The 43,026-nt window shown below is 66.4% G+C and carries 38 protein-coding genes and 1 pseudogene; 10 read left to right on the top strand and 29 right to left on the bottom strand.

Annotated features, from left to right (window positions below; translation table 11 throughout):
- Positions 1-792: pseudogene (locus CH256_RS12910) on the top strand (PspC domain-containing protein); the annotation flags it as partial.
- Positions 789-1,049, top strand: coding sequence for a hypothetical protein (locus CH256_RS12905; protein WP_373454814.1), 261 nt, complete (start codon positions 789-791; stop codon positions 1,047-1,049). The pseudogene CH256_RS12910 and the gene CH256_RS12905, both read left to right, overlap by 4 nt.
- Before the next feature lie 5 nt (positions 1,050-1,054).
- On the opposite strand, the gene guaA is transcribed toward CH256_RS12905, so the two are convergent.
- The 4 genes from guaA to guaB form a co-directional block, all read right to left on the bottom strand.
- Complete coding sequence (gene guaA / locus CH256_RS12900; protein ID WP_032397497.1) at positions 1,055-2,644, bottom strand: glutamine-hydrolyzing GMP synthase; 1,590 nt, start codon at positions 2,642-2,644, stop codon at positions 1,055-1,057.
- Positions 2,645-2,674: 30 nt separating this feature from the next.
- Entirely contained in the window at positions 2,675-4,429 is a 1,755-nt protein-coding gene (locus CH256_RS12895) for an FAD-dependent oxidoreductase (RefSeq protein WP_094669796.1), read from the bottom strand.
- Between the two features lie 186 nt (positions 4,430-4,615).
- Complete coding sequence (locus CH256_RS12890) at positions 4,616-5,755, bottom strand: GuaB3 family IMP dehydrogenase-related protein (RefSeq protein WP_037188243.1); 1,140 nt, start codon at positions 5,753-5,755, stop codon at positions 4,616-4,618.
- A 56-nt stretch (positions 5,756-5,811) separates the two neighbouring features.
- Positions 5,812-7,335 (bottom strand): IMP dehydrogenase, encoded by a 1,524-nt coding sequence (gene guaB, locus CH256_RS12885; protein WP_176460343.1) that lies wholly within the window; start codon positions 7,333-7,335, stop codon positions 5,812-5,814.
- Positions 7,336-7,633: 298 nt separating this feature from the next.
- On the opposite strand from guaB, the gene CH256_RS12880 reads away from it, so the two are divergent.
- Entirely contained in the window at positions 7,634-8,038 is a 405-nt protein-coding gene (locus CH256_RS12880) for a DUF5319 domain-containing protein (protein ID WP_032378069.1), read from the top strand.
- 81 nt (positions 8,039-8,119) lie between these two features.
- On the opposite strand, the gene CH256_RS12875 is transcribed toward CH256_RS12880, so the two are convergent.
- The 3 genes from CH256_RS12875 to CH256_RS12865 form a co-directional block, all read right to left on the bottom strand.
- Positions 8,120-9,136 carry an anti-sigma-D factor RsdA gene (locus CH256_RS12875; RefSeq protein WP_094639156.1) on the bottom strand — a complete coding sequence of 339 codons (1,017 nt, stop codon included), beginning with the start codon at positions 9,134-9,136 and terminating at the stop codon, positions 8,120-8,122.
- Complete coding sequence (locus CH256_RS12870) at positions 9,129-9,707, bottom strand: sigma-70 family RNA polymerase sigma factor (RefSeq protein ID WP_032397500.1); 579 nt, start codon at positions 9,705-9,707, stop codon at positions 9,129-9,131. Before CH256_RS12870 ends, CH256_RS12875 begins: the two co-directional genes overlap by 8 nt.
- A gap of 136 nt (positions 9,708-9,843) precedes the next feature.
- On the bottom strand, positions 9,844-10,671 hold the full coding sequence (locus tag CH256_RS12865; RefSeq protein WP_094669795.1) for a hypothetical protein: 828 nt from the start codon (positions 10,669-10,671) through the stop codon (positions 9,844-9,846).
- A 716-nt stretch (positions 10,672-11,387) separates the two neighbouring features.
- On the opposite strand from CH256_RS12865, the gene CH256_RS12855 reads away from it, so the two are divergent.
- Complete coding sequence (locus CH256_RS12855) at positions 11,388-11,681, top strand: WhiB family transcriptional regulator (protein ID WP_027496361.1); 294 nt, start codon at positions 11,388-11,390, stop codon at positions 11,679-11,681.
- A 65-nt stretch (positions 11,682-11,746) separates the two neighbouring features.
- Here CH256_RS12855 and groL read toward each other — a convergent pair whose 3' ends face one another.
- Both groL and groES read right to left on the bottom strand, forming a co-directional pair.
- On the bottom strand, positions 11,747-13,360 hold the full coding sequence (groL, locus tag CH256_RS12850; RefSeq protein ID WP_094639155.1) for a chaperonin GroEL: 1,614 nt from the start codon (positions 13,358-13,360) through the stop codon (positions 11,747-11,749).
- A 98-nt stretch (positions 13,361-13,458) separates the two neighbouring features.
- Positions 13,459-13,758 carry a co-chaperone GroES gene (gene groES, locus CH256_RS12845; RefSeq protein ID WP_008718149.1) on the bottom strand — a complete coding sequence of 100 codons (300 nt, stop codon included), beginning with the start codon at positions 13,756-13,758 and terminating at the stop codon, positions 13,459-13,461.
- A 521-nt stretch (positions 13,759-14,279) separates the two neighbouring features.
- Here groES and CH256_RS12840 point away from each other — a divergent pair.
- Complete coding sequence (locus CH256_RS12840) at positions 14,280-15,956, top strand: Hsp70 family protein (protein ID WP_094669793.1); 1,677 nt, start codon at positions 14,280-14,282, stop codon at positions 15,954-15,956.
- Here CH256_RS12840 and tsaD read toward each other — a convergent pair.
- The 8 genes from tsaD to glmS form a co-directional block, all read right to left on the bottom strand.
- Positions 15,941-16,978, bottom strand: coding sequence for a tRNA (adenosine(37)-N6)-threonylcarbamoyltransferase complex transferase subunit TsaD (tsaD, locus tag CH256_RS12835; protein ID WP_094669792.1), 1,038 nt, complete (start codon positions 16,976-16,978; stop codon positions 15,941-15,943). The genes CH256_RS12840 and tsaD overlap by 16 nt on opposite strands.
- A complete protein-coding gene (rimI, locus tag CH256_RS12830) occupies positions 16,975-17,466 on the bottom strand; it encodes a ribosomal protein S18-alanine N-acetyltransferase (protein ID WP_094669791.1) in 492 nt (163 codons plus the stop codon). The genes tsaD and rimI overlap by 4 nt, the downstream gene beginning before the upstream one ends.
- Positions 17,463-18,134, bottom strand: coding sequence for a tRNA (adenosine(37)-N6)-threonylcarbamoyltransferase complex dimerization subunit type 1 TsaB (gene tsaB / locus CH256_RS12825; RefSeq protein WP_094669790.1), 672 nt, complete (start codon positions 18,132-18,134; stop codon positions 17,463-17,465). The genes rimI and tsaB overlap by 4 nt, the downstream gene beginning before the upstream one ends.
- Before the next feature lie 64 nt (positions 18,135-18,198).
- Positions 18,199-18,702, bottom strand: a complete 504-nt coding sequence (tsaE, locus tag CH256_RS12820) for a tRNA (adenosine(37)-N6)-threonylcarbamoyltransferase complex ATPase subunit type 1 TsaE (RefSeq protein ID WP_094669789.1) — start codon at positions 18,700-18,702, stop codon at positions 18,199-18,201.
- The gene (locus CH256_RS12815) at positions 18,695-19,714 is read right to left on the bottom strand and encodes an alpha/beta fold hydrolase (RefSeq protein ID WP_094639149.1); all 1,020 of its coding nucleotides are present in this window, start codon (positions 19,712-19,714) and stop codon (positions 18,695-18,697) included. Before CH256_RS12815 ends, tsaE begins: the two co-directional genes overlap by 8 nt.
- 3 nt (positions 19,715-19,717) lie before the next feature.
- Positions 19,718-20,920: an alanine racemase gene (gene alr / locus CH256_RS12810; RefSeq protein WP_179272087.1), complete on the bottom strand. Its 1,203-nt coding sequence runs from the start codon at positions 20,918-20,920 to the stop codon at positions 19,718-19,720.
- Positions 20,921-21,000: 80 nt separating this feature from the next.
- Positions 21,001-22,434, bottom strand: a complete 1,434-nt coding sequence (locus tag CH256_RS12805) for an NAD(P)H-hydrate dehydratase (RefSeq protein WP_094669788.1) — start codon at positions 22,432-22,434, stop codon at positions 21,001-21,003.
- A gap of 8 nt (positions 22,435-22,442) precedes the next feature.
- Positions 22,443-24,305: a glutamine--fructose-6-phosphate transaminase (isomerizing) gene (gene glmS / locus CH256_RS12800; RefSeq protein ID WP_094669787.1), complete on the bottom strand. Its 1,863-nt coding sequence runs from the start codon at positions 24,303-24,305 to the stop codon at positions 22,443-22,445.
- Between the two features lie 100 nt (positions 24,306-24,405).
- Between glmS and CH256_RS12795 the strand changes: the two genes are divergently transcribed.
- A complete protein-coding gene (locus tag CH256_RS12795) occupies positions 24,406-25,266 on the top strand; it encodes a dienelactone hydrolase family protein (RefSeq protein ID WP_068051305.1) in 861 nt (286 codons plus the stop codon).
- Between the two features lie 12 nt (positions 25,267-25,278).
- Here CH256_RS12795 and CH256_RS12790 read toward each other — a convergent pair whose 3' ends face one another.
- From CH256_RS12790 to CH256_RS12780, 3 genes are read right to left on the bottom strand one after another with little or no spacing between them, the layout of a single operon-like run.
- Positions 25,279-25,548 carry a hypothetical protein gene (locus CH256_RS12790; protein ID WP_143536574.1) on the bottom strand — a complete coding sequence of 90 codons (270 nt, stop codon included), beginning with the start codon at positions 25,546-25,548 and terminating at the stop codon, positions 25,279-25,281.
- Positions 25,545-27,353, bottom strand: coding sequence for a hypothetical protein (locus CH256_RS12785; RefSeq protein WP_094669785.1), 1,809 nt, complete (start codon positions 27,351-27,353; stop codon positions 25,545-25,547). The genes CH256_RS12790 and CH256_RS12785 overlap by 4 nt, the downstream gene beginning before the upstream one ends.
- On the bottom strand, positions 27,350-27,655 hold the full coding sequence (locus CH256_RS12780; protein ID WP_094639145.1) for a type VII secretion target: 306 nt from the start codon (positions 27,653-27,655) through the stop codon (positions 27,350-27,352). Before CH256_RS12780 ends, CH256_RS12785 begins: the two co-directional genes overlap by 4 nt.
- Positions 27,656-27,806: 151 nt before the next feature.
- Between CH256_RS12780 and CH256_RS12775 the strand changes: the two genes are divergently transcribed.
- Positions 27,807-28,847: an LLM class F420-dependent oxidoreductase gene (locus tag CH256_RS12775; protein ID WP_037188278.1), complete on the top strand. Its 1,041-nt coding sequence runs from the start codon at positions 27,807-27,809 to the stop codon at positions 28,845-28,847.
- 6 nt (positions 28,848-28,853) lie between these two features.
- On the opposite strand, the gene glmM is transcribed toward CH256_RS12775, so the two are convergent.
- The 8 genes from glmM to eccCa form a co-directional block, all read right to left on the bottom strand.
- On the bottom strand, positions 28,854-30,209 hold the full coding sequence (glmM, locus tag CH256_RS12770) for a phosphoglucosamine mutase (RefSeq protein ID WP_094669784.1): 1,356 nt from the start codon (positions 30,207-30,209) through the stop codon (positions 28,854-28,856).
- A 106-nt stretch (positions 30,210-30,315) separates the two neighbouring features.
- Positions 30,316-30,840: a 30S ribosomal protein S9 gene (gene rpsI, locus CH256_RS12765; protein ID WP_032397516.1), complete on the bottom strand. Its 525-nt coding sequence runs from the start codon at positions 30,838-30,840 to the stop codon at positions 30,316-30,318.
- The gene (gene rplM, locus CH256_RS12760; protein ID WP_037188282.1) at positions 30,837-31,280 is read right to left on the bottom strand and encodes a 50S ribosomal protein L13; all 444 of its coding nucleotides are present in this window, start codon (positions 31,278-31,280) and stop codon (positions 30,837-30,839) included. Before rplM ends, rpsI begins: the two co-directional genes overlap by 4 nt.
- Positions 31,281-31,454: 174 nt before the next feature.
- Positions 31,455-31,796: a TraR/DksA family transcriptional regulator gene (locus CH256_RS12755; RefSeq protein ID WP_094639189.1), complete on the bottom strand. Its 342-nt coding sequence runs from the start codon at positions 31,794-31,796 to the stop codon at positions 31,455-31,457.
- A gap of 98 nt (positions 31,797-31,894) precedes the next feature.
- Complete coding sequence (locus CH256_RS12750; protein WP_068051312.1) at positions 31,895-32,176, bottom strand: WXG100 family type VII secretion target; 282 nt, start codon at positions 32,174-32,176, stop codon at positions 31,895-31,897.
- A 64-nt stretch (positions 32,177-32,240) separates the two neighbouring features.
- Positions 32,241-32,606 carry a WXG100 family type VII secretion target gene (locus CH256_RS12745; protein WP_094686468.1) on the bottom strand — a complete coding sequence of 122 codons (366 nt, stop codon included), beginning with the start codon at positions 32,604-32,606 and terminating at the stop codon, positions 32,241-32,243.
- 158 nt (positions 32,607-32,764) lie between these two features.
- Entirely contained in the window at positions 32,765-34,219 is a 1,455-nt protein-coding gene (locus tag CH256_RS12740; RefSeq protein ID WP_143536573.1) for a type VII secretion-associated protein, read from the bottom strand.
- Positions 34,216-38,214, bottom strand: a complete 3,999-nt coding sequence (gene eccCa / locus CH256_RS12735) for a type VII secretion protein EccCa (RefSeq protein WP_094669782.1) — start codon at positions 38,212-38,214, stop codon at positions 34,216-34,218. The genes CH256_RS12740 and eccCa overlap by 4 nt, the downstream gene beginning before the upstream one ends.
- Before the next feature lie 229 nt (positions 38,215-38,443).
- Here eccCa and CH256_RS12730 point away from each other — a divergent pair, with 229 nt between their 5' ends.
- From CH256_RS12730 to mycP, 3 genes are all read left to right on the top strand, one after another.
- Complete coding sequence (locus CH256_RS12730; protein WP_094669781.1) at positions 38,444-39,433, top strand: LLM class flavin-dependent oxidoreductase; 990 nt, start codon at positions 38,444-38,446, stop codon at positions 39,431-39,433.
- A gap of 129 nt (positions 39,434-39,562) precedes the next feature.
- Positions 39,563-41,242, top strand: coding sequence for a type VII secretion integral membrane protein EccD (eccD, locus tag CH256_RS12725; protein WP_094669780.1), 1,680 nt, complete (start codon positions 39,563-39,565; stop codon positions 41,240-41,242).
- Positions 41,209-42,630 carry a type VII secretion-associated serine protease mycosin gene (mycP, locus tag CH256_RS12720; protein ID WP_373454813.1) on the top strand — a complete coding sequence of 474 codons (1,422 nt, stop codon included), beginning with the start codon at positions 41,209-41,211 and terminating at the stop codon, positions 42,628-42,630. Before eccD ends, mycP begins: the two co-directional genes overlap by 34 nt.
- A gap of 8 nt (positions 42,631-42,638) precedes the next feature.
- Here the strand turns inward: mycP and CH256_RS12715 are convergent.
- On the bottom strand, positions 42,639-43,026 hold a 388-nt coding region (locus CH256_RS12715; protein WP_179272086.1), incomplete at its 5' end, for a type VII secretion protein EccB.

Genomic DNA, 43,026 nt, shown 5'->3' with positions numbered 1-43,026 from the left:
GACGTTCCGACGCCGAAGCCCCTCGAGCACACCGGCATCGACGCCGACGCGCACACCGTGAACCTGAGCAAGTCGACCGCATCCGCCGAGAAGCCGGCCGACCTGCACACCGACATGCCGACCGTGACTCCCCCGTCGTGGGATCCGCTCGGTGTGGCCCCGTTCGCCTGGGATCTTCCCGAACCGACAGGCACCTTTCCGCCTGCGGCGATCGAACGCAAGCGCCGATCACGTTGGACGGCAAGCTTTCTCGGCCTGGCTCTGCTCGCTGCCGCAGTCACCGCGGCAGTCGGTTCGGCTACCGGCGGAGACTGGGCATCACCGGGCCGTGTCGGTGCCGTCGCTCTGGCAATCATCTCCGTGGGACTCGTATTGGGCGCGTTCCTACGCAAGGGCTACGGACTGCTGGTGGTCGCAGCACCATTGGCCGGCTTCGTCGTTCTGGCGTCGGCGGTCGGTCCGGTGGACCTGAACAACAGAGTGTCGGGGAATCAGACGATCGCCCCACTCACCGCCGCCGAGCTCGACCCCTCCTACGACGTCGGGGCCGGCGAGCTGAACCTCGACCTCACCGGCCTCGAACTCGCCGAAGACCACACAGTCGAGATCGATGTGGCGCTGGGCAGCGCGTCGGTCACCGTGCCCGCTTCGATGAACGTGATCGTGGAGTGCGAGGCGGCGATCGGTCAGTGCCCCACCGAGACACGCTTCGGCCCTGGCACCACCGATACTCCGGTTCTGACGATCGTCGGCGATCTGGCACTCGGCGAACTGAAGGTGGAGAACCCGTGAAGAAGAACAAGACCGACCGCATCGGACTCGACCACGGCAGCGCCGATTCCGACACCGAGGATCACACCTCTGGCCGACGCGGCCCCTCGGCACTGTTGCTCCTCGCCGGCCTCGCTGCCATGGTCGTCTCGGTCGCAGCACTCATCGGCCGAGATGCGATCGCGGCACTGGGCGACGTCCAGTTCCGCTGGGTGTTCGTCGTCGCCGCGGTGGTCGTTGGCTTCGCGCTTCTACTGGGCCCCAGCAGGAAGAACTGACGCCCTCACTCCCACTCGATGGTGCCCGGCGGCTTGCTGGTGACGTCGAGAACGACTCGGTTGACCTCCGGAACCTCGTTGGTCACCCGAGTCGAGATCGTTTCCAACACGTCGTACGGCAGCCTGGTCCAGTCCGCCGTCATCGCGTCCTCGCTCGAGACCGGCCGCAGCACGATCGGGTGCCCGTAGGTACGGCCGTCGCCCTGCACTCCCACGCTACGCACGTCGGCCAACAGCACCACCGGGCACTGCCAGATCTGCTGATCCAAGCCCGCGACCGTAAGTTCTTCTCGGACAATCGAATCGGCATGGCGGAGCGTGTTCAGACGGTCGCGGGTGATCTCACCGACGATGCGGATCGCCAGGCCGGGTCCGGGGAACGGCTGCCTGCCGACGATGTCCTCGGGCAATCCCAGTTCGCGTCCGACCGCACGCACCTCGTCCTTGAACAGTGCACGCAGCGGCTCGACCAGGGCGAACTGCAGATCGTCCGGCAGTCCGCCGACGTTGTGGTGACTCTTGATGTTCGCGGTACCGGACCCGCCCCCGGACTCGACGACATCCGGGTACAACGTGCCCTGCACCAGGAACTCGACGGCGTCGCCGTGCTCGGCGTTCTCGCCCAGCACCTCGGCCACGGCACCCTCGAAGCTCCGGATGAACTCGCGGCCGATGATCTTGCGCTTCTCCTCCGGGTCGGAGACGCCCTCGAGCGCGCCGAGGAAGGTGTCGACCGCATCGACCGTGACGAGCTTGGCTCCGGTCGCGGCCACGAAGTCCTGCTGCACCTGCTCACGCTCGCCGGCGCGCAGCAGTCCGTGGTCGACGAAGACACAGGTCAGACGGTCACCGATGGCCCGCTGCACCAGTGCCGCCGCCACGGCGGAGTCGACGCCGCCCGAGAGGCCACAGATGGCCTTGCCCGTGGGGCCCACCTGCTCCTGCACTGCGTCGACCAGAGCGTCGGCGATATTGGCCGCAGTCCAGTCCGGGGCGATGCCAGCCGTTTCGTGCAGGAATCGGCTCAGCACCTGCTGCCCGTGCGGGGAGTGCAGAACCTCGGGGTGATACTGCACGCCCGCCATGCGCTTGCCCTCGTTCTCGAAGGCAGCCACCGGCGCACCTGCGCTGGTGGCCGTGACGGTGAAGCCTTCCGGGGCCGCGGTGACCGCGTCACCGTGACTCATCCAGACCGGCTGCGTTGCGGGCAGACCGTCGTGCAGACGACCGCCGTCCACGCTGAGCTGAGTGCGACCGTACTCCCGCGTTCCGGTGTGTTCGACGGTTCCGCCGAGGGCCTGGGCCATGGCCTGGAATCCGTAGCAGATGCCGAACACGGGGATGCCGAGGTCGAGGAGAGCGGAGTCGAGCTCGGGCGCGCCCTCGGCGTAGACGCTGGAGGGTCCGCCGGAAAGCACAAGCGCGACAGGGTCCTTCGCTGCGATCTCCTCGGCCGTCGCGGTATGCGAGATCACCTCGGAGTACACGTTGGCCTCGCGCACACGGCGGGCGATCAACTGCGCGTACTGGGCGCCGAAATCGACGACGAGAACCGGGCGTGCGTGTGCGGGATCGTGTGCAGAGGAGTCGGTCACCGGGTCAGTCTAGTGGGACTGTTCCAGCACTCATGCAACACCCGAATGCTCGACGGGCATCGCCGAGGAACCCGACCGAATCTCCACGATCGGCAGTCGCAGACCACCCGGAGCATCCACCGGGACGACCGGAGAGTTCGGGGCGATCGGATCGAGACGCTGGTACGGCAGCCCCTGTGCCGGACGGAGATCCAGCTCGCCCTTGTTCGGCCACAGTGCGGCGGAACGCTCGGCCTGCGCGCTGATGGTCAACGACGGGTTCACTCCGAGGTTGGCCGATACGGCGGCCCCGTCGACCACGCTGAGCGTCGGGTAGCCGTGGACGCGGTGGTACGGATCGATGACACCGTGCTCGGCATCCGAGGCGATGGCACACCCACCGAGGAAGTGGGCCGTGAGCGGGATGTTGAACAATTCTCCCCAGGTACCGCCCGCGACGCCGCCGATCTTCTTCGCGATGCGTCGGGTGGCGTCGTTGCCCTCGGGGATCCACGTCGGGTTGGGCTGGCCGTGCCCCTGCTTGCTCGAGATCTTCCGGCCGAAGGCACCACGCTTGGTGAACGTGGTGATCGAATTGTCGAGGTTCTGCATCACCAGCGCGATGATGGTGCGCTCGCTCCAGTGCCGGACGTTGACGACGCGCAGGAACTGAATCGGGTGCGCGATCAGCGCGAACACGAACTTGAGCCACCGCGGCACTCGTCCGCCGCCGTCGGTCATCAGGGTCTGCAGCATGCCCATCGCGTTCGAGCCCTTGCCGTAGCGGCACGGTTCGATGTGGGTGTTGGGGCTGGGATGGAACGAGGACGTGATCGCGACTCCGCGGGTGAGGTCCATGTTCGGATCGACCGCCAGCTTGGCCGCTCCGACGATCGACTCGGAGTTGGTGCGTGTCAGCTCCCCGAGCGTGTCCGACAGACGGGGCAGCGCGCCGGTGTCCTTCATCTTGTGCAGCAGGTTCTGCGTGCCCCAGGTGCCGGCCGCCAGCACGACGTTGGCTGCGCTGTAGGTCTTGCGCCCCTTGCGCAGCCGAGCGCCGGTGCGTTCGGTGTCGACGTCCCAGGTGCCGTCGGATCGCGGAACGAGACCGGTGACGGTCGTCATCGGCACGATCTCGGCTCCCGCGCGCTCGGCCAGGCCGAGGTAGTTCTTCAGCAGGGTGTTCTTGGCTCCGTGGCGGCAACCGGTCATGCACTCGCCGCACTCGATACATCCGGTGCGTTCGGGACCTGCGCCGCCGAAGTACGGATCCGGGACGGTCTTGCCGGGCTCGTCTCCGAAGAACACGCCCACCGGGGTCTGGATGAAGGTGTCGGCAACGCCCATGTCCTCGGCAACCGACTTCATCACCTCGTCGGCGGGGGTCATGTGCGGGTTGCGCACGACGCCGAGCATGCGGGTGGCCTGGTCGTAGAACGGGGAGAGTTCACTGCTCCAGTCGGTGATGTGCGCCCACTGCTTGTCCTCGAAGAACGGTGCCTGAGGCTTGTAGAGGGTGTTCGCGTAGTTCAGCGAACCGCCGCCGACTCCGGCACCGGCGAGGATGAGGCAGTCGCGCAGCAGGTGCACGCGCTGGATGCCGTAGAGGCCGAGCTTCGGTGCCCACAGGAAACGCTTGAGGTCCCAGCTGTTCTTCGCGAAGTCCTTGTCCTCGAAGCGCTGCCCGGCTTCCAGGATGCCGACGCGGTATCCCTTCTCCACCAGGCGCAGCGCGGTGACACTTCCGCCGAAGCCCGAACCGACGATCAAGACGTCGTAATCCGTGGCGCGAACAGCTGAACCCATGGTGACCTCCGCTACATCCGATGCTGTCGAACAGTATGCACACCCCTATGTGACTACCGCCACAAGCGATTCTAGCTGTTACGAGAGGTATCACCAACCCAGGGTCGACTTACGTGGACGCCATGCAGCAGAAAGGGCGCGCACCCCCCGTGCGAGAGGAGTACGCGCCCTTTGGAACAGACGTCGTCAGGCCCTGACGTTCAGGCCCACCTTCTGGAATTCCTTGAGATCGGAGTATCCGGACTTCGCCATCGACCGACGCAGTCCGCCGACGAGGTTGATCGAGCCGTACGACTCACGCGACGGTCCGTTGAGCACCTGATCCAGGCTCGGACGGTCCCCCGCCGACATCGGCAGCAGCGCACCGCGCGGCATGGACGGATGCGCCGCGGCGGACGGCCAGTACCAACCTCCGCCGGGAGCCTCGGCAGCGACGGCCAGCGGAGCACCGAGAACCGCAGCATCGGCCCCGCAGGCGATGGCCTTGGCGAGCGCACCGGAGGTGGTGATGTCGCCGTCGGCGATGACGTGCACGTAGCGCCCGCCGGTTTCGTCCAGGTAGTCCCGACGCGCCGCGGCCGCATCGGCGATGGCGGTGGCCATCGGAACGCCGATACCGAGCACCTCACCGGTGGTCGTGCCACCTTCGACCGAGCCGTAACCGACGATGACGCCTGCCGCACCGGTACGCATCAGGTGCAGTGCGGTGCGGTGATCGCTCACGCCGCCGGCGATGACGGGAACGTCGAGTTCCGCGATGAAGGTCTTGAGGTTGAGCGGCTCGTCCTCGCCGTGTGCCACGTGCTCGGCGGAGATGATCGTGCCCTGGATGACCAGCAGATCGAGGCCCGATGCAACGAGGGCAGGGGTGAGCGAGCGAGCGTTCTGGGGGCTCACCCGAACGGCGACGGTCACCCCGGAGTCACGGACCTGACCGACCGCTGCGGCCAGCAGATCCGGCCGGAGCGGTGCGGCGTGCAGTTCCTGCAGGAAGGCGATCGGCGCGTCGGGATCGAGATCGGTCTCGGCGATGTGGATCAGCTGATCGATCTTGGCCTGCACGTCCGAGTGGCGCGCCCACAGCCCTTCACCGTTGATGACCCCCAGCCCACCCTGTCGACCCAGCTCGATCGCGAACTCGGGCGAGACCAGAGCATCGGTCGGATGCGCGAGGAGGGGAATGTCGAAGCGGTACGCGTCGAGCTGCCATGCCGTCGACACCTCCTTCGACGACCGGGTACGACGGGACGGCACGATGTCGATGTCGTCCAGCTGGTAGGTGCGGCGGGCTTCTCTGCCCATGCCGATTTCAACGAGGTCGCGCACGCGCGCACCTTTCTACTTCGGGAGCGAATCGAATCGGCCCAAACAGGCCGAAGCGACTATCGGGTGGTGTAGTTCGGGGCCTCTGCGGTCATCGTGATGTCGTGGGGGTGGCTCTCCTTGAGCCCGGCCGCCGTGATCTGTACGAACTGAGCCTTCTGCAGGTCCTCGATCGAGGTGGACCCGGTGTACCCCATCGCAGCGCGCAGACCACCGGTGAGCTGGTGGATGACCTGGTTCAACGGTCCGCGGTACGGGACGCGACCCTCGATGCCCTCGGGCACCAACTTGTCCTCGGCCAACACGTCGTCCTGGAAGTAGCGGTCCTTGGAGAACGACTTCGCTCCCCCGCGTCCCTGCATCGCGCCGAGCGAACCCATTCCGCGGTAGCTCTTGAACTGCTTGCCGCCCACCAGGATCAGCTCACCCGGAGACTCTGCGGTTCCGGCCAGCAACGATCCGAGCATGGCGGTCGAGGCACCGGCGGCGAGAGCCTTGGCGATGTCACCGGAGAACTGCATACCGCCGTCGGCGATGACCGGCACACCGTGCGGCTTGCACGCGGCCACGGCTTCGAGAATGGCGGTGATCTGCGGAGCACCGACACCTGCGACCACACGGGTGGTGCAGATCGATCCCGGTCCGACTCCCACCTTCACCGCATCCGCGCCTGCCTCGACGAGAGCGAGTGCGCCCGCGCGGGTGGCAACGTTGCCGCCGACGACCTGAACGCGGTCGCCCACCTCCGCCTTGAGCTTGCTGACCATCTCGAGCACCTGCGAATTGTGGCCGTGCGCGGTGTCGACGATGATGACGTCCACTCCGGCGTCGGTCAATGCCATCGACCGAGACCAGGCATCCTGCCCGACGCCCACAGCGGCACCGACCAGCAGTCGACCGTCACGGTCCTTGGTGGCATCGGGGTGCTGCTCGGTCTTGACGAAGTCCTTCACGGTGATCAGGCCGGTCAGCGCGCCTTTGCCGTCCACGATCGGCAGCTTCTCGATCTTGTGACGGCGCAGCAGGCCGAGCGCAGCTTCCGCAGTCACGCCCTCCTGAGCGGTGATCAACGGGGCCTTGGTCATCACGTCGGCGACGCGGCGATTCTGATCGACCTCGAATCGCATGTCGCGGTTGGTGATGATACCGACCAGCGCGCCGGTCTCGTCCGTGACGGGAAGACCGGAGATACGGAAGCGCGCACACATGGCGTCGACCTCGGCCAACGAGTCGGTGGGCTTGCAGGTGACGGGGTCGGTGACCATCCCGGCCTCCGAACGCTTGACCGTCTCGACCTGGGACGCCTGATCCTGCAGTGACAGGTTGCGGTGCAACACGCCCATACCGCCTGCGCGGGCCATGGCGATGGCCATCCGGGCCTCGGTGACGGTGTCCATGGCCGAGCTGACCAGCGGCACTCGCAAGCGGATCTCGCGGGTGATCTGGCTGGACGTATCGACCGAGCTGGGAATCAGATCCGAAGCGGCCGGCAGCAGCAGGACGTCGTCGAACGTGAGGCCGAGCATCGCGACCTTGTTGGGATCGTCGCCGCCTGTGCGGACGTGGGCTCCGGGACTACTCATGCGAATCTGGCCCTCCCTAGAGCCTGGTTGCACTTCGGCGCGGCGTGCGGCCGGTGAGAGCTCGCAGGCGCACCGCAGTGCGGGATTGGAGAACGGATGGAGTTTCGGCACTTGCACTCATCTGTTCAGCGCCGTGAACCATGGTATCGGCTAGGGCACAACCAGTGCGAATGCGTCTCGCTGTGAGTGGCTTCGAGCACCGAAACCCCGGTCCTCGGCGTTGTCGGTGGCAGGTACGTCCGGCATGTCGCGTTCGAACGGCTGGCGCAGACCCACCAGTCCTGCGTACCGTGGAGGCGTGCGCGATCAATTGCCTCCCGGTCTACCCCCGGATCCGTTCGCCGGAGACCCAGCCGACCCGTCGGCCGCCCTCGACGCCATCGAGCCAGGCCAGCCCCTCGATCCTCAGGAGCGATTGGCCGTCGAAGAGGACCTGGCGGACCTGGCTGTCTACGAGGCTCTCCTGGGCCACCGCGGCATCCGCGGTCTCGTCGTGTGCTGCGAGGACTGCCAGCAGGACCACTACCACGACTGGGACATGCTGCGTGCGAATCTGCTCCAGCTGCTCGTCGACGGCACCGTCCGGCCGCACGAGCCTGCCTACGACCCCGTACCCGACGCCTACGTGACCTGGGACTACTGCCGAGGCTTCGCCGACGCTTCGATGAACGACGCGCTGCACGGCGACGGATTCGACAGCTGACCTCCGACACTTCGCAACGAAGAAGCCCGACACGATGATCGTGTCGGGCTTCTTCGTGTCCGGTGAAGGATCGAGAACCTGTCAGCTGCCGCCGGAGGGAACCGACATACGGTCGCGGTTCTCCGAGGAGCTGCTGCCTCCGGCGGTTGCCGTCGGCTGATCGGGCTCTTGCAGCACCGTCGGTGTGACGTCGGTGGTCGTTGTCGGACTCGGCGTCGTCGTCGTGGGCGGAACCTCGGGCGTCGTCGTTGCCGGAGCCGGAGTGCTCTGCACACCCGTGGTATCGGGCGTGACCTGATCCACCGGTGCCGGTGGCACGAAGACCTCCGGGCTGGGGAGCGGAGCCGGAACGACCGGAACCGGGGGCGGGACAGGCGCGGGCACCGTCAGTGCCTGCAACTCCTGCAGCAGACGTGCCAGCCACTGGTCGAGCTCGGCGCGCTGACCGTCGTCGAGAACAGCGGAACTGCTGTTCGACGCACCGTCGAGGAGTGCGCGAGCGGCAGTGGTGTCCCCCGAGGACAGGAGATTCTCCGCCTCTTGCAACTTCGACGTCGTATCGATCTGAGCGACAGTCGAATCCGCCTGCTCCGAGAAGACGACCGATTTGACGCTCCACAACGGATCGTCCGGCGTCGAGTTGTACGAGATGACCACCAGACCACCCATCACGACGGCGATCGCGGCTGCGGCACCGGCGATGGGACGCAGCAGACGCATGCGTCCACCGCGGTTGGCCGAGCTCGAGCGCGCCATGTCGGCGGCGAGCTTCTCGCGTTCGACGGAGGCGACGACCACGTCGAGGGAGGGTCCGGCCGGCATGGCCGGCGTGATCACGTCTGCTCGCCAATTGGCCAACAGAAGGGCGAGTTGGTACTCGTCTGCGTCATCGGTGGCAATCGGTCCGTCGCCACTGATCGCGTCGATGAACGCATCGTCACGACGTACGGCGACGAGGTCCACAGGACCACCGTCTGCGCCGATGTCGGCATAGGGATCGTTCTGCTTCGGTCCAGTGGAGTTCACGTGCTCACCGATACGCGAGATTCCGCGACGCGGCGTCTCACCGGGGCCACCGTGACCATTGTCCCTAGCCATACATTTCACCTGCTCTCACAACTTCGTTCTTCAGTTTTGCGATAGCTCGGTGCTGAGCCACGCGGATAGCGCCTGCAGTGCTGCCGACGGCGGCTGCTGTTTCCTCGGCCGACAGTCCGACGATGAGTCGGAGCACCAGAATCTCGCGGTGCTTGGCAGGCAAGGTGTCCAGCAGTGCAGTCATCTGTCGACTCGACTCGGATTCGAGAGCGCGCTGCTCCGGTCCGTGCTCCATCGACACGACATCTGGTACTTCGGCGGCCGGGTCCGATTTGTTACGCGAGGCACTGCGATGGGCGTCGGCGACCTTGTGAGCCGCGATGCCGTACACGAATGCCATGAACGGACGACCTTGATCCTGGTATCGCGGCAAGGCGGTCATGACTGCCAAACAGACCTCCTGCGCCACGTCGTCGGCCGAAAGCTGACCGCGCTCAGCCGAACCGACCCGTGCTCGGCAGTACCGAACGACGAGTGGTCGGATGAATTCCAAGACCCGGGACAGAGCCAGTCGATCGCCTTGCGCTGCGGCAACGACGAAAGAGTCCAACTCCTCACCCGCACTGTTCATCGTCGACAAATTTCCCCGCGTTACAGGTACGCACCCGCCTGGGAGCGCTTCCACGTGGTGGTGGAACGAGACCAAGGATAGCGACACCACCCGGCCACAACCGAACCGATCGGTCCGCCTTCGACCCAGGTCCTGGTCAACCGACCGTCGAACCACCCAGGCGATCGATGGCGGCGGCCAGGTCGGCGGACGAGGCCATCCCGGCGTCGACCCCGCCTGTTCCTTCGCAGAGCATCGTGGCGGCCCAGCGCAGGGGCAGCAGCCCGGCCATCTCCGCAGCGCAGGCCACCTGAACGGCCGACTCACGAGCACGACCGGTCTCACCGACACAGCTCAGCGCCGCCGCAGCCACCAGGTCGGTCTTGACGATGTGGCGTAACGAATCGGCATCGTTGGCGAGAGCCCGAGCGTTCTCGGCGTGTCGGACCGCCCCTGGGCCGTCGCCGCGCATCATCGCCAGCTCGGCCGCTACCCACGACGCCCGTAGTGCCGGACGCCACAGCCCCTGACCGGCGGGGTCCTGCCGCTGCTCGGCACTGCGGGCCAACAGGGTGTCCGCGAGGCCGAAACGTCCGATTCCCAACGCATCTGCGGCCAGGCCGGTCAGCGCATCGCTCCGGGCCTCCACCGAGTCCGTCGATCTCGGCGGTCCCCCGAGTCCGACGAGAAGGACCGCGATGCCGTCCCAGCGGCGGGCTCGCTCGTGTTCGCCCACCTGACGCAACCACGACGCCGTGGTCGACGCGTGCAGCGACCGAAGCTCCGCGCTGCGGGGTCGATACCGCCGAAGCTCGACTCCGGCTGCGCTGTACCGGCCCTGCCCTGCCAACGCGACACTGCGAAACCAGCTCTCTCGCGGATCGGTGGCTGCAGGCAGCGGGAATCGGCCGGGGTTGCCGCCGAATGCGGCGTCGAAGAGTTCGGACTGCGTCGCGGTGAACAGCGAGCTCTGCTCTGAAGGCACGGAGGCAAGGGTAGGGCCATCGCCGATGACGAACGGCGTCCGAGTCCTACCGATACGACGCGGCGCAATTGCGTGAGGCGAATTCACTGTCGGTCCGAAAAGGGACAACGGGTCGTTTCGCGCGCAGAGAATGCAGTTTTCAAGGAATTAACAATGTGAACACAGCCGACTCGAAGACGAGAATCTGAACGCTGTGTGGCGAATAGGTTAATCGGCGCAGTCGGTCACACGATCGGCAAGCGATGCGCCGCACGCCGTCCGTTCGCCCCTTCGGGTCCCGGACGGCGCTCCGCGCAATCGCGTCGGACACCTCGCGCGGCCTCGACCGAATGGATCGACGCCTCACCCGACGCGTGCCACGGAGCGGCCCGAAGCACCAACGAAACGGCTGTGAACAGGGAAAACATCAACTACGTCATGCCGGTCGCATCGAGCTATCACATTGACGACCGACGCCGGACGACTGAGCTCCGCGACTTCGCTTCGACAGCCGGAATGCCGATGCCCTTCCCATCGTCTCCCGTGTCGACGGATTCTTCAACAGGAAGGACACGCACGCGGGTGAGTCGAAGTAAATATCGCCCGTGTTAATTCTTTGCCCCATAACTATGCATTTGCACACGACAGAGAACTATTGACTCGATTTCGTCGATCCACATAACGTTGTCGGCATTCGGATCACGAATCCGAGAAGCCACACCACCCTAGGAGTTTCCATGCCGCAGCCGAATCACCTCCCTGGGCCGAACGCCGACATTTGGGATTGGCAGATGCACGGCCTGTGCCGTGGCGTCGATTCGTCCATGTTCTTCCACCCGGACGGCGAGCGGGGCCGGGCACGAGCACAGCGCGAGATGCGGGCGAAGGAAATGTGCCGTAGTTGCCCCGTCCTCGCCCAGTGCCGTACACACGCCCTCAACGTCAGCGAGCCCTACGGGATCTGGGGCGGAATGTCGGAGACCGAGCGAGAACTGCACGCTCGTCACAATCGCCGCCGCATTGCGGTGTAATCACCCGAACACACGAGAAAGCCCCCAACCCGAAAGGGTTGGGGGCTTTCTCGTGTCATCGAACGTCAGTGAGCGTGTCCGTGCCCGGCAGAAGGCTCGGGGGCCTCTTCCGGCTTCTCCACGATCGCGCTCTCGGTCGTCAGGATCATGCGTGCAACCGACGCGGCATTGACCACAGCGGAGCGCGTCACCTTGACCGGATCGACGACGCCATCGGCCAACAGGTCGCCGTACGTCAGGGTCGCGGCGTTGAATCCGTGTCCCTTCGGCAGTTCTGCCACCTTGCTGACGACGACGGAACCGTCGATGCCCGCGTTGGAGGCGATCCAGAACAGCGGTGCGTTGAGTGCGTTGCGCACCACGGCCACACCGGTGGCTTCGTCGCCGGTCAGGCCGAGGTCGTCGGCCAGAGCCAACGCTGCCTGAGTCAGAGCCGAACCGCCGCCGGGGACGATGCCCTCTTCGACGGCGGCCTTGGCCGCAGCCACAGCGTCGTCGACGCGGAACTTGCGTTCCTTGAGCTCGGTCTCGGTGGCAGCGCCGACCTTGATGACCGCGATGCCGCCCGAGAGCTTCGCCAGACGCTCTTCGAGCTTCTCGCGATCCCACTCGGAGTCGGTGTTCTCGATCTCGCGGCGGAGCTGACCGACGCGCGCGTCGATGTCGTCCTGCGTGCCCGCACCGTCGACGATGGTCGTGTCGTCCTTGGTGACGACGACGCGACGAGCGCGACCGAGCAGCTCGAGTCCGGCTTCCTTCAGGCTCAGACCCACATCGGCGGTGATGACCTGGCCGGCCGTCACGACCGCGAGATCGTCGAGGAACGCCTTGCGACGATCACCGAAGAACGGTGCCTTGACCGCCACGGCCTTGATCGTCTTGCGGATGGAGTTGACGACCAGCGTCGAGAGAACTTCACCTTCGGTGTCCTCGGCGATGATGAGCAACGGCTTGCCACTCTCGGCAACCTTCTCCAGCAGCGGCAGAAAGTCCGGAAGCGAGGTGATCTTCTCGCGGTACAGCAGGACGTACGCGTCCTCGAGAACTGCTTCCTGCGCGTCGACGTCGGTGACGAAGTACGGCGAGAGGTAGCCCTTGTCGAACTGCACGCCTTCGGTGACCGAGAGCTCGGTGAGCAGCGTCGAGGACTCCTCGACGGTGACGACGCCGTCCGCGCCGACGCGGGTGAGCGCCTCGCCGACGAGTTCGCCGATCTCGGGGTCACGCGAGGACACGGTGGCGACCTGAGCGATCGCCTGCTTGCCCTCGACCGGGGTTGCGGCGGCGAGCAGAGCCTCGGCGACCTTGTCGGCCGCCTTGGAGATGCCGGTGCCGAGTGCGATCGGGTTGGCACCTGCGGCGATGTTCTTCAGACCGCCGCGCACGAGCGCCTGCGCGAGGACCGTCGCGGTGGTGGTTCCGTCGCCTGCGACGTCGTTGGTCTTGGTGGCGACGCTCTTGACCAGCTGCGCGCCGAGGTTCTCGAACGGATCTTCCAGGTCGATCTCACGAGCGATCGAGACGCCGTCGTTCGTGACGGTCGGACCGCCGAATGCCTTGGACAGGACGACGTGGCGTCCCCGCGGCCCGAGCGTCACCTTGACGGCGTCGGCCAGCTTGTCGACGCCGCGTTCGAGTGCGCGGCGCGCTTCCTCGTTGAATTGGATTTGCTTTGCCATGTTTCGGTGTTACTCCTTCGAGTAAAGAAACTCGATCGAACGCACACCGCCCCGGGACCGACACGAAAATCGGATACCGGGGCGGGATGCGTTGTGGCCTACTTGGCGATGACAGCCAGCACGTCGCGTGCCGACAGAATCAGGTACTCCTCGCCGGCGTACTTGATCTCGGTGCCGCCGTACTTGCTGTAGATGACGGTGTCACCTTCTTTGACGTCGACCGGGATGCGGTTGCCCTTCTCGGTGACACGGCCTTCGCCTACGGCGACGACGGTGCCCTCCTGGGGCTTCTCCTTGGCTGTGTCGGGGATGACCAGACCGGAGGCGGTCGTCGTCTCGGCCTCGTTGGCCTGGACGAGGATCTTGTCCTCGAGCGGCTTGATTTTCACGCTCGCCACGTTGAGCCCTCCAAAGTTATGGGGTACGCGTCCGGGGTCGGATCCCCGGACAGCTGTGTGTAAGTACTTCTCCTGCGGTTCTGACAATCACGGCCTGAACTCGTTCCCGTCGTCGCGGGTGCCGGGACTTCGCTCGGTGCCAACTAGCACTCTATACACGAGAGTGCCAGCACTCAAGGGCTGGGTTCGCCAGGTTCGTGACACGTGGGTCGCGCGCGTGCGCACGCGCCCTCCTGCACCACCGCAAAGATCCGAAAACGGGCGAATCAGGACCCGAAACGCCGAACACCGGAGTCGTTTCCCGCTGTTTTACCGGCGTCCGCGAAGCCATCGAAAGACCAGGTAGGAGGCTATGAACTTTCACCGAAGAACCTACCGAGCGGCATATCGCGCTCGCGATGAGGCACGAAGTAACGTTACGATAACGGAGCTGTCCGAGCGATAACGGTCGACAGCCGTGCCGCGACATGGCACACAGAGCAGTCGATTCCGGACAGGTACACAGGGGCGGGAGGTGCAGCATGCGAGTAGGCGTGGGTATATCCACCGGATCCGAGGTCGTGTGCGCAGCCCTCGTCACCGTCGACACCGACGGTAGTCGCACGGTCGAATACCGCACCGTCTCCACCGATCGCCAAGCGAACACCGACATCGGTGATCTGGTCACCTCGGCCATCGAACTCATGGCCTCTCTGATTCCCGGTCACCGGACCCCCGACGCGATCGCCGTCACCTACCGCACCGAGGAGCACGCTGCGGGAATTCGCGCAGCGCTGGCCCACACCACCCGCGATGTTCGACTGGTGCCCGAATCCGCTGCCGCGTCCGCGCATCTGGCGACCACCGGCCTCATCGATCGATACGACACGATCGCGCTGGTCGATCTCGGTGCCTCGGGCATGTCGGTCACCGTCACCGATCGAACCACCGACAAGGTACTGGCGCACGGCCGATCGGACGCCGTCGGCGGCGACGCCATCAACGTGCTCGTCCGGAACCTCGTGCAGGACATGACCCGTGACAACCTTCGGGACGACATCCGCGACGACCGCGGAATCGGGTCCGCGCGGTACCGATCGGTCAAGGAACAGCTGTCCCACTCGGACGAAGTCAGCATCGCGCGTTACAGCGGAATCCCGCTGACGGTCACCCGGGACGCATTCGACACCGCCGCGACCCCGATCTTCGGCACCGCAGCCGAGTTCGTACGAGGAGTGTTCGACGAGAGCACTCACGAACCCGAGGTCATCGTGCTGATCGGTGGAGGGGCGCACATCCCCCTGCTCGCCGCCACGCTCACCGACATGTTCCACGCCCCGGTCGTTCGAATGTCCGAGCCCGACGCGGTTCTTGCCGTCGGCGCTGCCTCCGTTGCCGCATCTGCCGACGGCGGCGGCTACCAACTCGTCTCGGCCACGCGCAACACCGCGACCCGGATGAGTCGGTACTCCGGTGCGATCGCGGCCGCCGTCGTCGCAGGTGGTCTCGTTCTCGCCTACGGCGTGCAGACGATGACGCCTGCCGACGATGCCAGCGTCTCTCCGGCCGGAAGTACCGCGCGATCCGCGACCGAATCCAGCGATACCGGTGCGCCGGCCACCGGGGGCTACTCCCCCGACGAGGATCAGACGACAGCAGGACGCACCCCCGGGGATCGATCCGACCCCACGGCGACCTCGGTGGACGCCACCGGATCGTCGGCGCGGTTCACCACGACCGCTCCGCCGACCAGTACCCCGACACTGCGTCCCGCACCGGACCTCCCGCGGATCGAGTGGCCGATCGACCCCACCACGAACCCGTCGTCCCCCGATGCCACCACCGGGATCCCGATCGAGCCGCCGACCTCGGTCACCACGACTCCGGTTCGACCCTCCGAACCGATCGAGTCCTCGGACCCGAGCGACACGACCGAGATCGTTCCCGGCCCGACGCCCGAGCCCACTACCGAGGTCACACCCGAGGTCACACCCGAGTTCACTCCGGTGCCGACCGAGTCGATCACCGTGCCGACCACCGATGTCAGCGGTTCGGAACCCACCCCGGAACTGACGGCACCACCGACGGTATGGTCGCCGCCGGTCGCAGCTCCCGCGGCGTCCGGATCCCCGACCGATCCACTGTCGGCAGCCGAGCCGTCGGTTCCGCGTTCGTCCGAGACCACAGCCGCAACGCAGGACGCTCAGCCGGGCACCTGACTGGTCGCGACCGAGAGGCCGGGGTCGGTCACAGCGGTCAACGCCGACGGCTCGGCTCCGCCCGCAACGAGGTGGGCGCCCAGTGCGGCGATCATCACGCCGTTGTCGGTACACAGTCGCGGCTTCGGAATTCTCAGCGTCAAACCCTGCTCTGCACAGCGACTTTCGATCAGCGAACGAATGCGAGAGTTGGCGGTGGCACCCCCACCCAGCACGATCGTGTCGACATCGACGTCGGTTGCCGCGCGAACGGCCTTCATCGTCAGGACATCGGCGACGGATTCCTGGAAGGACGCCGCGATGTCTGCGACAGGAATCGGATCCCCCGCACGTTGTCTGGCCTCGACGAATCGAGCGACGGCCGTCTTGACCCCGGAGAAGGAGAAGTCGTAACGGGCATCGCGTGGGCCGGTCATGCCTCGGGGAAACGCGATCGCAGCCGGGTCACCCTCGCGCGCAGCATCATCGAGTGCCGGGCCACCCGGATACCCCAATCCGAGGAGCCGCGCAACCTTGTCGAAGGCCTCCCCCGCTGCGTCGTCGACCGTGGTCCCGAGCTCGGCGATCGGCCGGGACAGATCGTCGACGTGCAGCAGATGAGTGTGTCCTCCGGAGACCAACAGCGCCACGCACGACGGCATCGGGCCGTGCTCGAGCGTATCGACCGCGACGTGTCCACCGAGATGGTTGACCGCATAGAAGGGCACGCCCCAGGCCGCGGCGTACGCCTTCGCAGCGGCAACCCCGACCAGCAACGCCCCGGCCAGCCCCGGCCCGATCGTCACCGCGACGGCGTCGGGACGCTCGATGTCCGCGGCCGCCAGAGCCCGCCGCATGGTCGGCACGATCGCTTCGAGATGTGCGCGCGACGCCACCTCGGGCACCACTCCGCCGTACCGCGCGTGTTCGTCGACGCTGGAGGCGACCTCGTCGGCCATCAGTTCGCACGTCCCCGCTCCGCCCCAGCGGACGATCCCGACTCCTGTTTCGTCGCAGGAACTTTCGATACCCATGACGATCATCGGGCTGATCCTTTCGTGTTCTCGGGCCGACGCATGGTGAAGGCGTCGGCCCCGCTCGGCTGGTAGTACCCGGCCCTGGTGCCCACGATCTGGAACCCTTCGCGTCGGTACAGCTCGATGGCGGGCTCGTTGTCGGTGCGGACCTCGAGAAAGACCGGCCCACCGTGCTCGTCGGCCACGCGCAGCAGTTCGTCGAGCAATCGCCCGCCGATTCCCCTGCGGTGATGCGACGGATCGACTCCGATGGTGTGCACCTCGGACTCACCGACGACGAACGCTCCGCGGCTCGGCTGCCCCAGCAGCGAGATGCCTGCGTAGCCGACGACCTCGTCGTTCTCTCGCGCGGTGACGTAATGATTGTGTGGCGCGGCCAATTCCGCGATGAATGCATCCTCGGCCCACGGGTCGTCACCCGGGAACAGCACGGTCTCGAGATACGCGCACCGAGCAGCATCCGCCGCCGTCATCGACTCGATCGACACGGTCACTTCAGAGCCTTCGCTGCGGCTCGCTCGTCGAGCGTCTTGGCGTCGGGGCGGCGCAGGTACAACGGGACGAGCGGGCCGGGCACGATCCCGCTGCCGATATCGGCGGCGGCCACCGCGACCAGTCCGGCCGGAGACGGTGCCTGCACATCATGAACCGGAAGCTCGAATGCCGCAGCATGCGGTGCCGATCCGGCGACCGCGTCGACTCCCACACGGTCCAGTTCGGCCGGGGCCACGACGTCGGGTCCCGCGACTCGCACTCCCGCTTCGTAACGCGCCCAATAGATTTCGCGTCGACGCGCATCGGTCACCACCAACAGGGACCCGGATTCGGAGACATCCGAGGCAATGGCGTCGAGACTACAGACGCCGAACACCGGAAGACCGAGTGCGTCACCGAAGGCCGCTGCCGTCGCCATTCCCACCCGTAAGCCGGTGTAGGGCCCTGGACCGACGCCGACGACGACGGCACCGAGATCGGCGGCGGTGATCTGCGCCTCGGACAGGCACTCGAGGATGTTGGGGGTGAGTATTTCTGCATGCGATCGCGCGTCCACCCGAACCCGCGTGGCGAGCGTCGTGGCCACTGCACCGACGGCGGACTCGGTCAGACTCACCACACCTGCGGTGACGGCGGGGGTCGAGGTGTCGACGGCAAGTACAAGCACGATGTTTCAGATTACCCGCACGCTCGCATGCCGACTCACTGCCGTCGTGCACAGCCGGCCGGGCTCAGTGCTGCGGCGTGACCACCGATTCCACGCGGCGTGCCGTCGCGCGTCGAACGTCGGAGTCCGGGTCACGCGTCAGACGAACCGACACATGGCCGTCAGTCAGCTTCTCGACCAATCCCTCACCCCACTCGACCACGACCACGGCGTCCGTGAGGTCGGTATCGAGGTCGAGGGCATCGAGTTCGTCGAGCGCCGACTGCCCCGTCATCCCCAGCCGATACGCATCGACGTGGACGAGCGCAACCGGCGGCAGACCGTGGGGCCGCGACCCGGCCCGGTGCTCACGGGCGATCACGAACGTCGGCGAGGTGACGCGGCCCTGCACACCGAGTCCGGCCGCAATCCCCTTCGTCATGGCTGTCTTTCCGGCCCCGAGCGGGCCGTCGAGAATCACCAGATCGCCGGCGACCAGAACGTCCGCAAGCCGTGCGCCGAACTCGGCAGTGTCTGCGGCAGTGGCCAATTCGACATCCACCGGCAAGATCAGCGGCTCGTCAGACAACGCCCCACCGCCGCTTCTTGCCCGCGGCCTCCGTTGCCCGTGCCACGAGGCGCGCGATCGCACCGTTGACCTGTTCCGGAAATTCGAGTTGAACCAAGTGCCCGCCCTGGCGCACACGCACCATCTCCGAACGCGGCAGGGCCTGAGCCAGAGCCTCCGAGCTCGCGAACGGAATGATCCAATCCTCGTCGCCACACACGACCGATACCGGAATGTTCTCGAATTCCAGCAAGGCCTCGGACTCGTCGTGCAACTCGAGCGTCTCGAGGAAATTGACGATCGTGACGACGGACGTGTCGTCGATCATCGACTGGGAGAATGCCACCAGTCGTGGGGACACCCTGGTGCCGTAAGACGCCGCGCGCAGTACCGGTGAGATGAGTGCGCGCACAGCTCCGCGACCGAACTGCACGAAGCCGGGCGACGTCCGCACCGCGAGCCGGAACGCGTCGACGGCCGGATTCTGCAGACTTCGGCCCACCCCGGATTGCGCGAGACCGGCAGCTGTCGTCGAGATCAGGACTGCGCCGATGACACGCTGACGCAGCACGTCCGATCGTTGCCGCGCCATCGACAGGATCGACATTCCGCCCATCGAGTGCCCCACCAGAACGATGCGGCCCTTGGGTACCACCGAGCGAATCACCGCATCGAGATCGAGGCCGAGTTGACCGATGGTGCAACTCTCCGGGCTCGGTACTCCCGACCGCCCGTGACCGCGCTGGTCGTAGAAGACCATGCGGACCGTCGAACCCCATTGCTGTTCGAGTGCACGTCGTTGGAAATGCCACGACGACGTGCGAAGGCAGTAACCGTGCACGAATATCACGGTCAGTTCGGCATCCGAGGGACCGACTTCGCGAACCGCGAGCGGCACGCCGTCGTCCGCGGTGACGATACTGCCTCGGTCGGCATCCATCAGGTCGAGATTCTCGGTGGCCAGCGGATCCTTGTTGGACCGGAACGCCGTCTCGCGCACCACAATTGCAATACTCTGCAGCAATCCGAGCATGATCTATTTCGTCGCCTCCCCTGAGTGCGCGGCGACGAACCGTCGTCGAACACGTCCACGAATGCCGGTGACGACCTCGTAGCTGATTGTGTCGAGCGCATCCGCCCAATCCTGAGCGTGCGCTTCTCCCCTGTCCCCTGGCCCGAACAGTAGCGCCTCGTCGCCGACCGCGACACCCGAGCCGCCGCCACCGAGGTCGACGACGAATTGATCCATGCACACGCGCCCCACCGAGGGATAGCGGCGACCTCCGATGGTCACACCGAACCGCCCACTGAGGCGGCGAACGACACCGTCGGCGTAACCGAGAGCGACGAGTGCGACCACGGTGTCTGCGGGAGCGGTCCAGGTGTAGCCGTAGGACACCGATTCACCTTCGCTCACCTTCTTGATGTTCGCCACCTGCGCCGAGAGCGTCAGGACCGGGCGTAGCCCGTATGTCCCCAGCTCGGGTACCGGCGACAAGCCGTACAGAGCAATACCCGGGCGGACCATGTCGAAACCGAGATCGGGTCTGGTCAAGGTGGCAGCCGAGTTGGACAGATGCACGACGGCGGGAGGTGTTCCGCGGCGGGTAGCGCGCCGCACGGCGTCTCGAAGCCGCTCCGCCTGGGCATCGTTGGCCGGATGACCCGGCTCGTCGGCGCATGCCAAGTGCGAGAACATTCCGGTCAACCGAACACTGCCCTCCGCGACGGCAACCGCCGTCGTGTCGAGCACGTCGTCGAGATCGGCTTCCGCGACCCCGTTGCGGTTGAGCCCGGTGTCGATCTTGAGCGTGAGATCAGCGGTTCGGCCGACTCGGCGCGCGGCGTCGACCACGGCATCGAGCTGGGCGGCCGTGGACACTGCGATCCCCACCTGCCCGGCGATTGCCGCAGCGAAGTCCGAATCCGTTCGATGCAACCACGCCAGCACCGGGACCGTGATTCCCGCTGCCCGGAGTTCGAGGGCCTCGCCGATGGTGGTGACGCCGAGCTCCTGCGCCCCCGCTGACACTGCGGCGCGTGCGACTTCGACGGCACCGTGGTTGTATCCGTCGGCCTTGACGACCGCCATCACTGCGGCGTCCCCGGCGAACTGCTGCAACATGTGGACGTTGTGAGCCACTGCGTCGAGGTCGACGGACGCCACAGCGCCCGAACCCGTCCGAGGATCGGTCCTCTCGTCGTCGCAGCCGATACTCACAACATTCGATAGTGCCATCCGGGCCGCCGATACGACGGATCAGGGTGCCACAAGTCGTGACACACCTGGTGTCGGACGTGGGCCACGCACCACCACGGTCACGTTGGGAGTGAGCGCACGGTTCGGATCGCGTCGGGAATGGCCTCACACAGTGGGCTCGCAGAAATGGGTGCCGCGAACTCTCCACCGGACCCGTGAGCCGCACGGGCGGCGGCCAGGGCGTGGACCTTCGCTCCGCAGGCAGCCGCCGTGGACGGTGCCATTCCCGACGCGAGCAGGGCCCCGAGAATGCCCGACAGTACGTCGCCCGAGCCGGCCGTCGACGCGGCCGATCCTCCGGCATCGCTGACGAACGTGGTGCCGTCCGCATCGGCGACGATCGTCGCCCGTCCCTTGAGCAGAACGGTGACGCCCCAACGCGCGGCGAGATCTCGAACCGATCCCACTCGGTCGGGTGCGGGATCGGATCCGGTCAGGCGGGCGAATTCTCCGGCATGCGGGGTCAGCAGGGTCGGTGCGGCGCGTCCGGCAACCCAGCCTTCGTTCTGTGCGAGGACAGTGAGCGCATCCGCGTCGACGACCACCGGCAGGTCCGTGTCCAGAACTCGACGCACGATCTCCGCGGATTCCTCGTCGGTGCCGAAACCGGGACCGACCACCCACGCCTGCACCCTCCCAGCCGTGTCGAGATCCGGGGCGGCAACGACCTCCGGATAGTGCGACACGACCTCTGCGCCTGCGCTTCCCACGTAGCGGACCATCCCTGAGGTGGCCGCGACAGCCGCGCCCACGCAGAGCAGTGCGGCACCGGGGAACGTGGCGCTGCCGGCCAGGACACCCACCACGCCCTGCGAATACTTGTCGTCCGCGGCCGTGGGAATCGGCCACACCCGTCCTACGTCGGCCGGCTCGAGCGACGCCATCGCCGGCGCGGGCAGCTCGAGGCCGATGTCCACGAGTTCGATTCGGCCACAACGAGGTACGGCCAGCACATGCACGGGCTTACGGGCTCCGAACGTCACCGTCACGTCGGCGGTCACGGCCGGCCCCAGTGCGGCACCGGTCTCCGCGTCCACTCCGCTGGGAATGTCCACGGCCACGATCGGTGAGGTGATCTGCTCGACCACCGCAGCCGCATCGGGCCGCAACGGACCCTTGCCGGAAATTCCCACGATGGCGTCGACCACGATGTCGGCAGGTCCGCACCGAGTCACCACTCGTCCGCCCGACGCTCGCAGGGCTGCAAGACCTTCGGCGTGCACCCGCGTCGGGTCGAGCAGAAGAGCCGACACCGAGACACCGCGGCGACGCAGATATGTCCCCGCCCACAGACCGTCGCCGCCGTTGTCGCCCGTGCCCACCAGAATCGTCACGCGCCGCCCGGCGACGCCGCCCGTGCGCGCGGCCAGTTCGCCCGCCACGACGGTCGCCAAGCCGTACGCGGCGCGCCGCATGAGAACACCGTTGGGCAACGAGTTCAGCAGCGGCGCTTCCGCATTCCGAATCTGTTCGGGTGTGTAGTAACCGCGCATGCCGAGCGCTACTCGACGGTGACGGACTTGGCCAGGTTGCGCGGCTTGTCCACGTCGTAGCCGCGCGCCTGCGCGACCTCGGCGGCGAACACCTGCAGCGGAATCGTCGACAGAAGGGGCTGCAACAGCGTCGAGGCTGCCGGGGTCTCGATGAGATCGTCGGCGAAAGGCCGTACGGCCTCGTCGCCTTCTTCGGCGATGACGACCGTTCGCGCACCACGAGCCTGAATCTCGCGAATGTTGCTCAGCATCTTCGAGTGCAACACCGCACGACCCTTCGGCGACGGCATCACGATGATCACCGGCACACCGTCCTCGATCAGCGCGATCGGACCGTGCTTGAGCTCGCCCGCTGCGAAACCCTCCGCGTGCATGTACGCGAGTTCCTTGAGCTTGAGCGCGCCTTCGAGCGCAACCGGGTACCCGACGTGTCGGCCGAGGAACAGAATGGTCGTGGCCGTCGAGAGCTCTCGTGCCAGCGCCCGAACCGGCTCGACCGTCTCGAGCACCCGCTGCACCAACTCGGGCATCGCTTCGAGTTCGGCGAACTCACGCGCAACCTCGTCGGGATACTTGGTGCCGCGAGCCTGCGCCAACGCCAACCCGACCAGATAGTTCGCGGTCACCTGCGCGAGAAAGGCCTTGGTCGACGCGACGCCGATCTCCGGACCGGCACGCGTGTAGAGGACGGCGTCGGCCTCACGCGGAATCTGCGAGCCGTTGGTGTTGCACACCGCGAGAACCCGGGCCTTCTGATCCTTGGCGTGCCGAACTGCTTCGAGAGTGTCCGCAGTCTCGCCGGACTGCGAGATGGCGACGACCAGGGTCGATCGATCGAGTACCGGGTCGCGATAGCGGAATTCGCTGGCCAGTTCCACCTCGACCGGAAGCCGGGTCCAGTGCTCGATCGCGTACTTGGCGAGCAGGCCCGAGTGGTACGCGCTACCGCAGGCCACGACGAACACCTTGTCGACGTCGCGCAGTTCCTGATCGGACAGTCGCTGCTCGTCGAGCACAATTCGACCGTTGTCGAAGTGGCCGAGCAACGTGTCCGCCACCGCCGCGGGCTGCTCCTGGATCTCCTTGAGCATGAAGTAGTCGTGGCCGCCCTTCTCGGCGGCTGCCAGATCCCAATCGATTCGGAACGGACGCCCCTGCGCCTCGTTGCCCTCGAAATCGCTGATGTCGTAGCCGTCGGCGGTGATGACGACGACCTGGTCCTGGCCGAGTTCGACAGCGTTGCGAGTGTGCTCGATGAAGGCAGCGACATCGGACCCGAGGAACATCTCGCCCTCGCCGACGCCGAGAACCAATGGCGTGGAGCGGCGCGCCGCGACGATCGTGTCCGCATGATCGGAATGGGTGAACACCAGGGTGAACGCACCCTCGAGACGACGCAGAACTGCTTTCGCGCTGGCCACGAAATCGCCCGCGGTCGGGCCATCGGCGTAAGCACGCGAGACCAGGTGCACCGCGACCTCGGTGTCGGTATCGGAGAGGAACTCGATCCCGACCGCTTCCAGTTCGGCACGCAGCGGTCCGAAGTTCTCGATGATGCCGTTGTGCACCACCGCGACCGTTCCGGACGCGTCCCGATGCGGATGGGCGTTGCGGTCAGTGGGACGGCCGTGTGTCGCCCACCGGGTATGACCCATTCCGGTGGTGCCGACGAACGTATCGGTACCGATGTCGTCCAATTCGGCTTCGAGATTCGCCAGTCGACCCGCCTTGCGCTCGACGGCTGTCGCTCCCGCACCGTCGAGAATGGCGATGCCCGCGGAGTCGTAACCCCGATATTCCATACGCCGAAGCGCCTCGACCACCACACCCAGAGCTGGGCGGTGGCCGACGTAACCCACGATTCCGCACATGGACAATCAGGGTACTCGGCGGGGCGCGCACGACCCATTCGCTCAGGTTGACGTGTCCGGTGTCCCCCTGACGCGCCGCAGTTCGGTAGCGTCATCTCTCGTGGCGAAACCGAAGAAGCTGGCATCTGCTCTCTCCAAGCGCGGCCCGCACAAGGTGCTGCGAGGCGACCTGGCCCTCGCCGGGCAACCCGGTGTCGTCTACACCCCAGCCGAGGGTTACGGCCTGCCCGGCGTCGCCTTCGCACACGGCTGGATGCTGCGTCCCAGTCATTACACCGACACCCTGAAGCATCTCGCGTCCTGGGGCATCGTGGTTGCGGCACCGGACACCGAGCACGGTCTCGTACCGTCTCATCGCGGCCTCGCCACCGATCTGGGCACTGTGCTCGACATCATGACGGGCGTGCGACTGGGCCCAGGCAACATCAGCGTCCATCCCGACAAACTCGCCACGGCGGGCCACGCGATGGGTGCAGGCACCGCAGTGCTCGCCGCTTCCCGACGATCGGACATCAAGGCCGTCGCCGCGCTGTTCCCCGCACCGACTGCGCCCTCGTCCGAGGACGCCGCAGCCGGCCTTTCCGTGCCGGGACTCGTCGTCGGAGACAACTCGAACGCCGATTCGCTCACCGACAATTCACTCGCTCTCGCCCAGGCCTGGCACGGGCCGTCCATCCTGCGACGAGTCGACGGCTCGACCGCGGATGGTTTCGTCGAGGGTCGCCGGATACTCGGCGCACTCGGTATCAACAAGCCCGACCGCAAGACTCAGCAGCGCACCCGCGCCGTCCTGACGGCCTTCCTGCTGTTCCATCTGACCGGTGACTCCGACTACGAGGAACTGGCCGGATCGACCGGCGAGATCGACGGCACCAGAGCTGTCGATCCACACGCGCCTCTCGACGCGCAGCCCAAGCCCAAGGCGTCTGCGTCGATCAAGGCGCTGCTCGGACGGGGCTAGTCCCGGCTGTTGTCAGACCAGCCAGGACCTCGGCCGTTCGTCGGGTTCGGTCTCGACGTGCGGCGTGGGTTCGCGGCGGTCCAGGTGAGCCGGTTGCAGCACCGAGCCCGACCCTGGCTCGACGTCGGAGTCCGCTCCGCTCACCTCTGCTGAAATCCGTCCGCCTCGGTGGACTGCCGGAGCCTGTGCCCGACTCAACGTCTCCGCCGCCCGCCCCATCGCGATGCGGTGCTCATCGCGTATTCGATGCAACTCCCGACGCCACCCACTGTCGGTGCTCACAGCTCCCCTGCTTCACTGAGGCCCGCGCCGCTACCCGTGTCGGCGGGTTGCGGATCGGTGACCGGTCGATCCGCAACCACCGGATGCTGCACAGCAGGCTGCTCGATGTCGGGTGACTCCGGCGTGCACTGCACCGATGCATCCGAATCGAATTCGGACGTGGGTGCCGGTTCGGCAGCCGGCACCGGTTCCGCAGATGGCACCGGTTCCGCCGCCGCGACGAATTCGGCAGTGGGTTCCGGTTCGGACGGGGGTTCCGGTTCGGACGGGGGTTCCGGTTCGGACAGCAACGCTGCAGCCGGGGCCGGTGCGTCCACCGCGTCGACGACACCGGGGACCTCGACGATCTGGGGTAGGCCGAGCGGTCCGATTCCGAGCTCGAACGAGCGAGTTCCGAGTCCGGGAGTCTCGAGTTCGAGAGACACCGTGCCGTCGTGTTCGAGTGCGATGCGGGCGCGATGCCCGTCGAGCTCGGCCTCGAGATGGCCGCGTTCGTCGCCGGCCTCGGGCCACGACTGCCCGGGCTGCGACAACGGGTCCGACTCGGGTGGCCGATCGCCGCTCACGTCCGGAGAAGCTTCCTCGGTGTTCTCGTCACCTGTCCGGCTGTCGACTGCCGTATCGCCTGAGCCCTGGAGATCTCCACTGTCGATCGTCTCGGTCAGCGCGTCGTCGACACGGTCGACGATCTCGGCGACGACTCGATCCACGAGTCCGTCCAGAGAATCCCCCAACTGATCGACGACACGACCGTCGGCGATCAGGGATTCGGCCGGATCCACGCTGTCCGATCCGGCGAGTGCGTTGCCGCCGGGTGGCGAGACGGCCGGGACGACAGCGGCGGGTCCGACCGCTGGCGACGCGACAGCTGCGGGTCCGAAAGCTGGTCCGGGTCCGGAACCGGCAGGCGTGGAACCGATCCCGGCAGGAGCCGGGTCTACCGAAGAGCTGTCGGGCCCCGTCCACGGCGCTGCTGTACCGGGTTCGAGTGCCCAACTGCGCTCGTCGAGTCCGCCGAACGAAGGCTCGTGGACACTGCCCAGAATGTCCACCACCAACTTCAGACAGTCTCTGACGGCGGTGTCCGTGGCGGTACATGCTGCGAGGACGGCCTCGCACGTGCCCTGCACGCGCGGAACGAACTCGGTGTCGATCCAGCGCCCGCAGCGTTCGGTCACCTCGGCAGCGAACTCGTCGGAGACATCGCCGCTGCGCACACCGTCGTTCAGATCCTCGAACGCAGACGCCAATCGTGGGAACACCGACTCTCGATCGACCGGCAGGCACTCGATTCCCGACGCAAGCAGAATCGCATCGATCTGGTCGACGTCTTTGCCGTCCACCAGGTCGGTGTCGAGGCCGCCGACGAGTTCGGCCTTGTCGGTCACTGCGTCACGGAGAATGTCGACGGCCGCACACATCGTCTGGTGAGAATCTTCGATCGACGCGAGGAACTGGGAGACCTTTTCCTGTTCGGCCGAAAGGTAGGTCTGCACGGCATCGCCCGCGTCACCGTGCCAACGCAACTGCAGGACCCGGCGTAGCTGAATCTGCTCCTCGAGCTGATCGGCAAGTACTGCGGACACCGTCCCCACGGCGTCTGCATCGTGTCCGAGCGCACCGAGGTTCAGCCCACGCTGCTCGTCGTACCTGGCGCACAGGTCCTGGTACTGCGGAACCTCGACGCCCGGCACACGGCCGACCAGTGGCAGAAAGCGCTCGAAGAACAGCAATCCTTCTGCGTTCGCATCGAGAATCTCGTCGATCGACGCCCTGTCACCGGACGAGGCCGAAGGAGGTGTCACCGGGGTGACTCGATCGCGTACGCGGTGGCGTCGTCCTGTTGCTCGTACTCGTTCATCGCGGTGGTGAGGGCATCGGCAATGTCGTCGACCGCGGACCGCCATGCCCCGACAGCACGCCCGAGCCCGAGGTACGCCTGGGAGTACGCAGCGCCCAGGTCACCGTAGTTCCGTCCGGCCCCGGCTGCGCCGAAGCCTGCGTCGGCGACGGAATCGGCGGCGTCACCGAGCACTTCCGCCGACGACACCAATGCATCTGCCACCCCGCGAACCCGGTCCGCGTCCACCCGAACTCCGTCGCTCATACGTTCCCGTTCCCCCTCCGAGTACCCCTTTCTCACTATGACGTGCGCCGACTCACATCGGTTCCCCAGGGAGCGGTAACGTCCCGATGTGAAATGTCCGTAACAGGTACCTGAAGTGGCTGCACCAGCTACTCACCGAACGAGGAGTCCCATGCACATCGGAACGATGCTGAACTACAGCGGTGGTTTCAACGAGACCGTTGCCGAGGTCGCCGAGCTCGAGAAGGCAGGTCTCGACATCATTTTCGTGCCCGAGGCCTACTCGTTCGACGCCGTCAGCCAACTCGGATTCCTCGCGGCCAAGACGAGCACGATCAAGATCGCGTCCGGCATCTTCCAGATCTACACCAGGACACCGTCACTGACCGCCATGACCGCCGCCGGTCTCGACTACGTCTCCGAGGGCCGATTCGTGCTCGGGCTCGGCGCATCGGGACCGCAGGTCGTCGAGGGCTTCCACGGCGTCAAGTACGACGCACCGATCGCCAGAACCCGCGAGGTCATCGAGATCTGCCGCCAGGTCTGGCGTCGCGAGAAGGTGCAGTATCAGGGCAAGCACTATCAGATCCCGCTGCCGGCCGACCAGGGAACCGGTCTGGGCAAGCCGCTCAAGCTGATCAATCACCCTGTGCGCGATCGCATTCCGGTCGTCATTGCCGCACTGGGCCCCAAGAACGTCGAACTCACCGCCGAGATCGCCGAAGGCTGGCAGCCCATCTTCTACTTCCCGGAGAAGGCCGCCGACGTGTGGGGCGATTCCCTCGCAGCAGGCAAGGCCAAGCGTGACCCGTCACTCGGCGAACTCCAGGTCTTCGCAAGTCCGACGCTGGCGATCGGCGAGGACGCGGAGAAGTACCTCCCCTGGGTCAAGCCACATCTGGCGCTGTACATCGGCGGCATGGGAGCCAAGGGCAAGAACTTCTACAACTCCCTTGCTCAGCGATACGGATACGAGGCCGAGGCCGAGAAGATCCAGGACCTCTACCTGGCCGGCAAGAAGGAGGAGGCCGCCGCGGCAGTTCCCGACGAGCTCGCGCGCGCGGTCAACCTCATCGGCCCAGAAAGCTTCGTCAAGGAGCGGGTCGCAGCCTTCGCCGAAGCGGGTGTCACCACTCTCAATGTCGCGCCGCTCGCCGAGAACACCGCAGGCCGCGTCGCGCAGCTGACCGCACTGCGCGAACTGACCGCCTGAGAAACGTCAGACCGACGCGACCCGGCCCGCCAGCTCTTCGGCGAGCCGGGTCGCGACGTCGAGTTCGGACGCTTCCACCATCACCCGCACCAACTGTTCGGTACCGCTGGGGCGCAACAGAACTCGACCAGATTCCCCGAGTTCGCGCTCGGCCGACGCGACGGCGTCCGACACCGACGGTGCCGACGCCACCGCGGCTTTGTCCGACACACGGACGTTGATCAGCACCTGCGGCAGTGTCTGCATCGCCGACGCCAGGTCCGCGAGGGACCGCCCGGTCTGCGCCATCCGCTCCATCAGTCGCAGGGCAGTGGCAATTCCGTCTCCGGTCGTTCCGACTGCGGGCAGCACGACGTGTCCACTCTGCTCACCCCCGAGCGCGAACCCGCCGCGGCGCAACTCCTCGAGCACGTATCGATCTCCGACCGCCGTGGTACGCAACGTGATTCCGGCCTCGCGCATCGCAATGTGCAGACCGAGGTTGCTCATCACCGTTGCGACCAACGTGTCGTCGGTCAGGTGACCGGCGTCGTGCATCGCGATGGCCAACACCGTCATGATCGCGTCGCCGTCCACCACGGAACCCGACGCATCGACGGCAAGACAACGGTCGGCGTCTCCGTCGTGCGCGATACCGAGGTCGGCACCGTGCTCCACGACGGCCTTCTGCAATCCCTCCAGGTGCGTCGACCCGCACCCGTCGTTGATGTTGATGCCGTCGGGTTCTGCATTGATCGCCACGACCGTCGCACCGGCCCGTCGGTAGATCTCGGGCCCGACGACAGAGGCGGCACCGTGCGAGCAATCCACCACGACGGTCACGCCGTCGAGTCGATGCGACACCGACGAAGCGAGATGCTCGGTGTAGCGGGCTGCCGCGTCGTGCGCGACGTCGATGCGGCCGATCGCGGCACCGGTGGCGTCGTAGGGCTGTCTGTCGTTCGAAGAGCGCCCCTCGGGATCGAGGGCAGCTTCTATCCGGTCTTCGACGTCGTCGTCCAGCTTGTGCCCGCCCGCGGCGAAGATCTTGATTCCGTTGTCGGGCATCGCATTGTGCGACGCCGAGATCATCACGCCGAGCGCCGCGTCGTATTCGGCGGTGAGGTAGGCAACTGCAGGCGTGGGGAGAACTCCGACGTCGATCACGTCGACCCCCGATGCGGTCAGTCCCGCGGACACGGCTGCGCTCAGCATCGCCCCACTGATACGCGGATCACGACCGACCACTGCCACACGTCTGATGCCGTCGACGTTCGGTGCCAACACGGCGGCTGCGGCTCGCGCGATTCTCAACGCCAGTTCTGCGGTCAGAACCCCGCCTGCCAGTCCGCGAACTCCGTCGGTGCCGAACAATCGCGCCATGAACCAAGAACCCTTCGAGCGGAGAGAATGTGGTGGGAAACGCCTCGAGGGCAGGCGTCCGATACTGCTGGATGCCTGCCCTCGAGGATGAAACGGGTAAGACGCGTCAGCGCTTGGAGTACTGCGACGCCTTACGGGCCTTCTTCAGGCCGTACTTCTTGCGCTCGACTGCACGCGCGTCACGCGTGAGGTAGCCCGCGGCCTTGAGCGGCGGGCGATCGTCGGGTGCGAGTTCGATCAGTGCACGCGAGATGGCCAGACGCAGTGCGCCTGCCTGTCCCGACGGTCCGCCACCGTGCAGCAGAGCGACGATGTCGAAGGACTCCGCGCGGTCCACCAGAACGAGAGGAGCCTTGATCAGCTGCTGGTGCACCTTGTTCGGGAAGTAATCCTCGAGGGTGCGGCCGTTGAGCTTGAATCCGCCGGTGCCCGAGGACAACCGAACACGAGCGACGGCTTCCTTACGGCGACCGACGGTCTGGATCGGGCGATCGAACACGATCGGGGCCGGAGCGGCTGCGGCTTCGATGTCCGAGACGACCTCGGGATCTTCGACTGCCACGAACTCGTCGGCGGCGATCTCTTCGATGTTCTCCTGCGACGTCACGTCATTTCCCTCCGGCGCCGTCACTGGGACACCTGCTTGATCTCGAACGGAACGGGCTGCTGAGCGGCGTGCGGGTGGTTCGGTCCCGCGTAGACCTTCAGCTTGCTCGCGATGGCACTACCGAGCTTGTTCTTGGGGATCATGCCGACGACGGCCTTCTCCACGAGACGATCGGGGTTGCTCTCGAGGACCTGACGGGTCGAACGCGACTTCAGACCGCCCGGATGGCCGGAGTGGTGGTGGTGGAACTTGCCGTCGAGCTTGTTGCCGCTGATGGCAACCTTCTCGGCGTTGATGATGACGACGAAGTCGCCGCCATCGACGTTGGGTGCGTAGGTGGGCTTGTGCTTACCGCGGAGCAGTGTCGCGGCCTGAACGGCGAGGCGTCCGAGCACGACGTCCGTGGCGTCGATCACATGCCACGTCCGGGTGGTGTCCCCGGCCTTCGGGGCGTAAGTAGACACAGAAAATTCCTGTCTTCATGATGTCGCTGCTGGCCAAGACGTGTGGATGCCCTCGGCGGCCAGTTGAGACCCGAGGACAAGAGCTCGATACGCACGTGAATACGTGGCGAGCCCATACACGCCAACGGGGAACGATACCGGGAGCGGACGCCCAGGTCAAAACGCCTCCGCTCGTCAGCGCAGGCGCACACACTGCACGCACCGACGGGCAGCGGGCAGCGCCTCCAGCCTGATCGCCGGAATCTCACCACCGCACCGCTCACAGAAGCCGTATGTCCCGGCCGTGAGCCGCGACAACGCCGCACCGATCTCGCGTATCTCGGATTCGGTGTCCGTGATCAACGCCGCGATCTTCGCTCGCTCGAACGCGATCGTCGATCCCTCGGGATCGTGCTCGTCATCGTCGGTGGTGAGCCGCGATCCCTCGATCACCGACGCGAGTTCGCCACGAAGCGACTCGAGACGATGCAGGGAGCGCGACCGCTCCGTCCCGAGTGCTGCTGCGAAGTCCGTCACCACTCCAGTAGACACCGCGACGGACCGGCATGCGACGAAACGACGTCTGCCCCGACCGAAGTTCTCGGTCGGGGCAGACGTCGTTTCGTCGAGACCGGTCAGCGAGCCATCCGCGCCTTGTTGGCCATCTCGACGCCGTGCATCGTCTCGCCACCGGTGCGGGCGGCTGCGACAAGGCTCGACAGAATGAGGTTGAGCTCGTCGGATGCAGAATTCCACTGACGCTGCAGCTCGTAGTAGGACGTCATCGCGTCGCCCTCCCACGACTGGTAGAGCCGCTTCGCGGTGCTGTCCACGTCACCGAGGAGGTCCTTGGTCACGTTCGCCTGCTTGTTCATCGCCTCTGTCAGCGCCGCGATCTGCGCGAAGTCGTATTTCATATCGGATCGGTCTCCTTGGTCGAGCGTGGTCGTGTGAGTTGTCGTGTGGTCACCGGATGCGGCGTCACTTGAACGAGGACAGTCCCGAGTTCAGGGATCCGGCCACCTGGTTCACGGCCGACACGTTGTCGTCGTCGGCGTCCGAGTAGCCGTGGCCGTTGGTCTTGATGTCCGCGGAGATCTGTTCGAGCGCACTGCGCATCTTCTGCGCACTGGTGTCCCACTGGGCCATCACGTCCTGAAACGATTTGCCCGCCTTGCCGACCCACGCCTCGGCGGTCTGCTCGACGATCGAGCGAACGGCCGAATTGGACGCGTTGATCGACACGCTCAGGCCTTCGATCGTGGCTCCGGCAGCCATGAGCTCCTGCGGCGTGACCGTGACGCCGCTCGACGAACCCGTAGATTCCGGTCCCCCTGGATATCCCACTTCGACTCCTTGTCTTCGATACTCGATTCACCTGCACCCGCGGCGCACGTGCTGCTCGACCGAGAGGCCACTGTCGGCCCGCTCACTCCCCTACATCTCCTTGGACGCAACGACCCCTCGATTCGGTTCCGGCCGTGCGTGAAAAATGTGGGCCGCTCTCACGAGGCCGGAACGATGTCCAACGTCTGCGTCGCCTGCCCGCATTCGGCGTCGATCACCGTCGCGTCGTCTCCCTCGAACTGACAACCGAGGCTGACCTGCAGGTCGGATTCGACGAACACCCGCCACAGCACCGTCGAATCGTCGATCGGCCGCTCGGTGTAGGCGATTCCGACGCGGCCGCCGAAATCTCGTGTGGATTCGAGAGATCCGATGGTCGAATCCGGCCCACGGGCATCGATGGCCGACCGGAGCTCGGCAGCGACCTGCTCCTGCGTCGAGCCCGGCAACAGGTCCGCCACGGTGACGACGATCCGACGCTCGGGCGGGGTCGGTGGAATCAGCACCATGCGGTCGGGGTCGTCCAGCTTCGTCCAGGTGCTGGGCAACTGCATCGACACCCGGCCGGACACGAAGGTGACCGTCTCGACCGGCGGTGGCGCGTCGGCTGTCGTGGTCGGTAGCGGTGCGGCTACGGACGAGGATGTAGCGCTCGGGGCCACGACCGGCGAGAACGGTTGTGCTGCAGTCCCATCCGGCTCCATCGGAGACTGTCCGGCGAAATACACAGCTGCGCAGACGAACACGAGGATCGCCGCCACGGCACCCACGGCTGCGAGCAAAGGGCGACGTCGTTTCTCCCGGGACCGCGGCGGTGCGGCGACGTCGTCGAGCCATGCCGCCGATCGCGTCGTCGCGGCACGTACCGACGGTGCCGGGACGAGATCCGCCCCGGCTCGCCGGTACAGCGATCCGGCGACATCGAGACCGGTCAGCCATTGCGTGGGGTGATCGACGACGGGATCCGCTCCGATGGGCGCCCCCACCACGTACACCTCATCGGGGCAGCGCGTGATCGACGACCGAACGTAGTCCCCGACCGCTCGTCGCCACGCATCGTCGTCACCGATGCCGAACGGAAGGATCGCGCCGGTGTCTCCGCCGTGCGCCCCCGACTCGTCGAGCACGACGACGGACGTATCGAGAGCTCCGACTTCGACGACCACCGCGGCCGACGGTGCCCGTTCACCCGAGGACGCAACGGCGGCCTCGGCCGTCTCCACGAGCACCACCTCGTTTGCCGAGGTCGCGAACATTGCACGAACGATGCCCACACGTTCCTCGCCCCAGGTCGACGGATACGCGATCTCCAGCACGTCGAGTCGGTCGTGTACGCCGGCACCGCGCAGGGCCGACCACACGATTCCGTGGAACACCGCCTCTCGATCCCACACCGTGGTCCCGACCGGGATCGACGCATCGTCGATGCACAGCAGCGGCGGTATCTCGTCTTCGGCTGCGCCCCGGCCGAACACCAATCGGCCACCCTCCTCGGTGGCGAACGCCGATCCGACGCTCTCTCTCGGACCCTCGAAGGCTGCGCCCGTGGCGACGACGGAAATTTCCGTGTAGCCCAGATACACTGCGGCATAACGCCACGAGTGGCCCGTCAACTCGAATGTCCGAGCTGGACGAGCGACTGGCCGGAGCGGTCGACGAAGACCCCGCGTCCGGGTGGCATGGCACTGGGACGGACCGTCCCGAGCAGGTTCCCCTCGTCGCGGCTTCCGCTCATGACCAGTCCCGGCGTCACCAGATCGCGCAACCGTCCGATCACCGGGTCGAACAGCGCCCGGCCTGCGCCGCCCGAACGACGCGCCACGATGACGTGCAACCCGATGTCCCGCGCATGAGGAAGGTGTTCCACCAACGGGGCCAACGGATTTCCCGACGACGTGGCAACCAGGTCGTAATCGTCGACGACGACGAACACCTCGGGGCCGTTCCACCACGACCGCTCGCGAAGCTGTTGCTGGGTCACGTCCGCTCCTGGCATGCGATCGGCCATGCGGCCGGCGAGGTCGACGAGCATGGCCGTCAGCGTCGCCTGCGAGGCCGCGTACCCGGCCAGATGCTCGGAATCGACGGTGCCGAGCAGAGTGCGGCGGTAGTCCGCGACGATGAGTTTGACGCTGTCGGGCGAGTTCGCCTCGACGAGCGATCGACAGATTCCACGCAACAAGGAAGTCTTGCCGCACTCGCTGTCACCGAACACCACGAAATGTGGATTCTCCGCGAAATCGACCTTCACCGGTGCCAATTCGGCCTCGTCGATGCCGATGGGAACTGCGAGCTCTGGGATGCCGCCACGGGTTCGTGGCCACGCATCACCGAGCTGATCGAGCACCGCTGATCGTTCGAGCAGCTCCGGCAGCATCCGCACCGGCGACGCTGGAGTTCCCGCAGATGCAGCCGCGATCGCGGCGACCGACTCACCGACTGCGCGAGACAGGTCGTCGACGGAACAGACGTCGTCCACTCGCGGAAGTGCGATCAGTAGATGCAGTCCGTCCCTGGTCATGCCCCGGCCCGGCCGCCCCTCGGGAACGCTCGCCGCCTTGGCGCGACCCATGTCCGAATCCGACGGGTCACCGAGTCGCAGTTCCAATCGGGTGCCGATCAGGTCCTTGGTCGCGGGCCGAACTTCCGCCCACCGCGATGCGGTGAGGATCAGATGCAGACCGAAGGCGAGGCCCTGCGTCGTCAAGGTGGCGATCTGCTGTTCGAGACTCTCGAAATCGGACCTGATGGACGGCCAACCGTCGATGACGAGAAAGACGTCGCCGAATCGATCCTCCGGGTCGACGGGTTGCGTTGCACGTCGCCGTCGGAACTCGGCCATCGAGTCGATCCCGCGATCCCGGAACGTCCTCTCTCGCTGCCGAACGACGCCGGCGACCTCGGCCACGGTCCGCCGAACCCGATCGACGTCGAGCCGGTTGGCCACCGATCCGACATGCGGCAGATCGGCCAACCCGGCCAGCGTTCCGCCGCCGAAGTCCAAGCAGTAGAACTGGACCTGCGCGGGCGAGTGCGTCATCGCGAGCGCCAGGATCAACGATCGAAGCGCCGTCGATTTACCCGATTGCGGGGCACCGACGATGGCGACGTGGCCCGCAGCACCGGACAGATCGACGGTCAGTAGATCGCGGCGCTGATCGAAAGGCCGGTCGATGATCCCGATCGGGGCGCGGAGGGTGCTGAGCGGACCGATCCGCTCGGTCAGAACCGATGCGGGTAGCAACCGGTTCAACGTCGGTGCGGTGTCCAACGGCGGCAACCACACCTCGTGGGCCGGCACTCCCCGACCCCGAATTCGTCCGACGACCACGTCGAGCACCGTCGCACCGGTGCTTTCGGAGTCGACCGGATCCGGTTCGGCCACCGGCGCAGTGGCAGCCTCGATCCGGCCGACATCGATGGAATCGAGTGGTACCGCGTAGGCGGTGAAGGGCTTCGGCCTGATGTCTCCGCCGATCGAGGGCCGCGCGCCAGGACCGGAACGCGGGGGCGAGTAAGGACCGGAGACGTATGCCGCAGCGAACCTGACGATCTCGGCCGAATCGCACTTGAGATAGCCCGCACCCGGCTGAGCGGGAAGGTGATACGCGTCCGGAACCCCGAGCACCGAGCGAGACTCGTTCGCGGAGAACGTCTTCAGACCGATTCGGTACGACAGGTGACTGTCGAGACCGCGTAGTTTTCCTTCTTCGAGGCGCTGGCTGGCGAGCAGCAGGTGCATGTGCAGCGAGCGCCCGAGCCGACCGATCGCGACGAACAACTCGGCGAATTCGGGTTGTTGACTGAGCAATTCCGAGAACTCGTCGACCACCACGAACAGGGCGGGCATCGGTGCCAGATCCGCTCCCCCGGCGCGCGCCCTCTCGTAGTCGGAGAAGTTCGCGAAGTTGCCTGCCGAGCGCAGAGACTCCTGCCGCCGGTTCATTTCACCGGCCAACGCGTCGCGCATTCGATCCACCAACGCCAAGTCCTCGGACAGGTTGGTGATGACCGCGGCCACGTGCGGTGCCGATTCGAGACCCGCGAACGTCGCGCCACCCTTGAAGTCGACGAGCACCAGGTTCAGCTGTTCCGGCGAGTGAGTCGACACCAAGCCGAGCACCAGCGTGCGGAGAAACTCGGATTTACCGGAACCCGTTGCCCCGATGCACAATCCGTGCGGTCCCATGCCGTTCTCGGCCGATTCCTTCAGGTCGATCTCGACGGCACTTCCGTCGGGGGCGACACCGATCGGTACCCGCAGCCTCTCGCGTCCGCGGCGCATCGTCCACGCTCGATCCGTGTCGAGTGCGCCCACATCCGCGATACCGACCAGGCTGTTCCACCCCGAAATCCGGACTCCGCCGTCGTCGACCACATCGACGACCGACGAGGGCGACGGCGCGCGGTACGGCGACAGGCGTCGCGCAACGGCGTGTGCTTGCGTGGTGCTCATCGAATCCGCGACGGCGAACACCTCGACCGTGGTGCCGCTGACCGCTCCGATCGACCCGTTCTCGGCGAACAGCTGGATTCCACGCGATGCAGCCAGTCGTGGGCACAGGCCGGACAGATCGATGATCGTGACGGAATCGAGGCCCGCGTCGGTGAGATCGGTCGAACGGTTGTCGAGAAGCCCGCCGTCCACCACGATCACCAACTGCACGACGCCGGCAACCGGCACCGCTCCACGCGCAAATCGATTCCGCACACTCAGCACGTCGCCCAGCGCACCCTCGAGTTCGAGGAAACTACCGAAGATCATCCGAGCGGACCCGGCCCCGTCGCGCAGAACGTCGTGCTGAGTGTGTGGAAGCCACTTGGCCCATTCCCACTGCTGCACGGTGTCCGGACCACAGACGATCGCGACCGCGACGTGGTCGGGACCGTGAAAGGTGCACAGCGAGGCCAACATCGCGCGCACCATCGCGCGGGCACCGTCCCGGTCGCCCGCGACGGACAGCGCCGCGAACCCCCTCAGTGACACCGCGGTCGGCAGTGCGGGCACCACCGAATGCGCCCGCACGAATCGACGCAGGGACACCGCCGAAACCGGTTCGAGTTCCTCCACGGGCCCGGTCTCGGGCGGAACCAGTCGAGTGGCAAGCCGCTGATCCCCCAGGCCGACTCGGACGTGAGCGAAATCCGGATCCGACAGTCGCCGTTCCCACATGCGCTCGGTTCCGGCGACCGACCACAACGTATCGGGGCCCGGGTGGCTCCATTCGAGGGCTCGGCGCTGCGCGCGTTCGGTTTCCGCGACGTCGCGGCGGAGCTGATCGAGATAGCGGAGGTAATCCTTGCGGTCCTCGTTGGCCTCGGCGGTGCGCGCCCCGCCGGACTTCCCGCCGCCGGCCAACATCCCCACCATGGACATCAGCATCATGGCCGGGAACATCAACATCATCGGGTTCGCCGCTGCCCCGGAGGTGAACATCAGCGCGACCATCCCGACCATCGCGGCAACCATCACCAGCGGCATCAGCTTCATCAGCAGGTTTCCCGGCACCGCGCGTGGGATCTCGGGCGGCGGCTGCAAGGTCACTTCCCCGCCAGGAGATCGAGGCACTTCCCGTCGGGCACCGCGAACGAAGCGCACGGTACTCATAGATCCGCCCCCACGGCCACGCCCCCAGAACTGCATCACGGCAGCCTCCCCCCGAGGCTGCAGGACGACAGGCTAACGCATCGAAGACCGGGCGGTCCACAGTCGCCGCCGCCCCGGACGGACATGACCACCGGTACGTCCGACGAGAAATAGAACGCTGCCCGACGCCGTTGCAATCGAATGCGGCTCTTCTGCCGCGTGCTCGACGAACGAAAGGCTGGCCCCAACCGTGTCCGTACCCCTGTCCATCCTCGATCTCGCTCATGTGGGCGAGGGCGAAACAGTCCGCGACAGCTTCGATGCAAGCGTCACCCTCGCTCAGCATGCCGAGAACTGGGGATACCGACGCATCTGGTACGCCGAGCACCACAACATGAAGACGATCGCGTCGTCGGCCACGTCGGTGCTCATCGCGCACGTCGCTGCCCACACCGAGCGCATCCGGCTCGGATCCGGCGGGATCATGCTTCCCAATCACGCGCCGCTGACCATCGCCGAGCAGTTCGGCACCTTGGCGACGCTGTACCCGGGACGGATCGATCTGGGGCTGGGCCGCGCACCCGGCAGTGACCAGGTGACGATGCGGGCGATGCGACGCGATCCCGCGTCGGCCGATCGCTTTCCGCAGGATGTCCAGGAACTGCAGGGCTATCTGTCGGAGGAGTCTCTGATCCCCGGAGTGAGCGCGACTCCCGGCGCAGGTACCGAGGTACCGCTGTACATCCTGGGGTCGTCGCTCTTCGGCGCACAGCTCGCCGCTGCACTCGGCCTGCCCTATGCCTTCGCCTCGCACTTCGCACCCGACGCCCTCGAGCAGGCCGTCGAGATCTACCGACGTGACTTCCGCCCGTCCGCTCAATTGTCCGAGCCGCACCTGATCGTGGGCGTCAACATGATCGCGGCCGATTCTCTGGCCGACGCACAGGCCCAGTTCCTCCGCACCAAGCGCAGCCGCGTCAGCCTCCTGCTCGGCCGCGGCCGGACCTTCACCGACGAGGAAGCCGACATGGTCCTCGAAGCGCCTGCGGGCCAACAGATCTCCAAGATGACCAAGTACTCGGCCGTCGGCACGCCGGACATGGTGAAGGACTACCTCGACCGTTTCGCCGAACGCACGGGAGCGGACGAGCTGATCGTCGCGTCCGGTGTGTCCGATCGCGCATCGTGGCTTCGCTCGTTCGAGTTGCTCGCACAGGTGAGTGACCTGGTTCCTGCCTGACAGCGGCGCTGCGTCACCGGCAGATCCCGACGGGCGATTGCTTGTCGCCGCGATGTCGTAAGGTTTGGACACCGATGCCCACTGGGGCGGGCATCGGAACGCGAATCGAACGTATCCGGGGGGATATCCATGACACGCGCCGACAGCCGTCCATCGGCCGGCATTGCGCCGTCACGCACGGCACCTGCCGATCCGACACAGTCACCCGCCGCCGCGGACGCGAGTCGACGGGCATCGGGTGCGCAGTCCGTTTTTGCGCAGGAAGTCTGTCGGGTGACGGTGTTGGCCAGGTCCACGCAGGTGGACATGGCGCTGCCGGTGGACGTTCCGGTCTCGCTTCTCGTGCCGGGGATCGTCGACCTGATTGCGGCGGGAGTGGAGCCTGCGGAACGACCAAGAAGAGCGGGAGTGGAGCCTGCGGAACGACCAAGAAGAGCGGGAGTGGAGCCTGCGGAACGACTTGGTAGAGCGGGAGTGGAGCCAGCGGAACGACCCAGACGAGCGGGACGAGGAGGACCCCGCGACGGGGATCCCGCGTCCGATGGGTTGCCCGTGGCGTGGACGCTCGCGCGGATCGGGTTCCCTCCGCTGTCACCGACTGCGACGTTGGCGGAGCTGTCGGTGCGTGACGGTGAGTTGCTCGTGTTGGGTGTGGCCGAGCGGCCCGCGCCGGTTCCACTGTTCGACGACCTCATGTATTCCGTTGCGCGATCGGGTACCGACGATGTTCCGCACTGGACTGCGCGTACCGCGCGCACGGTGGGTTCGGTTGTCACCGGTGCGCTGGTGTTGCTGGCGTGCGCGGTCCTGTTGCGTGGGCCGATCCGGGCCGGAGCCGAGCACGTCGGCAGTCTCGTCGAGGGGCTCGCTGCCGTCACTGCGTCGATACTCTTCGCGATCGCGGGAGTGATTCTGGGGCGGGTGTATCAACAGCACGCCGTCGCCGTCCTCTTCGGCGGGTGTGCTGTCGCGCTGATGTTCACCGGCGGAATCGTGCTGGTACCCGGGCAGTTCGGCGCGGCTCAGCTGATGCTGGGTTCGGCCATGGCCGGTGCGACGGCTCTGCTGTCCCTTCGTATCGGCGGGACCGGGTTCGCACTGTTCACCGCTGCGATATCGGTGGCGCTTCTGACGTTCGCTGCCGCGGTGTGCGCATTGTTCACCACGATGGCACCACCGGCGATCGGTACTGCCGCGGCCCTCACTGGCCTGGCTGGAATTGCGCTCTCTGCCCGCGTGTCGATGATGCAGGCCAAATTGCCGCTTCCACCGGTCCCCACCGCGGGAGCACCGCTGGACACCGTCGAGGAAGCCGAACTCGACGCGATCTCGTTCGAAGATCTGCAGGTCGCCGCGGCCGAAGCGCGTAGTTACCTGACCGGTCTGCTGTCGGCGTTCAGCGTCGCCGTGGTGGCAGGCGTGCTTGTCGCGGCGGGAGCCGATTCGGGAGATGGCGTCCGTTGGCCTGCGGTCGCGCTCGCGGCGCTGTGTGCGCTCGTCCTGCTGCTGCGTGGACGCACCTATGCCGTTGTGACGCATGCCGTTCCGCTGGTCGCAGGCGGAGCGACGATTCTGCTGGCGCTCCTCGTCGGTGCGGTCGTCGCACTGCCGGATCTCGTCCTCGCTCTGTTCGGGGTGGCCCTGGCCGGCGCGGTGGCCTCGTCGATCTTCGGGGCATTCGTGCCAACCCGCACGTACTCGCCGGTGATGCGGAGAGCGGCCGAACTACTCGAATACGCCGCCATCGCCCTGGTCATTCCGATCGCAGTCTGGGTGTGCGGTCTGTACAGCGTCGTCCGCGGGCTGTGACGCCGCACCGACGGCGAACGGTCGTCATCGCGGCGTTCACTGCTCTGTCGCTGTCGTTCGACGCAGTCTTCGGCGGGTATCCAGCACGCGCCGAACGTCCGGTGATCGACCCCTTCCAGCTGCCTGCGCCGAGCGCTCCCGGCCCGCTCGAACCCACCGAACAGAAGAACGCCTGCGCGCTGCCGTCCGCGACTGCCGACGCCCAGGTCGTGCCGACCGCACTGAAGGCGCTCGACTTCGCATCGGTCTGGCCCATCACCCGTGGGGCAGGTCAAGTGGTTGCCGTCATCGACACCGGCGTCACCGCACATCCGCGCCTGCCGGGTCTGATCGCCGGCGGCGACTATGTCGGCGCAGGCGACGGGCTGTTCGACTGCGATGCACACGGAACGATGGTCGCCGGCCTGATCGCTGCACAGACCGCACCGGGCAGCGGATTCGCCGGAGGTGCGCCCGACGCACGCATACTGTCGATTCGCCAGTCCAGCAGTGTCTTTCAGATCGTCGACAACCGGCCCGAGGAGGAGAAGACGGCAGAGCCGGAGAATGCCGCGGGCTACGGCAACGTGCGCACCATGGCCATGGCCATCCGAACTGCGGTGGACTCGGGTGCCTCGGTCATCAACATCTCCGAGGTCGCCTGCGTGCCCGCCGGAGGCGGTGTGGCCGACGGTCCGCTCGGCGCGGCCGTGCAGTACGCCGTCCGAGAGAGGAACGTCGTGGTCGTTGCAGCAGCCGGGAATCTCGGCAGCGCTGCCTGCCAGGCCCAGAACCCGACAACCGACCCGCTTCGGCCCGACGCGGACCCGTGGGCGTCCATCGCGACCATCGCGACTCCGGCGTGGTTCGACGACGTGTTGACGGTCGGTTCGGTCGAGTCGGACGGCACACCGTCTCCGTTCAGCCTGGCCGGTCCGTGGGTCGACGTCGCCGCTCCGGGCTCGAATATGACGTCGCTGTCGCCGACGGGCAACGGACTGGCGAACGGCACCCGGGGCACCGATGGCGTGATTCCCATGACCGGAACGAGTTTTGCGGCACCGCTTATTGCTGCGGTGGCAGCGCTGGTGCGCTCCCACCGGCCCGAACTGTCGGCGCTGGAGGTGGTGGATCGGATCGAACGAACGGCGCACGAGCCGGCCGAAGGGTGGAACCCCTTTGTCGGCCACGGCATCGTCGATCCGCTTGCAGCGGTCACCGATTCGGTGACGCCCATCCCCAGGTCGGTTCCTGCAGACAGCATTGCGATGAGTGCGCCGTTGCCGCCACCCACGCCGGATCATCGACCGCGGACCGCAGCGGTCACCGGTTCGGTGCTGGTGGCAGTGATCCTGGCACTCGGACTCGCGCTGTCGGTACCGCTGCGCCGACGCGGCAGAACCGACTGAGCCAGGCGCTACTTCGTCGGAAGTGCCGCGGCCTGCGGGTCGGGAGCAACACCGTCGTGCATCGTCAGGGCCTGGCCGCGCCCGAGAGTTGGCCCATTGCCCAGCAATTGGAGTATCTGCCAGGGCGCGGGTGCCGGCGGTCCGAACCCCAACGCCGACGCAGCCTCGGCACCGTCGACGCCGTACCGCACTCCGGTATCGGCCACGAAGAAGACACTGCCCTGGCGTGTACTCGACGCGGAGATACCGGTACTGCGCACGAAACCGCCGCTACCGGGTGCCAGATAGACCTGGTCGACGGCGTCGCCGCCACCATCGGCCTGAGCCAGCGCAACCGGTTGTGCATCTGGCTCCAGCGGCAACCCGCGACCGGCGGACTCGACCAGTCGAGCCGAC

The organism is Rhodococcus sp. 05-2254-6, from assembly GCF_002258565.1.
Taxonomy (GTDB): Bacteria; Actinomycetota; Actinomycetes; order Mycobacteriales; family Mycobacteriaceae; genus Rhodococcoides.
Note: the sequence above shows the minus strand (reverse complement) of the source record. Positions and strands in the feature narration are given on the sequence as shown.

Bases quoted from the DNA above. Each gene is read 5' to 3' on its own strand.
- CH256_RS12895 (WP_094669796.1), bottom strand. From the start codon at position 4,429: ATGGGTTCAGCTGTTCGCGCCACGGATTACGACGTCTTGATCGTCGGT.
- glmS (WP_094669787.1), bottom strand. From the start codon at position 24,305: ATGTGCGGAATCGTGGGTTACGTCGGCCACCGCCCAGCTCTGGGTGTG.
- eccD (WP_094669780.1), top strand. From the start codon at position 39,563: ATGACACGCGCCGACAGCCGTCCATCGGCCGGCATTGCGCCGTCACGC.
- eccCa (WP_094669782.1), bottom strand. From the start codon at position 38,214: ATGAGTACCGTGCGCTTCGTTCGCGGTGCCCGACGGGAAGTGCCTCGA.
- alr (WP_179272087.1), bottom strand. From the start codon at position 20,920: ATGGCACTATCGAATGTTGTGAGTATCGGCTGCGACGACGAGAGGACC.
- CH256_RS12775 (WP_037188278.1), top strand. From the start codon at position 27,807: ATGCACATCGGAACGATGCTGAACTACAGCGGTGGTTTCAACGAGACC.
- CH256_RS12805 (WP_094669788.1), bottom strand. From the start codon at position 22,434: ATGCGCGGTTACTACACACCCGAACAGATTCGGAATGCGGAAGCGCCG.
- guaB (WP_176460343.1), bottom strand. From the start codon at position 7,335: ATGAGTAGTCCCGGAGCCCACGTCCGCACAGGCGGCGACGATCCCAAC.
- CH256_RS12815 (WP_094639149.1), bottom strand. From the start codon at position 19,714: ATGCTCGGATTGCTGCAGAGTATTGCAATTGTGGTGCGCGAGACGGCG.
- CH256_RS12870 (WP_032397500.1), bottom strand. From the start codon at position 9,707: ATGAACAGTGCGGGTGAGGAGTTGGACTCTTTCGTCGTTGCCGCAGCG.
- CH256_RS12750 (WP_068051312.1), bottom strand. From the start codon at position 32,176: ATGAAATACGACTTCGCGCAGATCGCGGCGCTGACAGAGGCGATGAAC.
- CH256_RS12780 (WP_094639145.1), bottom strand. From the start codon at position 27,655: ATGAGCGACGGAGTTCGGGTGGACGCGGACCGGGTTCGCGGGGTGGCA.
- tsaD (WP_094669792.1), bottom strand. From the start codon at position 16,978: ATGATCGTCATGGGTATCGAAAGTTCCTGCGACGAAACAGGAGTCGGG.
- CH256_RS12855 (WP_027496361.1), top strand. From the start codon at position 11,388: ATGCCGCAGCCGAATCACCTCCCTGGGCCGAACGCCGACATTTGGGAT.
- glmM (WP_094669784.1), bottom strand. From the start codon at position 30,209: ATGGCGCGATTGTTCGGCACCGACGGAGTTCGCGGACTGGCAGGCGGG.
- CH256_RS12875 (WP_094639156.1), bottom strand. From the start codon at position 9,136: ATGGCTAGGGACAATGGTCACGGTGGCCCCGGTGAGACGCCGCGTCGC.
- groL (WP_094639155.1), bottom strand. From the start codon at position 13,360: ATGGCAAAGCAAATCCAATTCAACGAGGAAGCGCGCCGCGCACTCGAA.
- CH256_RS12840 (WP_094669793.1), top strand. From the start codon at position 14,280: ATGCGAGTAGGCGTGGGTATATCCACCGGATCCGAGGTCGTGTGCGCA.